Source organism: Peribacillus sp. R9-11 (assembly GCF_031345095.1).
Lineage (GTDB): Bacteria > Bacillota > Bacilli > Bacillales > DSM-1321 > Peribacillus > Peribacillus butanolivorans.
Genome location: NZ_CP133763.1, coordinates 5625866 through 5683536, shown reverse-complemented (window position 1 = coordinate 5683536; position 57671 = coordinate 5625866). Strand labels below are relative to the sequence as shown.

Here is a 57671-nt window from a genome sequence, read left to right as displayed (position 1 = left end):
ACCGCAGCTAATATTGAATATTATGCCCGCATCGTAGAAGAGAAGTCGTTACTACGTCGATTGATCAGGACAGCAACGAATATTGCTCAGGAAGGATACAGCCGCGAGGATGAGGTCGAGGAGCTGCTCGGGGAAGCAGAAAAAACGATCATGGAAGTAGCCCAGCGGAAAAATTCCGGGTCCTTTCAAAATATTAAGGATGTATTAGTACGGACTTACGATAATATCGAGGTATTGACCACCCGTAAAGGTGATGTCACAGGAATTCCGACCGGATTTGCTGAACTGGACCGAATGACAGCTGGTTTTCAACGTAATGACCTTATTATCGTGGGTGCTCGTCCCTCTGTTGGTAAGACCGCTTTTGCTTTGAACATCGCTCAAAATGTTGCAACGAAAACAGAAGAGAACGTTGCGATTTTTAGTCTTGAGATGGGTGCCGAGCAGCTTGTTATGCGTATGCTTTGCGCGGAAGGAAACATTAACGCTCAAAATTTGCGGACAGGATCCTTAACAGATGAGGACTGGCGCAAGCTAACAATGGCGATGGGAAGCTTGTCGAATGCCGGTATTTATATTGATGATACGCCAGGAGTCCGGATTGGTGAAATTCGTTCAAAATGCCGTCGTTTGAAGCAGGAACATGGACTTGGCATGATATTGATTGATTACCTTCAATTGATTCAAGGAGATGGCCGTTCAGGCGACAATCGTCAGCAAGAAGTATCGGAAATTTCTCGTTCACTCAAAGCGCTTGCTCGTGAACTAGAAGTACCTGTTATCGCCCTTTCCCAGCTCTCCCGTGGAGTGGAGCAGCGCCAAGACAAGCGCCCCATGATGTCAGATATCCGGGAATCAGGGAGTATTGAGCAAGATGCTGATATCGTGGCATTCTTATATCGTGATGATTATTATGATAAAGAATCTGAGAATAAAAATATTATCGAAATCATTATTGCTAAACAGCGTAATGGCCCTGTTGGGACGGTTTCGCTTGCATTCGTTAAAGAATACAATAAATTCGTTAACCTGGAACGGCGCTTCGATGATGACTCGATGTCTCCCGGGGCTTAAATAGATTTAATGTTATTCACAGAAAACGGCCCGCCACTTTTGAAGTGGCGGGCTGTTTTTATGGAGAAAATGATAAAAAAGAAAAGCCACCGTAAATAATAAAGGATTTCCATGGGTAAAATAAATGATATTGAAATATTGAAGAGAATAATCTAAATCGAAATGAGAAAAAGAAAGCCGCTATAAATACCTTTAAAACGCTATTTTCATCTTAGTTGCTTCATTCCCTATCAGCAAAAAGGTGAGAATATAATCCAATTATTACCAAGTGATAATCTTTTTATTTTTCAGAATTATCAGTATGAAAAACGCTACAGAAGGTTAATACCTTATATTTACACAGTAGGAAAGTAGGTAAAATGCATATTTACGAACGAATTATTTATTAATTTATATAATGTTCGGATTTTGTATTGACTTCCTCTTTGAATTATTGATAAAATAGGTTTGTTTGATAAGAACCGGTTAATAACCGGTATTACGTGATCCTTTGGAGGTGCTTTATTCAGATGTCATCAGTTGTAGTAGTCGGTACACAATGGGGAGACGAAGGTAAAGGTAAAATAACAGATTTTCTATCCCAGAATGCGGAAGCCATTGCTCGTTATCAAGGTGGGAATAATGCAGGGCATACGATTAAATTTAACGGTGTTACTTATAAACTGCATTTAATTCCGTCAGGGATTTTTTATAGTGATAAAATTTGTGTTATTGGAAATGGAATGGTAGTTGATCCAAAAGCGCTTGTAGAAGAGCTTGCATATTTACATAGTCACGGAGTGAGCACGGATAATCTTCGTATCTCTAACCGTGCACATGTCATTCTTCCTTACCATATTAAATTGGATGAAGTTGAAGAAGATCGTAAAGGTGCTAATAAAATTGGTACGACGAAAAAAGGAATCGGCCCTGCTTATATGGACAAAGCTGCTCGTAACGGCATCCGTATGGCAGATCTTTTGGACCGTGAAATTTTTGAAGAAAAATTGTCCCAAAATCTTGTCGAAAAAAACCGCATGTTTGAACGTTTTTATGAAACAGAAGGTTTTAAAATCGAAGATATCTTAGAAGAATACTATGAGTACGGACAACAAGTGCAGAAATATGTTTGCGATACATCCGTTGTATTGAATGACGCACTTGATGAAGGAAAACGCGTATTATTTGAAGGGGCTCAAGGGGTTATGCTTGATATCGATCAAGGAACATACCCATTTGTTACTTCATCTAACCCAGTTGCAGGCGGCGTAACGATTGGTTCAGGTGTTGGACCTACGAAAATTAACCATGTGGTTGGAGTATGTAAAGCATATACAAGCCGTGTGGGTGATGGTCCTTTCCCTACAGAATTACATGATGAAATCGGTCATCAAATCCGTGAAGTAGGCCGTGAATATGGTACTACTACAGGCAGACCGCGCCGTGTCGGCTGGTTTGACGCTGTTGTTGTTCGCCATGCACGCCGTGTTAGCGGGATTACCGATTTATCTTTAAACTCAATTGACGTGTTATCAGGTCTTGATACGGTCAAAATTTGTGTGGCTTATGAATACAAAGGCGAAATCATTCATGAGGTTCCAGCGACTTTGAAAGCGATTGGCGAATGTACACCAGTCTATGAAGAGCTGCCAGGCTGGCCAGAAGACATCACGGGATGCAAATCATTGGATGAACTACCAGAGAACGCTCGTCACTATGTAGAGCGCGTATCTCAATTAGTAGGCATTCCTTTGACTACTTTCTCTGTCGGTCCTGACCGTAACCAAACAAACATCGTAAGAAGCCCTTGGCGTCTAGCGTAATTCATGAAAAAAGGAGCTGGCTTTTTTGCCAGCTCCTTTTTTATTTAAAACTACTCCTTGGTGGTGTAAGGTTTACAAGTGGCTAGTATGTCAGTTTGTACAATTATGATTAAACAATATGTACTGAGATACTAACAAGGAAATGATGTTTTTAAAGGGTAAATTTTAATTAAAACAGTAGTGAAAAGGAAAAAATATAAAATAAAATAAATTTTATTTTAAAAAACTATTGCATAAACAATAAAAACTATGATATTATCAAAAGCGTCGTCACAATAGAACAAGCCAATAACACGGTAGAGCAACAAGCAAAGCTTCCACGAGTAGCGCGAGTAGCGGAGTTTACATCTTGCAGAAGGTAAACGGAAAATCCGGAAATTATGTGGCGAAAATTTATTAGAACGAGCCATTAGCTCAGTTGGTAGAGCATCTGACTTTTAATCAGAGGGTCGAAGGTTCGAATCCTTCATGGCTCACCATTTTTCCGGCCCATTGGTCAAGCGGTTAAGACACCGCCCTTTCACGGCGGTAACACGGGTTCGAATCCCGTATGGGTCATTTCTTTATATAATTTATATGCTGGTCCCGTGGTGTAGCGGTTAACATGCCTGCCTGTCACGCAGGAGATCGCGGGTTCGATTCCCGTCGGGACCGCCATTTTATTTTTTACATGATTTTTTCATTTGAAATAGAATATTTGGCTCAGTAGCTCAGTCGGTAGAGCAAAGGACTGAAAATCCTTGTGTCGGCGGTTCGATTCCGTCCTGAGCCATCCTTTTGAAAAGCGCCTTTCGGGCGCTTTTTTTGTTATATATTAATTTACAAACGGGTTAAATCCTGTTAATAGATTGTTATTGATTTGTAACAATCCAATTTTAACCATTTATATAAATGGTTCGCTATTCCTTATCAGGCTTACGTCTACCTCCTTTTTTATTTCGAAAGATACCTTTTCTAAAAACATATTTATTGGTACTTGTTGTCACCATTTATACAGTTCTATTACATTATGAAGTCTATTTCTTGATTTTTTTATTATTATGATAGAGTTATGAGTGGAAAAATGGTTATAGAAATTAGTCATGTACGCGTAAATATTGAAATATTGAAATTGAACTAATATATCTCATATAAATTTGATTAGTTTCTTAATTGGTGACTGGGCCGTTTAAGGAGGACAATATATGTTTATCTCAAAAAATAAAGGAATCTTTCTGTTCGTGATATCCGTAATGCTATTGCTTGCAGGAAATCGAGCAACAGCAGCAGGTGTATCGGAAATTAAAACCATTCAGCATGTTTATCTCAACAATGAATTCGTGGGAAGTGTAACGGATGAAGCGGAAATAGAAAAGATTGTAGCGGATAAAATTGCAGAAGCAGAGGCGGATTATCCTGACTATACATTTGATAGTGAGACGCAGTTAGCATTTGTGGGCGAGGAAGTATTTAGTGAAGAAGTAAAAGAGGACCAAGTCTTAAAGGAGATTGACGATCAGTTGGATGTAAAGGCAGACGCGTATGAGATTAACATTGATAATCAGGTGGTCGCTTATGTTCCTTCTAAGGAAGATGCTGAGGAAGTTGTGAGAAACATCACCTTATTATATGTAGATGAGGAAGAATACGCTGAATATGAATCCAGCAAGAGAGAAAGTGAATCGGATACGGTTGAAACGTTAAAAAAACCAGGAAGCAGAATTCTAAATATCGAATTTTCGCATCCAATTACGTTTAATGAAACCGCGGTTGATCCTGAAAAGATTATGACGGTTAACAAGACCCTTTCCATGATAGAAGAAGGAAAAGAAGAAAAGGCTATCTATGAGGTAAAGGAAGATGAGGAACTTGAAGAGGTTGCTAATAAGCATGATATGGACCTAATTCAGCTGTTGGAGCTAAACCCGGACCTTAATAAGGGTAATGGGCTTAAAGCAGGTGAGAGCGTCTATGTATCCCAAGCTACACCCTATGTGAACGTAATGGTAGAAAGAGAAGTTTTGAAAGAAGAGGGGATTCCTTTTGAAAAGAAAGTAAAAAAGGATGATGATCTTCTGAAGGACGAGCTCGTTATTGAACAAGAGGGTAACGATGGCGTTCAGGCATTCACCTATACAGTTGAAGAAACAAATGGTAAAAAAATCAGTGAAACTATCGTAAAAAAAGAAGTTACGGAAAAAGCGATCACAGAGATCACTAGAAAAGGAACAAAGGTCATTCCTTCAAACGGAAGCGGCACCTATTCGTGGCCTGCAGACGGGGGCTATATTTCCAGTAAGCAGGGCCAGCGCTGGGGGAAACTACATAAAGGAATAGATATTGCCCGACCAACAACAAGGACCATCACGGCAGCCGATCATGGAATAGTCGAATTCGCAGGAGATTCCGGAGGTTATGGTAATAAAATAATAATCAATCATAATAATGGATTTAAAACGTTGTATGCCCATTTAGATTCAATAGATGTAAAAGCAGGACAAAAGGTTGGAAAAGGAATGAAAATTGGGATGATGGGCTCAACAGGCCATTCCACCGGTGTCCACCTTCATTTTGAAGTATATAAAAACGGGTCTCTTGCAAATCCGCTAAATTATATAAGTCAGTAATTGAGAGAAGTCTTCGAAAAATATTCGAAGACTTCTTCTTCTGCTACATACATAGATGAGAATAATAGGAAAAAGGTGATTTAATGCCTGTAAAATGATAAAGTATAATAGATACAATTTGCTTACATTTAGGTGTTTAGACCTTTTAATAGGGTATATATAGTGAACTTTGTTGGACTAAGATGATAGGTCGGTGTAATCAGTAGGAAAATATGAAAAAAGGTCCCGGATAAGGACAAGGTTTTTAATAGATTTAGTTTAGTTATTAAAAAGGAGATAAGTACATGGATAAGAAAATTTTGGTAGTCGATGATGAAAAGCCAATCGCGGATATTTTACAATTCAATTTGAAAAAAGAGGGTTATGAGGTTTTTTGTGCTTATGATGGCAACGAAGCTCTTAAAATGGTAGAAGAACGGCAGCCTGATTTGATTTTGCTTGATATCATGCTACCACAGCGTGATGGGATGGAAGTTTGTAGAGAAGTAAGAAAGAAATATGAAACGCCAATCATCATGTTAACGGCTAAGGATTCTGAGATAGATAAAGTATTAGGGTTAGAGCTTGGTGCAGATGACTATGTGACAAAGCCATTTAGTACCCGGGAAATAATCGCCCGTGTTAAGGCGAACTTAAGACGCCAGCAAGCTGTCCCGGTTCCGGATCAAGAAAATGAACCGAAGGAAATTACAATAGGCACTCTTACTATCCATCCTGATGCCTATGTCGTTTCTAAGCGTGGCGATACGATTGAATTAACTCATCGCGAATTCGAATTGCTCCATTATTTAGCAAAGCATATCGGCCAGGTTATGACAAGGGAGCACTTATTACAAACCGTTTGGGGATATGATTACTTTGGAGATGTACGGACAGTCGATGTAACGGTAAGACGTCTTCGTGAGAAGATTGAAGATAATCCAAGCCATCCTGGTTGGATTGTAACTAGAAGAGGGGTCGGTTATTACCTGCGTAACCCTGAACAGGAGTAGTTCTTATGAAAAAGGTTGGTTTTTTTCGCTCAATTCATTTTAAATTTGTTCTGATTTATGTGTTGCTTATCTTCGTAGCGATGCAAATAATCGGGGTATATTTTGTTGGGGAATTGGAAGAAAATCTTGTCGGGAACTTCACGAAATCGATAAAAGGCCACGTTAACCTGCTTACCTACAGTATTGGCGAAGAAATGGAAAAAGAGAGGGGAGAGGAAGACCCAACCCTCGAAGAAGCGATTAATACGATACTGAAGGATCGCGATAATTCATCGAACGATATTTCGGAAGTACGTGTTATCGACACACGCAGCAGACGGGTAATTGGAACCTCCGCCCCGGGTAACCAGGAAATCGTAGGGAAGAAAACGACACAGGTCCTTATAAAGAATACGTTGATTTATGGGAAAGAAGATAGTGAAGTGTACCGGGATCCGAAAACAGGCAGACGGGTCTGGGTTCTTTCGACACCCATTGAAGCAAAAGGTGAGGTCATTGGAGCTGTCTATGTCATAGCTGAGATGGAGAACGTCTTTGAACAGATGGATGAAATCAATAGTATCTTTATGACGGGTACGGCTATTGCCCTGGTCATTACGGCTATCTTAGGAATTCTGCTGGCACGGACTATCACTCGGCCCATGTCGGATATGAGAAAACAGGCATTGGTGATGGCGAAAGGGAATTTCTCTAGAAAAGTTAGAGTATATGGCGATGACGAAATAGGTCAGCTTGCTGTCACTTTCAATAATTTGACTAAAAAGCTTCAAGAGTCGCAATCTAGCACAGAGGGAGAACGACGTAAACTTTCATCTGTCCTCACCAATATGACAGACGGTGTTATTTCAACTGATAGACGCGGTAGAGTGAACTTGATTAATGAACCGGCTGCACGATTACTGAATGTCTCACATGAAACCGTCATGAACCAACCTATCATTGAGGTTTTGGGCCTTGAAGAAGAATATAAATTTGAGGATTTACTGGAAGAACGAGAGTCCGTAATCCTTGATTACAGCAAAAAGGATCGGCCGTTCATTTTGAGGGGTAACTTTTCAGTTATTCAAAAGGAAACGGGATTCGTTAATGGATTGATCACTGTTTTGCATGATATCACAGAGCAAGAGAAAATTGAGGGTGAGCGTAGGGAATTTGTTGCCAACGTGTCGCATGAGCTAAGAACACCGCTTACAACGATGAGGAGCTACCTGGAGGCATTGGCGGATGGGGCTTGGAAGGAAGAGGAGATCGCTCCTGCCTTTTTAAGTGTCACGCAAAATGAAACAGAGCGAATGATCAGGCTTGTAAATGACCTGTTACAGCTTTCAAAAATGGACAGTAAAGACTATCGGCTTAAAACGGGCTGGGTGAATTTCAATAAATTCTATGACCATATTATCGATCGATTTGAAATGACGAAAAATGATGATATCACATTTAAGCGTGATCTGCCTAAGGATGCTTATTTTGTGGATATTGATGAAGATAAAATCACCCAGGTTCTCTATAATGTAATATCCAACTCATTAAAGTACTCTCCTGAAGGTGGTCAAGTGACCTTCCGTGTCAGGGCAGCTGAAAGCTTTATCGTTGTCAGTATTACTGATCAAGGAGTGGGAATTCCGAAAAATGTCATTGATAAAATATTTGACCGATTTTACCGTGTGGATAAAGCAAGGTCACGAAACCTTGGTGGGACTGGACTTGGTTTAGCGATTGCGAAAGAAATGGTCGTGGCGCATGGCGGGAAAATTTGGGCGGAAAGTGTGGATGGAAAAGGAACTACGGTGTTCTTTACACTTCCTTACGAACAGGAAGAAGAGGATGATTGGTCATGAATTTTGAACGTGCGAAAAGTATAATACTGATTATTTTAGTTGGGACTAGTATTTTTTTGACTTGGAGTATTTGGACGTACGAGCCTGAATATGATCAGTTTGACCAATCAGATGATCTTATAAGGATTAAAAGTGATGTGCAGATTGTCAGTGATGTCATTAAACCGGTTAGTATCCTTTTTCACAGCAATGGTCAACATTTTCAAACCTCCGATCCTGTAGAAATAGATAAAATGGAGAAAGAATTTTCTCAATGGAGTTTTACCGGCGTAAAAGAGTTATCCATGAAAAGGCTTCAAAGGAAATTTGATGATTTTGTTCATGAAGAGGGATCGATGGAAATCGAATTTTCCGATGATGTTCCAATCTCTCTCTATAAAACGGTATTGGATATTTCGGATAAGGAATTGCCTAGTTTTTCTTTTGATCGCATCATCATTAAACAAAAAGATATCAGTGGTAATGAATCTGCGGTTTATTTTGTCTCTTATGAACAAGAGAAAATCTATCAAAGCATGGTCAGCTCTAAAAGACTTAAAGATTTCATGGATGATTTTTATAATGATTCACACAAAAAATATCCTGAATACACAGCCCAAACCATAAACAGTAAAAGGACACTGTTTGTTCCGGAAAATTCTATAAAGATTAACAGATTTCAATATTATATTGACTACTTTGATATTGGAAATCTGAAAGATGCGTTATTTAATTATCCCAAGTATGTACGACAGGAATCAGTTTCAGTCGGTGAGGAATACACGGATGGTACAAGACTGATGACGATCAATAAAGAGAATTATATAATTTCCTATATTAATCCGGCACAAAAGGACAAGTTATTTGGCAGTTCCAGTGACCTTTTGGGAAAAAGCATTGATTTTATTAATGATCATGCCGGCTGGGAAGATAGCAATTACCGCTTTGCTTATATGTCGGAGAAGGAGCAACGTGTGGTATTCCGCCTATTCGTAAATGGATATCCGGCCTTCAATGAATATGGAATGACCGAAATCGAACAAATTTGGGGGAAAGAAGAAATTTATAGCTATGAGCGTCCCTACTTTTCACTTGCTTCTGTACTTCCTTCAGAAGGATCGGTAGCCACTTTACAAAGTGGCAGGGAAGTACTGAATCAGTTGAAATCTAAGGAAAGTATTGATTTCAAGAGTGTGGAGGACATCTCGGTTGGTTATAAGCTGCATAAGTCGTTAGATTCCAAGCTTGTCACTCTTGTTACACTTGAACCCACTTGGTATTATCGTATCGGCGATAAATGGTTTATTGTGCCTTTTGATGAAGACTCGGGAGGCGATCAAAGTGGATTGGAATAATACAAAGTCAATTTTCATTATGGTTTTCTTCATTTTGAACATTTTTTTGCTTTATCAATTTTTGGAGAAAATAAATGACTACACATACGAAAATATCACAGAGTCCACAACGGAAGAACTTTTAAAAGAAGATGAGATTACAATAGCCGTTCCACTTCCAAAACAAAAGGTGAAGGATCAATTCTTGATTGCTAATAGTAAAAATTTCGAGAAGAAAGATTTACAGTACCTGAAAAATCAAAAAGCGAAAATTATAGACGATAAGAACCTTGTCGGTACATTTAAAACGCCGGTAAGTATGAATGATAAAATTCAGGCTGCCGATGTTGAGATATTCTTGAAGGAGTATATCTTGAATGGTAATGATTATCGTTTTTGGAGCTATGACGAGATCAACCAGACCATTATCTGCTATCAAGTAGCAGACAAAAAGATGTTTTATAATAATAGTAAGGGAAAGGTCACTTTATATCTGAACAAGAAGGGGGAAGTTGTCTCCTATGAACAGATGTATTTAGAGGGAATAGAGAAGTTCAACAAACCAAAAGAGTTGGAATCTGCCCTAAATGCTATTGGAGCTTTATATAATCATGGTGATATTGATCCTAAAAGCAAAGTGACTAATGTACAACTAGGTTTTTATAATTCCCTGCAGACGACATCTGTGTCACATTTACTTGTGCCAACATGGTGGGTGGTCTTGGATGACGAAACGGATCTATTTGTGAATGCTTTTGATGGAGAGGTCATTGAATTAAATACAGAAGAAAAAATACTGGAGTGAGTATAGATGACTATGCATTTTAGTGTTCTCGCAAGCGGGAGTACAGGAAATGCCTTTTTCGTGGAAACGGAGGATCAATCTTTTCTTGTCGATGCCGGTTTAAGCGGTAAAGCCTTAGAAGCGTTGTTTCAGGATATAGGCCGTGATATGTCGAAGCTATCCGGAATCCTTGTTACCCATGAACACAGTGACCATATTAAAGGTCTTGGCGTGGTTGCTAGAAAACATAAACTCCCGATATATGCGAATGCAAAGACATGGAGTGCCATGGAGCGTTCAATCGGTGAAATTTCTGTCGAACAAAAATTCACATTTGAAATGGAACAAGTCAAAACGTTCGGCAGTCTTAATATAGAATCCTTTGGTGTATCGCATGATGCTGCAGAACCAATGTTTTACGTGTTTCATCATGAAGATAAGAAGCTTGTGGTTATTACTGATACAGGATACGTAAGTGATCGGATGAAAGGTATTATCTCGAATGCTGATGCTTATGTATTTGAAAGTAATCATGATGTATCTATGTTGAGGATGGGAAAATATCCGTGGAGCATTAAGCGCAGAATTTTAAGTGATGTTGGACATGTTTGTAATGAAGACGCTGCTCTTGCCATGAGTGAAGTGGCCGGAGATAAGACAAAGCGGATTTACCTGGCCCACTTGAGCCTTGATAACAATATGAAGGACCTAGCAAGAATGTCGGTAGAACAAACTTTAAAGACAAAAGGAATCATCGTCGGTGAACAATTTTCTCTGTATGATACGGATCCGAAAAAACCGACAGAGCTTGTAACGTTATAAATAAAGGGAATGGATGAGGGAAACCTTGTTCATTCCTTTTTATTTATAAAATATATAAGTTACTAACCGGATTAAAAGGGGTATCGTTTGGTTAGAACTGTATAGGAAAATAGAAAAGTTGCTACATATTATTCAATTTTAAGTTTACCCTTAAATAAGGGCGTACATTTTTTTAGAAAAATTCGGTTAAATGAGTATAATTAAGGGAGGATACCAAACAATAGTAGTTGCTATAATTCATTCCTAAAATGAGAGGATGGAGCTGTCTTGGGTTATTATGATCAGAATGATGAGAACCAAAACAAAAAGAGAAAGGGGAGCCATACGAGCTATTTTCTTTCAGGCTTGGGAGGCGCCATCATTGGGGCATTACTTATTTTATTAGCTTTTCCGGGAAGTGGACTGTTGGTTAACGAAAGCAGCGAAAATACAACAGAGAAATCAACTGATAGTGAATCGATGAAGCAGACACAGCAAAGCCTGTCTGTAGATGTGACAAGTGCCGTCACTGATGCTGTTGATAAGGCCAGCGACGCGGTAGTCGGCATCACAAATATTCAGGAAACAACCTTCTGGGGCCAGCAGGGAAGAAACGAGAGCAGTTCTGCTGAAGCGGGTACTGGTTCTGGTGTCGTTTATAAGAAAGATGGCGGTAAAGCCTATATTGTTACAAACAATCACGTCATTGAAGGCGCAAATGAATTGGAAGTCACGTTAAGTGATGGAACTAAATTACCAGCTGAACTACAAGGTAGCGACCCATGGACAGACCTTGCCGTCATTGTAGTAGATGGAGATAAAATTAAGACCATTGCCGAGTTCGGGAAATCTGGAAAATTGAAACCTGGAGAGCCTGTCATTGCCATTGGTAATCCGCTAGGTCTTCAATTCTCTGGATCCATTACACAAGGGATCATTTCCGGTTTGGAACGTACAATTGAAGTGGATATCAATGAAGACGGACAGGTGGATTGGAATGCAGAGGTTATTCAAACAGATGCGGCGATTAACCCAGGAAACAGTGGAGGGGCACTTGTTAATATGTCCGGGCAGGTCATCGGAATCAATTCGATGAAGATAGCAGAAAATGCAGTGGAAGGAATCGGACTTTCCATTCCGATTGATTCGGTTATTCCAATTATTAATGATATCGAGGAATTTGGTGAAGTTAAACGTGCTTTCTTAGGTGTGAATTTAGCATCTGTAGAAGAAATTTCGCAATATCATCAACAAAATACATTGAAATTGCCTAAGAAGGTTACTGCAGGTGTGGCAATAACAGGTGTTCAAAGTAACTCTCCAGCAGATAAAGCAGGTCTAGCAGAATTTGACGTCATCGTTGGAATGGATAATGAAGAAATCCATGACGTAGTAGAATTAAGAAAGTATCTTTACAATGATAAGAAAATCGGTGATAAGGTTAAAATTATCTATTACCGTGATGGAAAGAAAGAAACCACGGAAGTCACGCTTTCAAACAGCGAAATCTAAAGAAAAAAAGGACAGGGAGCGACTACTTCCTGTCTTTTATTTTGCTTGCGATTTTCTTGTTTTTTGATACGATTACTTGTGGACATTTGCTAAAAGATAAAGATACCAATCAAAGTGTGGATAAATAGGTACATCATTATTAGTAAAACTGAATAAAGAAGAGGAGGATGTATGATGGAATTATATTGCTGTCAGGAACACGTAGATATGGCGTTGGATGAAGTGGTATATGAGTGTGAAACCTACCCTGTTTTAACATTCATTTCTGAAGAAAAACAGTTATCAACAACCTGTGAATATTGTCGAAACGTGGCAATATATCTAGTAGGGAACTAATATTCTCATACAAGATGTGGATAGAAAATGTGGATATGTGGATAACTTTTGTGGATAACATGTTTGTAACCTGTTCTTAACATTTTATAAAGTAGAAACTAGAGCATGGAATTGCCGTATATTTAAGCCGTTGGTGCTTTATATGAGATAAAGGTCATTAGAACAAAAAAAAGAGTATTAAGGCTGCAAAATAAAGTTAGGGTAGCGAATTCTTATTAAAGTAATCAGCTCTGCCTATCTAGGCAACCTTAGTTTTATACAAAATTTGTCGATAAAATTCATATCAAGATTTAATGGGATTATATTATGAAGGAATTTCATAGTTTATCAGGGACAAAATTATATAAAGCATCAATAATAGTCATTATTGGAATAATGATGACTGGATTACTGTTATATTAAGGCATTCTAGTTCAATAGGTTTGGTTTTTTATTTTCATTTTTTGTTGGTTCTACTTTTGGTTACATTACTCTTGAGTTATTCTAGAAAAGAAACAAATGTACATTATTCACTTATGAATGAAGGAAGCCGTTGCCACTTTTTTAAGGAGGAAGCGGCTTTTTAATATAAAGATGATAGTTGAATCATTATTTATAGTGGTTATAAATGTAATGGACTTATCCAAAACTGGAAAGGATATGCTTGTTTTGCTTATAGGTCCCTCTAAGGTATGATAATAGGTAGGCAAATCCAACAAATGATACTAAAACATAATGAAAGTTAGAGGATATATATGAAAATAACGATTATTACTGTTGGCAAGCTAAAAGAAAAATACTTAAAGCAAGGAATTGCTGAATATACAAAACGTTTAAGTGCCTATGCTAATATAGAACTTATTGAAGTACCAGATGAAAAAGCCCCGGAGAACCTTAGTGCAGCGGATATGGACATTGTAAAACAAAAGGAAGGTGAGCGAATCTTAGCTAAAATCAGCCAAGACACCTACGTTATTACACTTGAAATCAATGGAAAACAGCTCACCTCTGAGCAGCTAGCATCTCATATTGACCAGCTAGCTACTTATGGAAAAAGCAAAATTGCTTTTATTATTGGTGGTTCTCTGGGGCTTAGCTCAGAGGTGATTTCAAGAAGTGATTATGCACTTTCCTTTTCTAAAATGACCTTTCCGCATCAGCTAATGAAGTTGGTTCTGTTGGAGCAAATATATCGAGCGTTTAGAATAAATAGAAATGAACCGTATCATAAATAAATTTGCCAATTCAGAGGAATTGCTTATAAGGTTTTTGGAGTTGTAGAATTAAATTTTAATGTTATGAAAAGAGGGTAACGTATGAATAAAGAGTCCATTTATGGTTTAACATTCGATCAATTGACAGCGTGGCTTTTGGAACATGGTCATAAAAAGTTTAGAGCTTCACAAGTCTGGGAGTGGCTTTATAGGAAGCGCGTAACAGATTTCTCTGAAATGACAGATGTAAATAAAGAGTGCATTCAATTACTGAAAGATAACTTTTTCATCCAAACTTTAACTGAGCATGTTAAGCAAGAGTCAGCGGATGGAACGATTAAGTTCTTGTTTAAATTACAGGATGGGAACCTCATCGAAACGGTTATGATGAGGCATAAATACGGGATTTCGGTTTGTGTCACCACACAGGTAGGATGTAATATTGGTTGCAGTTTCTGTGCAAGTGGTCTATTAGCCAAAAGTCGTGATTTATCTAGTGGGGAAATTGTAGAACAGATTATGAACGTTCAACTGCATCTAGATAAATTGGAACAAGAAGACATTGTTAGTCATGTAGTTGTAATGGGAATTGGCGAGCCGTTTGACAACTTTGAAAATATGATAGACTTTTTAAAGGTAATTATGGACCATAAAGGGCTTGCTATCGCTGCAAGGCGTATCACTGTATCGACTAGTGGACTTGCCAACAAGATTTATGAATTCACAGATACTCAATTACAGGTAAACCTGGCAATATCATTGCATGCACCGAATAATGAACTTAGAACCCGGATAATGAAAATAAACCGAGGTATTCCAATAGAAAAATTAATGAAATCGCTTGATTATTATTTAGAAAAAACAAACAGAAGAATTACTATTGAGTATATCCTATTGAAAGATGTAAATGATCATCAAGAAGAAGCCGAGCAACTTGCCAATCTTCTTGATGACAAAAAACATCGGCTTTATGTTAACTTAATTCCATATAATCCTGTAGATGAACATAGTCAATATCAAAGAAGTGAGAAAGAGTCAGTTCTCTCGTTTTATGATACGTTGAAAAAGAGAGGCGTAAATTGTAAAATCCGCCAAGAACATGGAACGGATATTGATGCGGCCTGCGGACAGTTAAGAAGTAAACAAATTAAAAAGGCTGAAGTTCAATAAGAATTTGATGAATAAAAGCCAAAATCCAACAGAAAAAACAGTATGTTATTGAACACATACTGTTTTTTCTGATTTATTAAATGATGGAAGGTCGATTTAATTGTGTCGACGGACGAATAATCTCTTTGAAGGTCGAATTATTCCTGGCCACGGTCGAAATAATACCTCCAACGGACGAATTTCGTATAAAACTCTTTTTGAAGTTTCCTATTTAGCTATTTCTTTTACTGAGGCAACTTCATAAGTAGTAAGTTCACTGCCTAGAATAGGTGATTCTTTTTTTGCTTCATCGGAACTAGGTTCAGGTCGTTTATGTGTAGCTTTAAACGCATCACTATTTCTCCAAGCAGTAAAGTTATCAAGGTTTTCCCAGTACATATTTACGTTTAGTTCATCATGATCTGTTAAGTTTTGTGTTAATAATACTTCTACTTTTACGAAGCCTTCTGTTGTATCAAGTGGGCCTGGTGCAGTAAATCCTGGGGCCATAACTGCACCCATCCCTTTTTTAACTCTAATTCTATTCGTTACGATTATCATAAATCAACGCTCCTTTTAGATAGAATTTAATGGTTTTTACCTTTTTTTAACTCTCTTGTATCATACATATTTTAGCATATAAGCAGGATATTTTGATTAATCAAAGCAAGGTTAAAGAAGTTTGAAAGAAATAAATTTTTCGGAAGGCAACCTTTCACTAAAAAATAGGTAAAGGAGCTTCATTTTATTATTTTTTAAAAGACATGTCTTTTAAAAATAGAAGAATAGATCACATGAAAAAAGCATCTAGTAGTTTGGTTATTACGAGGTTTATCACTTCATATCGCGTATAATAGAAATCAGTATAAGGAAATAACGATTGTGGAAACAATAAAGTAAGATAATAAACAACAAAAGAGGCTATTATATGACTGAATTAAGTTTTACTGATTATACATTAAGTGATGAAATTGTAAGGGCATTGGAGAGTCTGGGTTATCAGCAACCAACGGAAGTTCAACGTGAAGTGATTCCTGTTGCATTGAAAAGAAAGGATCTTGTCGTGAAGTCGCAAACAGGGAGTGGTAAGACAGCAGCATTTGGCATTCCGATCTGCGATATGGTTGATTGGCAGGAGAATAAGCCGCAGGCACTTATTTTAACACCTACGCGAGAGCTTGCTGTACAGGTGAAAGAGGATATTACGAATATAGGTAGATTTAAACGAATTAAAGCAACAGCGGTTTATGGAAAATCTCCATTTGCTCTACAAAAAGCAGAACTTAAACAAAAAAGTCATGTAGTTGTAGGAACGCCAGGACGAGTACTCGATCATATTGAAAAAGGTACGTTTGTTTTGGAGCGCTTAACACATTTGGTTATTGATGAGGCGGATGAAATGTTAAATATGGGGTTCATCGAACAAGTGGAAGCCATTATTAAAGAGCTTCCAAAAAACCGAGTTACCATGTTGTTTTCTGCTACTTTACCAGAGAGTATAAAGAAACTTTGTCAAAAATATATGAACGATCCTTTAGATATTGAGATTAAGGCAACGGGCATAACGACTGAAAAGATTGAACATGCCCTAATCGAAGTGAAGGAAGATGATAAGTTTTCCTTGCTTAAAGACGTTACAATCACTGAGAATCCTGATAGCTGCATCATTTTTTGTCGGACGAAAGATCGGGTGGACGAAGTCTGTGAAAAGTTAATGGATTTAGATTATCCTTGCGATATGATTCATGGAGGTATGCTTCAAGAAGATCGTCTTGCTGTGATGAACGAGTACAGAAGAGGTGAATTCCGCTATTTAGTTGCTACAGATGTAGCTGCAAGGGGAATTGACATTGATAATATTACTCATGTTATTAATTATGATCTTCCACTAGAAAAAGAAAGCTATGTACATCGAACTGGAAGAACAGGTCGAGCTGGTAAAAAAGGGAAAGCTATTACTTTCGTGACACCGTACGAAGATAAGTTCCTTAAAGAGATTCAAAGCTATATCGGATTTGACATCCCTAAAATCTCTCCTCCATCAGAAGAAGATGTCTCGAATAAGATGAATGATTTTGAAGCGGAACTAGAGGCTCGTCCCAAAATAAAAAAAGATAAAAGTGAACAATTGAATAAACAAATCATGAAGCTATATTTTAATGGCGGTAAGAAAAAGAAAATCAGAGCCGTTGATTTCGTGGGTACAATTGCGAAAATTGATGGTGTTAAAGCCGAAGATATTGGAATTATCACCATTCAGGACAATGTTTCCTATGTGGAAATATTGAATGAAAAGGGACCTCTTGTTTTGAAAGTGATGAAAAATACGAAAGTCAAAGGCAAGCTTTTAAAGGTTTCAGAGGCCTTTAAGAACTAAAAGGGAATGATAAATAAAGAAGCGGTAAAGATGAATGATTGGTCTTTGCCGCTTCTTTATTTTTGTTATTGATTATTTATGAGAAATTTTTACTCCGTTATATAGCGGTAGATAGGGCAATCACATGCTAGAAAAGTAACTTCATTTAAGGGATGTCTAACATCTTTCATTATACAAAGGCTCATAGCGACAGGAGTGTAAAGGAAGCTACATAGAAATATTCCTTTAAGTTGAATTTTAAGGAACAGCATATGAAAGAGAAAGTATAGATGCATTTTTGACATGGACAGGATGAGCATGTCCTGATAGTATATAAATGATAATGATTATCATTTTCACAAAAGGACGGTCTTGAGGGGGAAAACACACATGAATACACTGGAGAAAATGGAGACGTTTATCGTACTTGCCGAGTGTCGCTCTTTCACAGAGGCTGCCCGCCGACTTTATTGCTCACAACCTACTATTAGTCATCATATCAATCACTTAGAACAAGACTTTGATTCAAGACTTTTTCATCGTACTGGTAGGAAAGTAGAGTTAACGAAGCAAGGGGAAGTTCTCTTGACTTATGCAAAACAGATTCTGAGTCTTGTGGATGAGGCTTCAGTAACGATGAAAAAAGTAGACTACTTTGAACAGACACTCTCGGTGTTCGTCAGCAATTATATTGCGGATTACTTCTTTGCGGATCTTCTCCATCAATACAAGGAGATTTCACGAAAGAAGTGCATTGAAATCAATAGTTTTTGTTACGATGATTTAAAGAAAAGCCTTCAAGATAACTTGACCAATTTTGCAATCATGCCAATCTATCCTGAAGACTACTATTTAATGGACCACTATGACACGTCAGTTTTATTCGAGGATGAACTATCCCTGATTTTCCCAAACGATTATTTATGGGATACAAGAAAAACACTTTACTGCCGTGATTTACATAACCAAACCGTCCTCTTGCCAAAGAGTCATTACTTACAGCAATATATCAAGAGTCATTTACGTAGTCGACAAGTTAAGGTGAGGTATTTACAAATGAGCAACTTTGAATTAATCAAAAAGGCTGTAAAAGCTGGACATGGGATTGCCTTTCTACCTAGCTTTGCTGTTGCGGAGGAATTAAGTAAAGGAGAGTTAGTTTCAAGGCCGGTATCAGGGCTATCAATTAAGCGGAAAAACGGATTAGTAATCCGTAAGAATACTCAGCTTACAGATTATGAACAGGATTTTTGTAATAAGTTAAAGCAACATTTCCTTCAATTCGTTTAAGATCCTCATCGAGAGGATTTTTTTTATTTGTATAACTAACCTTTGTATTAAGAAAATGAATAGTGCCATTCATAAATATCACAAAAGGAATATGGCGGCAATGAAACTAAGGATTATCATTAAAAAAGCAGAATAATCGATATTGATAATCATTATCAATTTTGGTAGTTTGAGATTACACAAAGGTGATTCTGATAATTAAGGATGTAGAAGGAAGCTATGAAGATATCGCCAACATCTGTTTTATGCAAAGTTTGATAGATGCATTGTTGAGGAGGAAAAAAATGAATGAGAAAAAAAACGACTTTCTGATGCTTGATACAGGAAGCTATTTTGGAAAAGCAAGGGTGAACGACCCTAAGTATCAGGAGGATTTTACATTTATTGATACTTACGAACTACCAGATATTGATTTAAAACCTTTTAAATGCCTGGTCATCCAGGGTTTAATAGATCAGAAATTTTTATATAAACATAAAGAGTTAATTCATGAATTTTTAAATGATAAAAAAGTCATCGTTTTTTGTGGCAACATATTTATGGATTGGCTACCAGGGGGATCGAACTTTATCCCTAAAACGATACACAGTTTTCAAGACTATGTTGTATCAGTCCACCAACCCCACCCGATTTTTGAAGGGGTGGAAGAGGATGATATGACCTATAATAAAGGGGTTTCAGGCTTTTTTGCAAGAGGTCATCATCCAATTCCTGATAAAGCTGAGGTTTTGTTGACGTTGCCTGGTGGAGAACCAATCACATATATTGATAGGCACAGCACAAAAGGAACAATTCTTGTTCATTCAGGAAACGATTTATTTGGTTCGATGAATGTGAAAAAAACAACAGTCCGTATTAGCTTCCAACTCATGCAGTGGGTACGGAATGAATACCAAATACTTCAAGAGAAGAGTGAAGTGAAATGAGGAAAATTGCAGTAATTGACGGTGGTAGTTCACAACACCATCGGACATATACCGAGCCGAAATATCGTAAATATATTGATACACTAATTTATCTTCCTGATCTAGTTGAAACGTCAATTGATGAATTTGATGTCCTGCTCCTTCCTTCCCAACTACATATGGGCCTTCTCATGAAGTCCATGGATAAAATATATGAATTCGCTAATAGGGGTGGGATCATTGTGTCCTTTGGTCCACAGCTGAATGAATGGATTCCAGGCCATAATTGGGAGTTCAGGGAAACGAATTTTTGGTGGTGGCTTGAAAAGGATCCTAAAAGTGGTTTAGTCCTCCAAAAGCCTGACCATGATTTATTCAGCCGCTATCTAACACTTGCTGATTCGACTTGGCATCAGCATGGCGTATATTGGCCGCCTAAAGGTTCAGATACCCTTGTTTCTACTGAGGATGGTGGAGCTGTTCTTTATATTGATAAAGTCAGTACAAAAGGTACTTGGGTAGTTATGACTCTTGACCCTGATTACCATTATGGCTCTTATTTTATGCCAGCAACGGAAAGGTTTCTGAATGGATTCTTCCCTTGGCTTGCTGAAGGCGATGTATAATGATGTAATTTGAAAATCTTCCAAAAGGTAACGGAGATCAACATGTCCTCCCTTACCTTTTCTTATTTAGGATAGTTCGATGGCTTCCTGTTCAGGAAAGAGCATGTTGCTATAGTTTTATGGATTTACAAGAATGATTAAATGGACTCTACTCCGATTGTATAGCAAGTACTGCGTTTGCTACAGTAAAGTTCCCCCACACCATTTTGTTCCAATAATTTATAGTAATCATCCAGTGAATCTACTTGGGTATTTTTTGTTATTAAAGAAGGAAGAAATCCATTTTTGTCTGGCTAGTTGAAAAATAAAACCAAATATTCTTTTTCGGGATCTGTTTAATTGTCAAAATCGGGTGGTATATGAGGAAAGATAGTAACTTATTTGAAATATAAAAGAAGTGAAAAGCTTGATAAAGAAAATACATACACCATGAATTTGCCTGAAATTTAAAGACATGGAGGGGAATGACAAGGATGACGAATGAAAACGAACACGGAAAAGTAAATGAACAAAGCAAAAATCAACAGTTGGATCAATATCGAGTGGACGATAACGGGAAAAAGATGACTACTAACCAAGGTTTGCGTGTTTCGGAGGATGAGCATTCCTTGAAGGCGGGTGACCGGGGTCCAACATTGATGGAGGACTTTCATTTTCGTGAAAAAATGACCCATTTTGACCATGAGCGTATTCCCGAGCGGATTGTACATGCGCGCGGGTTCGGGGCACATGGATATTTTCAGGTACATGAGCCGATGGCTGAATATACAAAGGCAAAGTTTCTTCAAAACCCATCAGTTAAGACACCGGTATTTGTTCGATACTCAACCGTAGCAGGTTCCCGAGGATCAGCAGATTCGGTCCGTGATGTTAGGGGATTTTCTACTAAGTTCTATACTGAGGAAGGGAACTATGACTTGGTCGGAAATAATATCCCAGTATTTTTTATCCAAGATGCCATTAAATTTCCTGATTTAATTCATGCGGTTAAGCCGGAACCTCATAATGAAATACCTCAAGCGGCGTCTGCACATGATACATTTTGGGATTTTGTTGCCAATAATGAAGAAACTGCCCATATGATTATGTGGCATCTGTCGGACAGAGCCATACCAAGAAGTTTCAGGATGATGGAAGGGTTTGGTGTCCACACATTCCGTTTTGTTAATGATGAAGGTGTTGCCCATTTCGTTAAATTCCATTGGAAGCCGGTACTTGGTGTTAAATCCCTTGTCTGGGATGAAGCACAGAAAATTGCTGGGAAAAACCCCGATTTTCACCGTCAAGATCTATGGGAAGCCATTGAAACAGGGAATTATCCGGAATTTGAATTTGGCGTGCAATTGATTAAGGAGGAAGACGAATTCAAATTTGACTTTGATATCCTCGATCCTACTAAACTATGGCCAGAGGAACAGATCCCAGTGAAAATTATCGGGAAAATGGTTTTGAATCAAAATACGGATAACTTTTTTGCAGAGACGGAACAGATAGCTTTCCATCCGGGGCATGTCGTACCGGGTATTGATTTTTCCAATGATCCGTTGCTACAGGGACGATTATTCTCATACACAGATACCCAGCTATCCAGATTAGGTGGTCCTAACTTCCATGAGCTTCCGATTAACCGAACGGTTGCACCCGTGAACAATAATCAACGGGATGGCATGCACCGTATGGCAATAAACCCTGGTCCTGTAAGCTACTATAAGAATTCACTAGCCGATAACTCTCCAGAACCTGCCTCAAATGCAGAAGGCGGCTATGCTCATTATCAGGAAAAAGTGGATGGCAGGAAGGTGCGTCAACGCAGTGAAAGCTTCAATGATCATTACAGTCAGGCAAAATTATTCTGGAATAGTATGACAGATGTGGAGAAAGAGCATATTATTCAGGCTTTCCACTTTGAAGTGGGAAAAGTGAAAAGTAAGGACGTTCAGCAGCAGATCGTAGAGATGTTCAGCAATGTAGATGTGGAGCTGGCTAAAATAATTGCAATTGGAGTCGGAGTGGATCCTCCTACAAATACGCGTGAGGTCAAAATGGATCTGTCTTCTTCAGCATTAAGCCAAGAGAAAATGAAAGCCAACACTGCGGCGACAAGAAAAGTGGCTGTGTTGGCTGCAGATGGATTTAACGGATCTGAAGTTTATCAAGTCCTGGAATCTCTTAAATCGGCTAGTATTATCGCAGAAATCATCAGTAATAATCGTGGTTGGATTACAAGTGCTGAAGGCCAGCAACTCGAGGTCGATCAAACATTCCTGACAGCTGACTCGGTTTTATTCGATGCTGTGTATGTGGCAGGAGGACAGCAGAGTGTCGATTCATTAAAGACTTTGAAGGATCCGATTTACTTTGTCGAAGAAGCTTACAACCATTTCAAAGCGATTGGAACAGGAAAAGAAGGAGCCGAAATTCTAACGAAGGTAGGCATAACTTCACTTGATCCAAACGGAGGCATTATAGCCGTTTCGGATACAAATAGTGAATCTACTGCTGCCTTTATCGATGCGATTGCTCAGCACCGTCATTGGGCACGTTCTTAATTCTTGAATGTAAAAACCCAGACTTTAAGGAGTCTGGGTTTTTAGTGTGATTTAGAAATTATTATTGTAATAACTCTCCACATCTTTAATATGCTTTTTCCTCAAAGAGAGAGACAATTCCAACAATCACGTTGGTGGCCTTCATCATATTATCGACGGAAATGAATTCGTATTTGCCATGAAAGTTCTCGCCGCCTGTAAAAATATTTGGTGTTGGTAGGCCCATATACGATAGTTGAGAACCGTCCGTACCACCGCGGATTGGTGAGATTTTTGGTTTGATTCCGAGTTTCTCCATCGCTTCATAGGCAATGTCGACGATTTCTTTGACCGGCTTGATTTTTTCCTTCATGTTGTAGTATTGATCATTCAATTCAAGAAGGATTTGATTTTGACCATATTTTTCTCTTAATTCTTCGGTGACTTTCGCTATATAGTTCTTACGGTTGTTAAATTGTTGGCGGTCAAAATCTCGAATAATGTAGGAAAGCTTGGTTTCCTCAACATCTCCGTGAAATGAAAGGAGATGATAAAATCCTTCGTAACCTTCTGTATATTCCGGTGCTTCTTCTCGAGGGAGTTTGCTGTGGAGCTCCATGGCAATCTTAGCTGAGTTGATCATCTTCCCTTTGGCAGTACCAGGGTGTATATTCGTCCCTTTGATAGTGATCTTGGCTGATGCCGCATTAAAGCTTTCATATTCAAGTTCACCAAGTGGACCGCCATCTACTGTATAGGCAAATTGAGCATCGAAAGCAGCTACATCAAACTTATGTGGTCCTCTGCCGATTTCTTCATCTGGAGTAAAGGCCACGCGGACTTTTCCATGTTTGATTTCTGGATGATGAATTAAATAATCCATAGCTGTCATAATTTCGGCAATGCCAGCCTTATTATCTGCGCCGAGTAGGGTTGTTCCATCCGTTGTGATTAAGGTATGCCCTTTATAGTCGTTAAGCGAAGGAAAATCATTAGGTGATAGGATGACATTCAATTCTTCATGTAAAGTAAGATCACTACCATCATAACTTTCAACAATTTGCGGTTTTACATCTTTCCCAGTAAAATCCGTCGCCGTATCAATATGAGCCAAAAATCCGATAGTCGGTACTTTCTTTTCTGAATTGGCAGGCAAAGTCGCCATAACATAGCCATTTTTATCAATTGTCACTTCTGTCATCCCGATTGCTTGTAATTCCTCTACTAATGTATTTGCCAAAGTTAACTGTCCGGTTGTAGAAGGACATGTGGGATTTTCCTCATTGGATTGCGTATCCACCTTTACATAGGAAGTAAATCTTTTAATAATTTCATTTTTCATTTTTCCCTCAGCTCCTTTTTCCCTTATCTTACCATGTTTGATTAGGATGAAAAAATCAACTTTGTTCTAGTGGATGAATGATTCGTCCTTCTATCGTTTTTAGGGTGTGAACTTTAAAATATGATTTTGTATAAAACAGCAAAGAAGAGCATGTTATTACCCCACATGCTCTTCTTTGCTGTTGTTTTTTGAAGGTATGGTCTAAGGGCATGTACTTTTACATATTCAACGCCCAAACAGATACACTTTTACCATGAACAGGAAAGGTTGCGAAACCATCTTCTTCAATGGTGATATGATCATCTCTATGAAAGGTCAGGTCAATCCAGATTTCACCAGCACGATGTTCACCGACGAACATCCTTTTTTCACTGTTGTGGTCTCCATTGGAAACAATGACAGCACATCCAGACCCTTCTAGTTCTTCGACTCCAAGTCGGACCCAGCCTATCGTGTTTGGATCATCGAAATAGTCTTCTTGTTTTCCATAGGCTTTTTCATATCGAGCAAATAAGAGGCGGTCTAAAATATCTTTTTTTCCAGGAACTGGAGAAGGTCCGCCGATTCCGTAATAGTCTCCGTAAAAGACACAGGGGTAACCGCAAAGTCTCAGCAAGATAAGGGCATATGCTGATGGTTTAAACCAGTCCTTTACCCAAGATTCTAGTGATTCATGTGGCTGGGAGTCATGGTTGTCGACAAAAGTAACGGCCTGTGCCGGATTGGTTTTAACGAGGGTATGATCAAAGATGGTTGAGAGGTCGAACTTAGAGCCTGCTTTTGAGGCTTCATGAAATTTATAATGCAGAGAAACATCGAACAAGCTGAGGTCATGATTTGTTTGTTCTAAGTAAGTTTGGCAAGCCTTCACATCGGCCTTCCAAAATTCTCCGACCATGAAGAAATGTTCCTTTGTATAAGGGAGGAGTTCCTTTAAAAAATCATTAATAAAATCATAATCAATATGTTTTACAGCGTCCAATCGAAAACCATCGCATTTTAACGTGTCGACCATCCATTTTCCCCAGCTAATCATCTCCTGGCGAACTTTTGGCTGACTGTAATCGATGTTCGCAAACATTAAGTAATCGTAATTACCAAATTCATCAATAACATGCTTATTCCAATGTTTATTTTCCCCTGTTATCCGGTACACACCCATTTTGTCGTTTCCGGCATCATAGTCCGTTCCATTAAAATGAGTATGATTCCATTTAAAATCAGAGTATTGATTATTACGGCCTGGAAAATCGAATGTTGTCCAACCTTCAATTTCAAACGGTTCTGAAATGTCTTCCATCCGGTTGTCCGGGTTGACTTCAATGACTTCAAATTTTTCAGTTCCATCAGCTCCAGCCTTATGGTTCATAACTAGATCGATATACACGCAAAGCCCGTAGTTATGACATGTAGCTATTGCTTGAAGCAATTCCTCTTTTGTTCCGTATTTGGTTCGAACGGATCCTTTTTGGTCGAATTCACCCAAATCGTATCCGTCATAAATTCCATAGCCGTTATCCCCTACGGATTGCCCTTTTGTAACTGGCGGAAGCCAAACACAGTCAATTCCTATATCTTTCAACTTGGAAGCCTCATACTTTAATCTGTCCCAATGAGAGCCATCTGCTTCAAGATGCCACTCGAAAAATTGCATCATTGTATGATTTCTTTTCATTCGTTCCCCCCCTGACACCGACACGTTTTGACAAGATTGATAATGGACAATCGGAAAATTAATGATGGAAATCTTTACCCCGTATATAAAAATAATAAACAAGTAACCAGTCTCTCTGAATAGAGGTTCAGTCCTCTCCTTATTTTACTATTTTATACCAAATAAGGGTAATTATAAGTTTGAAAATAATCGATGAGAGCAGTTTGTTAAGTCAGGAAGAGGGAGGAATAAGCTCAAGAAAGTGTTATGAAAAGGCGCTTGGAGCGTGGTTAATCATATTAGTAGGAAATCAAGGTATTTATTTTTTTTAGATTTTTTTTTGGCGTCTGTCCAAGTTGATTTTTGGTTTTTTTCGTGAACTTTTATAGAAATAAAGAATAATAGGGAAAGAAATTATTTTTGTACGTAGAGTCATTTGGTTGGGAAATAGATAGAGGGTATTAAGCTAATGAAATAAAAAAAGGTATCCCAAAATTTAGTTTGGGATACCTTGATTGTAACGAAATTAATAGGCAGTTAGCCTCTTTTTCCTCTTCGTTTAAAGAAGTGAGCGAATGCCATTGCGCCAAATAGTAATAAAAGGAGAACAGAAGATAGAATTATCGTTTCTTTGGAGTAACCGCTGTTAGCCACTCCTTGCGAACCTATATTCTCGTTCATACCAGGGGGCTTTATAGCTGCACCATTTTCACCATCACCCATGTTAGGGGGCTGCATGGCTGCACCGTTCTCACCGCCGCCCATGTTAGGAGGCTGAGCTGCACCATTCTCACCGTCACCCATATTAGGAGGCTGAGGTGTGCCATCTTCTCCATCGTCTATATTAGGAGCTGCACCGCCCATACTGCTTTCTGTTTCAGCTTCAACAACTAGATCTCCAGAAAGTTGTGCCAAGATAGAATCAGCACGTTTGGTAGCGAAATCAACCAGGGTTTCTTTGCCTGACGTTGCTTCTGTATACTCGTCCAATGTATAGAATTTTGTCGGATCTTTTTCCACATATGGTGAGATTAATGTGGAAATCTCAGTTGTCATTGCTGTCATATTTTCTTCAGAGAAAAAATCTGTGGCAATGTCGTCTAGATAATCATAATATTTTTCGCGGTACTCTTCGTTGGAAAGCAGGGCATTTAATAAAGGCCGATTCTCAAGTGTCGTACCTGACACAGGCTCTGTAATGCTGAAGTTAATAATGCTTTCATTCATGAAATTGGAGCTCATGTCCATCATGGCACCACCGTTCATATTCGGTGAACCACCAGGGAATTCTGCATTGTCATCATCATTAGCATTAGCAGCAGTTGTATCACCATTAACCGTTGCAGCATCTTTTTGATCAGCTGCCTTTTCATCCTCTGCGGCTTGTCCCTTTCTGCCCCCGCCCCCTGAATAACCACCAAATGACATATTATAGTCCCATGGCAGGATGGAAAAGACGCCGTTCTCTTCATATAAATAGTAATTATGCTTTTTATCGCCTTGATAGTGATCGAGGTTGACAAGAGCTGTATTAGCTGCAAAGTAGCGCAGCATTTCGTCAACATTTAATACTTCTTCTAAATTCCCGCCATTATTGATAACATCAAGCATTTTGATCATAGCAGATTGATCGGAATTATCGTTTGTTTTTAAGTTTATTCCTGTGTAGTCATCAATATCATCGCTAATCCATTTTAAATCACTTCCGGTGCCATCAGGATAATAAAGGTCCCCGGTGCCATCAGCAAAGTTAGTATCTAAAAATGTTTCTTCAATAGCTTCTACACCTAAATACAAACCCCATTCTTTGCCGTTAATGGTCACGTACATATAGGAATGACCGGGAGTTGCTATGCCCATTTTTTCCATTAGCTCATATGAAAGATACTCTCTCATATAGGTTGGGTCACTGTAATTGTTATTTAAAGCCAATTTTTTCAAGCCGTGTAAATCTTGATCTTCCTGATAATAATCAAAGTCTATCTTCCAGCTGTAACGATCAGAATCTTCCATTTGGACAACAGAATTTAAGGAAAGGTTTCCCTTGGTTCGAAAGCCTACATTTTTAACCGTTTCTCCATCAATCGTTACATCGGCATTAACAATTTCCTTTTCAGTGGGATTCTCCAAGATGGAGACTAAATCATCATCATCCATTTTTATATCAACGTTTGTCACCTTACTTTGGTCAAATACAGATTCTGTATAAGTTTTCCCTTTCGAAGCTTTTCCAACTTGAAGATTGGGAAGGAGAAACATCACTGCTATAAAAATTACTATCAGTAAACCAATCGACGCTAAAACATATCTTGTTTTTAACATGCCAAGGCTCCTTCCTCCTGTATTCTTAAATAGAGGAGCGGACATAGATTTTTATGTCCGCCTTCTATCTTAGGCAGTGAAGTTGCCGTCATAACTTAACATGATTGCAGAATGAACGCTGTCCATGTCCTTGACTTGATTAATGAATTCAGTATTATTATCCTTTAATCGAATTTCATATGTCACTTCGAGGTTATTGCCAGGCATTACGGATTTCGATTTGATAGAGTGTTTTTTCACTTTACTAGAAATCCTTTCTTCTAACGTTTTTTCTATTGAAGCATCTGTGTATTTCACGATAAATAAATAAGGATTTTCTACAGTCAAACGGTTTGCAAATACAAGCATGACAATACCGATTAAAATAGCACCGATGATGACGAGTGGAATTAGACCAGCCCCGCACAAAATTCCAGAAGCAGCTGCCCAGAATAGGAAAACCAAATCCATAGGGTCTTTAATAGGCGTTCTGAACCGTACAATAGAGAGAGCACCAACCATACCAAGAGAGATAACGATATTAGTTGAAATACCCATGATAATTAGGGCAGTAGCCATTGTCATAATGATGAGAGAGATGTTGAAATTGTGTGAGTACATCACACCGGAAAAGGTCTTCTTATAAATAACGTAAATGAACAAACCAATGGCAAATGCTAACAGTAACCCTATTAAAGAGTCAATAATTGAAAAGCTTTCGGTCTTGTCCAAAAAGCTAGATTTGAAAATATCATTAAAAGTACTTGTGGTTGTTGAAGTTGCGGTCGTATCCATGTTTTATTCCTCCAAAAATATTGGTAGCTGAAAATCAGCCGTATCTTCTGCTTAGTTGATATTTTGAAAAAGATGATTTTCTAGTATCGATGATGGAAAGCAATTGTTTGATGATACCTGGAAGAAATTCATCAAATTTGACCTCCAGAATGACCCAATCGGGATCTAATGCATCGACTACGATTAATTCAGGATTCAGGAAATCTGTGTCCCGATAACTGGTTTTCACGTTACTATCAAACGTCACCCGAACATTTCCATATTCATAGATAAAGACTTCTCTTTCATAGTCCACGACGGTTGTCGGTTTGATCTGAAAAAGGGTCATTTGAATATATAAATCTCGAAGTAAATCCCTTGAATCCCCAGACATCCATTCTATATCCCCTAAACGAATTCGTTCATATTCCTCAGCAGAGAGCCTACATTTCTGTTTATAGGTTAAATTATCCCGCTTACTCTTTTTTTCTAGGTTAATAAAGTCGGAATCATAATCATAAAGTCTAGCTCTAAATTTATCTCTATGATAGAAGCCCTCTGTTTTTTGCCTTAGTATTTTATTGTCAAAGTTATCGAAATAGACACTGCGAATTAAATACTTTCCATCATGCCCATGGGGATCAAGCTTCATAAAGTTCTGTAGGTTATTTCTTAATAGATAACAATCTGCTTTGGTAATTGCATGTTTGAGTTCACGCCTGCCTTTCAAACCATTCATTTTTGTTCCACCTTTTCTGTGTTTTTATCTAGGTCAAGCTTATTAATATAATCTTAATTAAACCTTAAGGAAAATTTCCAGGTCATAAAATGAACAGAATATCCTAGTTACAACCATTTAAATACCATTTTTAACCTTTGTTTAATTTTATTGGAATTTATTAGAAGAAAAATGAGCGTATTTACTCATTGAGAATAATTATCATTATCATTAGAATGAATTGTGTGATAATGATAATTATTCTCAATTAATTAATATACAGGGAGGCTCATTATGGGAACAACCACACTTACCAAAAATGATCAATTACTGGAACAACAAAACACAAGGGAATCAAATGCTCGATCTTATCCTAGAAGATTACCTATGGCCATCGATCAAGCGGAGGGAATATACCTAACAGACATGGATGGAAAAAAATATATTGATTTTCTTGCCGGTGCTGGAACATTAGCGCTCGGACACAATCACCCGGCTGTGCTAGAAGAAATGGAAAATGTTCTAAAAGCTAAACGACCTTTACATACATTGGACTTTACTACGCCAATCAAAGAGCAGTTCGTTGATGAAATTTTTGAATGTCTGCCTGAAGAATTCAGAAAAAATGCAAAGATTCAATTCTGTGGTCCTACAGGCGGAGATGCTATTGAGGCGGCACTTAAATTAGTTAAAACAGCTACAGGCAACCGAAGCATTTTATCTTTCCAAGGTGCTTATCACGGAGCAACACATGCGACAATGTCAATTAGCGGTAATACAAAACCAAAGGAAAAAGTTCAAGGGTTAATGCCAGACGTGCATTTCCTACCATATCCATACCAGTATCGCTGCCCATTTGGAATTGGCGGAGAGGAAAGTCACAAAATTAGTAGCCAGTATATCGAAAACCTGTTGAACGATCCTGAGTCTGGATTATTAGCACCTGCAGGAATGATTTTAGAGGCAGTACAGGGTGAGGGAGGTTCCATTCCAGCACCAATTCCGTGGCTTAAGGAGATCAGGAGAATTACAAAAGAGAGAGGCATTCCATTAATTATCGACGAAGTTCAATCGGGTATCGGCCGAACAGGTAAAATGTTTGCCTTCGAACATGCAGGAATCATTCCAGATGTTCTTGTACTATCAAAAGCAATAGGTGGCAGCCTTCCATTATCCGTCGTGATTTATAACAAAGATCTGGATCTATGGTCTCCGGGTGCTCATATTGGTACGTTCCGCGGAAATCAATTGGCAATGGCAGCAGGAACAGCAACTTTAAAGTTCATGAAAGAAACAAATCTTGTGGAGCATGCAGCTAAAATGGGAGAAATCTTAAAGAATATTCTTAAAGATTTGCAAAAAGATATCCAACAAATTGGGGATGTTAGAGGCCGGGGATTGATGGTCGGTGTTGAACTGGTTAACCATTTAGAACCGCAAAACTCGAATGGAAGCTATCCGGCTAATTCTGAACTTGCCAGCACCATTCAACAGGAATGTTTCCAAAGAGGATTAATCTTAGAAGTCGGTGGCAGACATGGTAGCGTCGTGAGGTTTTTGCCTCCATTAATCGTAACGGAATCCCAGCTTCGAGAAGCTACTGCAATTTTTGAAGAAGCTGTTCGTGCAGCTGTTGCAAGAGGGTGAATAATAAATGATTGAAATGATTAATAAAACTAATTTTGCTTATTCTCCATTTTTCTTGAATAACGAGGCCGGTTTCAATAATTACACCGATTCTTTAACAATCATCGAAAAAAGACTTACCGACTTTTTAAAAGAGAATAATCAGCCGTATTCTGGGAAAAAACCACATGAAATAGAAGCGAGATTAAATGAGCTATCCCTTGGTTCTATAAAAGGGGAGACATTGGAAGGTGTCGCAGCTGAACTAGCTGAGTTTGTTATTAATGACAGCATCAATGTACACAGTCCTACTTGTATCGGACATTTGCATTGCCCGACACTCGTACCTGCAGTGGCTGCCGAAATGATTATCAGTACTCTAAATCAATCAATGGATTCCTGGGATCAAAGCTCGACCGCAACCTTTATTGAAGAGCGTTTAATAGATTGGTTGTGCACTCAGGTAGGGTTTTCTGATAAAGCGGACGGGATTTTCACAAGCGGTGGAACCCAATCTAATTATATGGGACTGTTATTGGCGAGAGACGCCTATTGTAAGCGTGTCTGGGATATAGATGTACAGCAACATGGTCTGCCAACCGAAGCAAAAAAACTGCGGATTTTATGCTCGGAGGCTGCCCACTTTACGGTTCGTAAATCCGCGGCGCAGCTAGGGCTTGGTGAACAGGCGGTAATAACGGTTAAAACGGATTCTAATCACCGTCTTTCTATAGATGAACTGAATCGTCAGCTTATGATTTTAGAGGAGCAGGATTTACTTCCATTTGCGATTGTTGCCACATGTGGAACAACGGATTTTGGTTCTATAGATCCATTACATGAATTGTCTGCAGCTGCAATGGAAAAAGGGTTATGGCTGCATGTGGATGCCGCTTATGGCGGAGCGATGATTTTAAGTCGGGATTTCAAAGAATTAATCAATGGAATTGAACTGGCTGACTCGATTACGGTTGATTTTCACAAATTATTCTATCAACCAATCAGTTGCGGTGCCTTTCTTGTCTCCGACCGCAATTCGTTTCAATATATCCAGCATCACGCCGATTACTTGAATCCACAGGAAGATGAAGAGGAGGGTATGGTCCACTTAGTCAATAAATCGATTCAAACGACGAGAAGATTCGACGCGCTGAAACTTTGGATGTCATTAAAGGTTGTTGGACTCGATACATTTGCTGAAATGATTGACTATACTTGTCATCTTGCACGCGAAGTGGCTGCGAAGATCAATAAAGCAGAAGGGTTCAGCGTATTAAATAAAAATCCCGAATTGAATGCAGTTGTATTTCGTTATAATCCCGAAGGAAAAAGTGATCAATTAGTAAATCTTCTAAATAAACAGATTCAGCAAGAATTACTAAAGAGCGGACGTGCATTTTTGGCAAAAACTCGTTTTGATGGACAGGTTTATTTAAAGATGACTCTATTGAATCCAATGACAAAGCTTGAACACATAGAGGAAATCATTGATGAGATTCGGGTATTAGGTGAAATGTTCAAGATGATGGAGGAATGATGATGAATAGTAAGCAAATAGCTGAACGGGCGACGATGCAAAGCTTTCTGAATTGTTATTTCCGAGAAACTGGGAATTGCAGTCTAGAAGAAACAAAGAACTGGCCTGAGCTGGAGGGTACTGTACCGACTTCTTTATTAGTCAGTAATCTTGCATCCCAAGATATTGCATTGCTTGTTCCACTAAAGTATTGGTCGGAAACGGGGCGTCATATTATATCCTTCCCGGTTTACTACCAAACGGCGTCCAAACAAGTGCGTGAATTAGACTACGTGACAATGGTTTCAGCCGTGTCTAAAGAATTATTAAATGAACAGGGCCGAACAGATAGTGAAGATGAATTGATGTTGCGTGTCATCCTAAGTAGCCAAAATATTCAACGCTATGTGGAAGCACGGAGAGTAGACTTTGATACACTTCAAAGTCCTGACTTTACATACATCGAAGCAGAACAGTCCCTTCTATTTGGTCACTTGTTCCATCCAACACCGAAAAGTAAGCAGGGAATATCAGATAGGGATGAATGGAACTATTCACCAGAATTAAAAGGGGAGTTCCAGCTTCATTACTTCCTAGCAGATTCATCGATTGTCATCCAAGACTCTAGTGAAGTCATATCTGCAAGTGAGATCATTAAACAGGAATTAGCCGGCGATTTGGAGATTTCCAGTGGATTCCGTGAATCGTATTGCAAAAAAGAAAGCCCATATATCATTATTCCAGGGCACCCGCTTCAGGCAAAAGAACTAGTCGAAAAAGAAGAAGTCAAGAAGTTAATTGAGCTAGGACTACTAATCTATGCAGGCCCGCTTGGGAAAAAATTCACGGCCACTTCTTCATTCAGAACAGTCTATAGTGCTACATCGAAATATATGTATAAGTTTTCCGTTCCGGTTAAAATCACAAACTCGTTACGTGCAAATCTGCAAAAAGAACTCGATCGTGGTGTTGAAATCGCGAAATTAATAGATTCCAAAGTGGGCGATGATTTAAGAAAGCAGCACCCGTCCTTCCGCGTCATAAAGGACCCTGCTTATCTAACAATCAAAACAACTGAACAAGATTCAGGTTTTGATGTTGATATTCGGGAAAATCCTTTCTATGAAAACAATAAACAAGCAAGCCTGATTGCAGGTCTATGTCAGGACAATGCCTATGGTGCACCATCAAGGCTTGGAGCGATCATCCGAAAATTAGCAGAAGAAGAAAACCGTAGTACTGAAGAAGTAAGTAAGGATTGGTTTAATACGTATCTTTCAATGACACTAAAACCGATGCTTTGGCTGTTTGAAGAGTATGGAATTGTTCTAGAAGCCCATCAACAAAATTCAATTATCCAGCTTCAAAATGGGTACCCATCCACTTTTTATTATCGAGATAATCAAGGGTATTACTATTGTGAATCAAAAGTAGACCGGCTGATGAGCATCCTGCCTGAACTAAGTGAAAAAAGCTTCACAATTTGTTCTGATGAAGTTGCTGAAGAAAGACTTCAATACTATTTCTTCTTTAATCACTTATTAGGCATAATCAACAATTTTGGTACGGAAGGATTAGCATCAGAGCAGACACTATTACAGCTCGTTCAGGAACAATTAGAATCTAGTGGTAAGGAAAGCAAAGATGAAGGATTGAACCGGGTTGTCTCGAGGTTGCTTTATGAACAAGAACTACCTTGTAAAGCCAATTTACTGACGCGTTTTCATGATATGGACGAGCTTGTTGGCTCACTTGAGACACAGTCTGTTTATACGACCATTGAAAATCCGTTCGCGCAGGGGGTTTTGGCCACCCATGAAAAATAGTTATGAAGAAAAGCTGAAAGACCGTAATCAGCAGCTTTCTTTTGTCAAAGTGGAATTTGAGCGGGATATTGATACTCTGCATAGTTGGATGCACGAAGATCATGTGATACCCTACTGGAACTTGAATTTTACAAAAGAAAAATTTGCTGTTCATTTGCAGAAAGCGTTGGCTGATACACACCAAACACTATACTTGGGTTGCCTGGACGAGATCCCAATGAGCTATTGGGAGTCGTATTGGGTAAAAGGCGATATCATTGAAAAATATTATGAGGCTGAGGAGGGTGACCAGGGTATTCATTTACTCATTGGTGATCCCGAGTATCTTGGAAAAGGACTAGCTTTGCCATTTTTGCGTGCAATGGTGAAATTCCAACTACTGACTTCTACCACAAACAAAGTGATGGCAGAACCGGATATCCGGAATGCAAAGATGATTCATTTATTTGAAAAATGCGGCTTTACCCCAATTAAAGAGATTGAACTCCCTGACAAAACAGGATTACTTATGTCATGTACGCGGGAGAATTTCGAGAGGAAGTGGAAGTATGGAGAAGCAACAATCTATCTATGATGTGGTTGGAATCGGGATAGGTCCCTTTAACCTTGGACTTGCGGCCCTTTTAGAGAAAACCCCGGAGCTAAATGCCGTCTTTTTTGAGAAAAAGCAGGAATTTAATTGGCATGAAGGGATGCTGCTTGAAGGGACGACACTGCAGGTACCATTCTTTGCTGATCTAGTTAGCATGGCAGATGTGACAAGCCCATATAGTTACTTGAATTATTTACAGCAACATGACCGGCTTTATCATTTCTACTTCCTTGAAAAATTCTTGATTCCGCGAAAAGAATATAACGAATATTGCCGCTGGACTGCGAATCAACTTGATAGCTGCTGTTTTGGAAAAGCGGTGGAGGCGCTGGAGTATATTAAGGATCAAGAGGAACCTTTCTATCAGATCAGTGTGAGAGATGAAAAAACTCAACAGATTGAAGTCTATTATAGCCGTCATATAGTCATGGGAATTGGCAGTGCTCCAGCTGTACCGTCTGCATTTAGTCCATATATGGGAGAGAGCATCCTGCATTCGGCCGATTATTTACGGAATAAAGGAAATGTCTTAAAGAAAAAATCCATAACAGTTGTCGGATCCGGACAGAGTGCGGCCGAAGTATTTGAAGACCTACTTAATGAGCAGGAGAAGCATGGTTACCAGCTAAACTGGTATACAAGATCCAAAGGTTTTTTTCCTATGGAATATTCAAAACTTGGGTTGGAATACTTCACTCCAGATTACCTAGATTTCTTTTACCGGCTGCCTCAGGAAAAGAAAGATGAAATTCTGCCAAAACAGGATCTGTTGTATAAAGGAATCAGCGCGAAGACAATTGCTGCGATCTTCGACAAAATGTATGAAAAGTCTATTGGAAATGCAGAACTTGCCATTGAACTTAGGGCAATGACAGAAGTTGCAGCCGTAAAGCCAACTGAAAGTGGCTGGACATTGAAATGTCGACAGTGGGTGGAAGAAAGCGAATTTGATGTGAACACAGAGGCGGTCGTTTTTGGTACTGGCTACAAATCAACCGTGCCGGCATTCCTTGACAGTATGGAAGACCTTATAGTCCGCGATGAGTTTGGCAGACTTGAAATTACGAAAGACTATCGAGTTGGTACGACCGTATCTACACCAAATCATCTTTTTATTCAGAATGGCGAGATACATACGCACGGCGTGGGCGCACCTGATTTAGGATTAGGGGCATTCCGGAACTCCATTATTATTAATCAATTAGCGGGAAAAGAGATTTATCCATCTGAACCAAAAGGAGCTTTTCAATCATTCCGTGTAAAAGCACCAGTCATGGCCTATTAATAGAAAGAAAGGGAGTCAATGTATGCAGTTCATAAATGAAGTGGAAAAGGCGGTTACAGAAAAAAATTGGTCGATAGTAAACCAAAACCTACTCGCTAAAATGATTTCCGAGTATATGTATGAAGATATAATCCATCCAGCTGTCTTGAACGAAAATGCAGCAGGAAACTTATATGAGTTAAAGATAAATGAGGAAAAATCTTATCAATTTTTAGCCTTGCCTCGTCTTTTTGACAGTTATGATGTACAGGCTGAATCGATTAAAGTATTTGAAGCAGAACAAACCAGACAAGCAAATGATGCCATTCAATTCATTTTGGACCTTCAGCCGTTAATCGGGATGACTGCAGAAACAACGGGCCATTTAATCAAAGAGTTCCATCATACGTTGCTTGCAGATCTGCAATTACTATCTAAACCGGAACAAAACGCGGATGATTTAGTCGAACTGGACTATGCGCTACTTGAAGGAGAGATGAGCGGTCACCCTTGGATTGCCTATAACAAGGGAAGAATTGGATTCGGTTATGATGATTACCTGAAATTCGCTCCAGAAAATCAGGAGAAAATTCAGCTATCATGGATTGCCGTTCATAAAACAAGGGGTGCGTTCAATTCCATCCAAACGTTATCCTATAAACAATTGATGGAAAATGAACTAGATGATGAAACCCGAAAAGTATTTGGAAACAGATTGGCAGAGAAAGGGTTAAAGGAAGAAGACTATTTTTACCTGCCAATCCATGAATGGCAATGGAAGAATGTAATCATTCAGAATTTTACCGATGATTTAGCTAAAGGTCTGATTGTAGCTTTAGGAAACGGCCCTGATGAGTATCTTCCACAGCAATCGATTCGGACGTTTGTTAATGTTTCGAATAAGAACAAACATCACGTCAAGCTACCAATGAGCATTTTAAATACGTTGGTCTACCGTGGATTACCAGCAGAGCGTACTGTCATTGCACCAAAAATCACAGAGTATATTAAGAACATTTACAATAATGATTCGTTCTTAAAGGAAGAATGTAAAGTAGTACTTCCTGGTGAGGTGGCCAGTTTAAATGTGGATCACCCATATTTTTCTAAGCTAAAGAATGTACCATATCAATATTTAGAGATGCTAGGCGGTATTTGGAGAGAAAGCATATACAGTTATATGGAAGAAGGCGAGAAGCCTATTACACTTGCATCCCTTTTGCATGTGGACCACGAAGGAAAGCCGTATGTGGAAAGCCTGATTGAAAAATCTGGATTAACTACGGAGGCCTGGACAGCCCAATTATTCGACGTCATTCTTTCACCATTGTTACATTTTATCTATCAGTATGGGGTTGTCTTCTCACCGCATGGCCAAAATACAATTTTAGTATTGAAGGATTATAAACCGCACCGGTTGGCAATCAAGGATTTTGTAGATGATGTAAATATCAGTGATCAACCGCTTCCTGAATTAAGTATGCTTCCTGATAATCTAAAAAAGGTACTAAGAAGCGAAGCTCCGGAGGGCCTGGTTCAATTCATTTTCACGGGACTATTTATCTGTCATTTCCGTTACTTGTCCACACTTCTTATGAGAAGGAACCTATTGGATGAGAATGTCTTTTGGGAAGGTGTTGCTCGGGCAATCCTTACACATCAGCAAAAATTCCCACAATTGCAGGATCGTTTCGAGACATTCAATTTCTTTGCACCTAAATTAACCAAACTCTGTCTGAACAGAAACCGTATGCTTCAATACGGATATAGTGATGGCGAAGATCGTCCGCATGCATCTGAGTTTGGGTATATAAATAATGCTCTTTACGAAAAGTTACCTGCAAACACACTTTAAATGTAAAGTTGGCTCAGATATTTGAGCCAGCTTTTTCAAATTTTTTGTTTTCATAACTAGAGATGTAAAAGGAACCTTTGTGTTCATTATTCATCAAATGTATATCTAAGAAAGGATTGTGTTATGCTTTTTGGTTCAAATTACCTAATAAATATCTGTGGAATAGGACTTGCCGTCCATATGAATTGGTGATAAGCTAAATATGTAAACGGTTACACATAATATATTGAGGTGGATATATTGGCAACTATTCGGGATGTTGCAAAGGAAGCGGGAGTTTCCGTAGCAACGGTTTCAAGAGTGATGAATGGCAGCGGATATGCACATGAAGACACAAAGAAAGTGGTCATGGCAGCTGTTGAAAAGTTAAATTATAAACCGAATGAAGTGGCAAGATCCCTCTATAAACGTAAATCTAAATTGATTGGCTTGATTTTACCTGACATTACTAATCCCTTCTTTCCAGAAATGGCAAGGGGCGTTGAGGACTATCTGCAGAAATTTGGATATCGATTAATATTTGGGAATAGCGATGAAAAGCGAGATAAGGAAATAGAATATATTGACACCTTTCTACAGAATAATGTAGTGGGCATGATTGCATCAACAAGTGAAGAGACAAATGAGAATTTTGATAATCTAGAAATTCCTGTTGTTCTTCTTGATCGTACAGCAGAGGAGTTACCAGCCGTCTATTCGGATCAAAAAACAGGCGGTAAATTGGCAGCTCGTGTATTGCTCGATCGAGGTAGCACAAACATCGTCCTTATCAGGGGACCAGTCGAAATAAAACCTGTATATGAACGGTACATTGCAGCATTGGAAGAATTGGAGCAAGCGGAAGTGAATGTTCATGTCATGGATTCATCTCTTACCCTTCAAGGTGGACAAATTTGTGCGAGACAGTTGTTTGAACAGTATCCGGAGACAGATGGAATCATTGCCTGTAATGATATTGTTGCAGCAGCCGCCCTACAAGAAATCTTGAAAAGGGGAATAAGAATCCCTGAAGATATTCAATTGATTGGTTATGATGATATCGCATTCACAGCGTTATTACATCCTCCGCTATCGACAATTCGCCAGCCCGCCTATGAGATGGGGGCACAAGCAGCAAAACTGTTAATTAAAAAAATCAATCAGGAAAAGATAGAAGAAACGCACAAAAAGCTTCCAGTTTCTTTTGTGGAAAGACAAACAACGAGAAGGAAGGCGGAGAAGCCATGATAAAAATTGCAGTAGTAGGAAGTTCTTCAATGGACTTAGTGGTAACATCAGCTAAGCGTCCTATAGCAGGGGAAACAGTTCTAGGAGATTCGTTTATAACAGTTCCAGGAGGAAAAGGGGCCAATCAGGCCGTGGCCGCAGCTCGTCTTGGTGCGGAAGTAACAATGATTGGATGTGTAGGAGATGATTTTTATGGAGAGGTCATCTTAGAAAACCTGAAAAAAAATCATGTAAACACGAAGTATGTGGAACCGGTTACAGGTGCTATGTCAGGTACAGCCCACATTACCCTTTCAGAAGGTGATAACAGTATTATTGTCGTTAAAGGAGCAAATGATTCCATCACTCCTGAATATGTACAAAAAGCGAAAAAAATCATCGAGGAATCAGATATCGTCATGGTTCAGCAGGAGATACCAGAGGAAACTGTTTTATACCTTGCTGAATTATGTGAAAAACTCCAAAAGAGATTACTTTTAAACCCAGCACCTGCACGTAAGATAAGCGAGGCTGTTATTCAACAGTCATCATTCATTACACCGAATGAACATGAATTCGAAATACTATTCGATGGAAGAGACCGGACGGAAGTTTTAACAGAGTATCCAAATAAATTATTTATTACAGAAGGTAAAAATGGCGTCCGTTATTTTGACGGGCATGAAGAGAAGGTGGTCCCAAGCTTTGTGGTTGAAGCAGTCGATACAACAGGTGCAGGAGATACATTTAATGCTGCACTCGCGGTTGCTGTTGCAGAAGGAAAAAGTTTTGACGACTGTCTGTTATTCGCAAACCGGGCTGCCTCTATTTCTGTTACGAAGTTAGGAGCTCAAGGAGGTATGCCGACAAGGGAAGAAGTCGAAAGGAGCTTTGAAGAATGAAGCGTCATGGAATCATCAATAGTTCAATAGCCAAAGTTCTTGTTGACCTTGGGCATACGGATTATATTGTCATAGGTGATTGCGGCCTCCCGGTACCTTCAGGAGTACTTAAAATAGATTTAGCCTTAATACCTGGAACGCCTTCATTTCAAGATGTTGTTCGTGCCGTTCATGAAGATATGGTAGTCGAGAAAGTGATCGCCGCCACTGAGGTGAAGGAGAAGAATTCAAAGCAGCATCAATATATGGAACAGCAATTCGGAAATGCGATTGAATATGTTTCCCATGAGGATTTTAAAAGGCTGACAAGTAAAGCAAAGGCAGTAATCCGTACAGGAGAAACGACGCCGTATTCAAACTGCATTTTGCAGTCTGGAGTATTTTTTTAAATAAAAGAGGTGAAGAGCATGCAAATTGAAATGAAAAATATTTATAAAGCATTTGGTCAAAACAAGGTATTGGAAGGCGTTCAGTTTTCTTTAGAGGCTGGAGAAGTCCACGCGCTTATGGGAGAAAATGGAGCCGGAAAATCGACCTTGATGAACATTTTGACCGGGCTGCATAAGCATGATCAAGGGACTATTGAAATTAATGGTAAAGAAACCTCATTTAAGGATTCAAAGGAAGCAGAAGAAGCGGGAATGGCCTTTATCCGTCAGGAATTGAATATTTGGCCAGAAATGACGGTGTTAGAGAATTTATTTATCGGCAAGGAAATGGTAAATGCCTTCGGTGTCCTAAGAAATAAACAAATGAAAGCGCGTGCAAAAGAGATCTTTAAAACGCTTAATATTTCCCTTCCTTTTGATAAGGAAGCAGGGCTTTGTTCCGTTGGGGAACAGCAGATGATTGAAATTGCTAAAGCGCTTATGACGGATGCCGAAGTCATCATCATGGACGAACCAACCGCGGCCTTAACTGATAGAGAAATCGAGAAGCTCTTTGAAGTGATGAAGGGCCTTACCGAAAAAGGCGTGTCTCTTGTTTATATCTCTCACCGAATGGAAGAAATCTTTGCCATTTGCGACAGAATCACCGTGATGCGTGATGGAAAAACTGTCGATACGAAAAGAATTAAAGATACAAATTTCGATGAAGTTGTTCAAAAGATGGTTGGCCGGGAGCTAGAGGATCGTTTTCCTCATCGTGAAGCCCATCTAGGTGAAGTAGTCCTTGATGTAAAAGGACTAACTAAAAAGGGGCTTTTTGAAGATATCCATTTCGCTGTCCGAAAAGGTGAGATTGTGGGCGTGGCCGGATTAATGGGAGCGGGTAGAACAGAAATAATGCGTGCCCTTTTCGGGGTTGATCAAATAGACAGCGGTGAGATTACTGTTGAAGGTAAGAAAGTTTCCATACGAAAACCAACGGATGCAGTTCGCTACGGTTTAGCTTTCATCACGGAAAACCGTAAAGAAGAGGGCTTGATCCTGGACTTTTCAGTACGGGAAAATATCGGCCTGCCGAATTTAAAAAGCTTCGCTCCTAGTGGACTCGTAAAAACGGAAGATGAGAAAAAATTTGCAGAGATGATGATCAAGCGACTTCACGTGAAAACATCCTCTACAGAAACGATCATCGGTAATTTATCCGGTGGGAATCAACAAAAGGTGGTTATTGCCAAATGGATTGGCACTTCGCCTAAAGTATTGATTATGGATGAGCCAACCAGGGGAATTGATGTTGGAGCTAAACGTGAAATTTATGAATTGATGAATGAATTAACAGAGCGCGGTATCGCCATTATTATGGTTTCCTCAGAGCTCCCTGAAATCGTTGGGATGAGTGATCGAATCCTTGTTGTTCATGAAGGTAAAATTGCCGGGGAACTGAAAAAGCAGGAAGTAACACAAGAAAAAATTATGGCATTGGCGACAGGAGGGAACTAGGATGAAACTTGAGGCTACAGGGAAAAGCGGGATTTGGCAGAAATTTGGTCCGTTACTCGCCTTGATTTTATTATTTATCGTAATAACTGTTTTAAATCCATCATTCATGGAACCAAATAATATTTTGAATTTATTGCGTCAAACCTCTATTAATGCGCTTATAGCATTTGGGATGACCTTTATCATTTTAACAGGTGGAATAGATTTGTCCGTTGGTTCCATACTGGCTCTATCCAGCGCACTTATGGCTGGAATGATGGTCTCAGGATTAGATCCAATTTTAGCAATATTAGTAGGAGTTCTACTGGGTACACTAATGGGTGTAATTAATGGAATTCTTGTTTCAAAAGGGAAAATGGCACCTTTCATTGTGACGCTGGCTACGATGACAATTTTCCGGGGATTAACGCTCGTCTATACAGATGGAAAGCCAATTACAGGAATTGGTGATTCAGAACTGTTCCAAATGCTTGGGAGAGGATACTTCCTTGGGCTGCCGGTTCCAGCGGTTGTGATGATTATTGCTTTCTTTATTTTATGGTTCCTACTTCATAAAACATCATTTGGCCGTAAAACGTATGCAATTGGTGGAAATGAAAAGGCTTCCCGAATATCTGGGATTAAAGTAGATCGAGTAAAAGTAGCCATTTACGGGCTGGCAGGTACTATGGCAGCGATTGCTGGTGCCATTTTAACATCCCGTTTGAATTCGGCACAACCAACAGCTGGTCAATCCTATGAGATGGATGCCATTGCTGCGGTAGTGCTTGGCGGAACAAGCCTTTCAGGCGGTAAAGGCAGGTTGTTCGGTACACTAGTCGGTGTTCTGATTATCGGTACTTTGAATAATGGTATGAATTTACTAGGTGTATCTTCTTTTTACCAACAAGTGGTAAAAGGTGCAGTTATATTAGTTGCGGTTTTACTTGACCGTAAAAAATCATAAGTTGAGGTGTAATCAATGAAAAAAATAGTATCGTTGTTCATGATTCTTTCTTTAATGGTGTTAGCTGCCTGTTCAATGGATTCGGGTCAAAAAGATGATAAAAAAGAAACCAAAGACTCTATGGAAGACGTGAAAGTCGGAGTCAGTATTTCAACGTTAAACAATCCATTCTTCGTTTCTTTAAAAGATGGTATTGAAAAAGAAGCAAAAGAAAAGGGCATGAAAGTTACAGTTGTTGATGCACAGGACGATACAGCTAAACAAATTAGTGGGATTGAAGATTTAATTCTTCAAAAAGTAGATATCCTTCTTGTTAATCCAACAGACTCAAGCGCAATTTCTTCAGCTGTTCAATCAGCAAACGAAGCGGGTATTCCTGTTATTACAATTGATCGTTCTTCTGAAGAAGGGGATATCGAAACATTCATCGCTTCCGATAACGTGGCTGGTGGAGAATTAGCTGCAGAATACCTAGTTAAAGAGCTTGGCGAAAACGCAAAAGTAGTGGAGCTAGAAGGGGTTTCAGGTGCATCTGCAACTCGGGAACGTGGGAAAGGGTTCCACAATATTGCTGACAAGCAATTAGAAGTGCTAACAAGTCAAACGGCAGAATTTGACCGCACAAAAGGTCTTAACGTTATGGAAAATATCCTACAAGGTAAAAAGGACATTCAAGGGGTATTCGCTCATAATGACGAAATGGCTCTAGGAGCTATTGAAGCAATCAAAGCAGCTGGTAAAGACATCATTGTTGTTGGTTTTGATGGGAACGATGATGCTTTAAAGGCTGTTGAAAACGGTGAGCTAAAAGCAACGATCGCTCAGCAACCGGCTCTTATCGGTAAAGAAGCGGTTAATGCCTCAGAAAAAGTCTTAAAAGGTGAAAAGGTAGACGAAACAATCTCTGTACCATTGAAATTGGTTACTAAAGAATAATAGTTTTAGTGAGAGTGTCGGAATTTTTCCGACACTCTTTTTGTAGATCAATGATTCAATCTTTTACAATCAAGTTAGTTTGATGCAAATGTGGCGGCTAACTATACAAAGATCATATTAATCAGTTGAATAGCAGAATACAATCTAACCTCTTAAATCATGCTACAGGTGAATATATTGAACGGTTATAATTTAGCGTTCACTACTATTAGGATGTGAACTTTTTACGTTTAGGGACTTAAGTAGTGGTAAAGAGGATTTTAAGGTTATTCAGCACGGATTGAAATGAACGATTACCTGCAAGAAGATGTAATTACTCTTGTACAAAAAATAAGGCGGCCCATGTTGGGACCGCCTCCTGAAATTTAACTTATTATTAGAGTATGCCTTGAGTCAGCATAGCATCGGCTACTTTTAGGAATCCAGCAATGTTGGCTCCGACAACTAAGTTGCCAGGTTCACCGTATGCTTCGGCTGCTTCTACACTGTTTTTATAAATGTTTTTCATGATACCGTGTAGTTTTGTATCGACTTCTTCAAATGTCCAAGGCATTCTAGCACTGTTTTGGGCCATTTCAAGTGCAGAAACGGCAACACCACCTGCGTTAGCGGCTTTGGCTGGTCCGAAAAGGACGCCATTATTAAGGAATACGTCAATAGCCTCAAGAGTTGATGGCATGTTAGCACCTTCGCCGATTGCTTTCACGTTGTTTTTAACAAGCAATTTTGCTGCTTCTTCATCAATTTCATTTTGTGTTGCACAAGGAAGGGCGATATCGCATGGTACAGACCAAATTCCGTAGCTTCCTTCATTGTATTCAGCTTCGGGATGAGCATCGACATACTCACTCAAACGTTTTCTTTCTACTTCTTTTAAACGTTTAACTGTATCTAGGTTCAGACCATTTTTGTCATATATATACCCATTAGAGTCGCTGCATGCTACAACTTTAGCGCCCAGCTGTGTAGCTTTTTCAATGGCATAAATGGATACATTACCTGATCCTGAAATAACAACTGTGCTACCATGGAACTGTAATCCTTTGTCTTTTAGCATTTCTTCGACAAAGTAAACCGTCCCGTATCCAGTCGCTTCTGTACGGGCTAAGCTTCCGCCGTAACTTATGCCTTTACCAGTTAAAACACCCGCATGGTAGCTTCCTTGGATCTTTTTATACTGACCGAATAGATAACCGATTTCTCTAGCCCCTACTCCGATATCCCCAGCCGGTACGTCTGTATCCGGACCGATATAGCGAGCCAGTTCTGACATGAAGCTTTGGCAAAAACGCATGATTTCAGCGTCTGATTTTCCTTTTGGATCGAAGTCAGATCCGCCTTTTCCTCCGCCAATTGGCTGTCCTGTAAGAGAATTTTTAAAGATTTGCTCGAAACCAAGGAACTTGATAATACTTGAGTTTACTGTCGGGTGAAAGCGTAGACCGCCTTTAAATGGCCCAATAGCACTGTTGAATTGCACGCGGAAACCACGGTTGACTTGTACATTTCCTAGGTCATCAACCCAAGAGACACGGAAGGTAATCATTCTTTCTGGCTCAACGAGTCTTTCTAAAATCCCACTATTCATATAAATAGGGTGTTTTGAAAATACTGGTACTAATGAAAGAAATATTTCTTTTACGGCTTGATGGAATTCACTTTCGTGAGGATTACGCTCCTTTACCTGTGCGTATACTTGACTTACAAACTCTTTGGCAACTTGTAATTCCTCTTGCTCAACTTCATGTGTCGTTGTCATTAATATTTCTCCCCTTTTTTGGTAATAAAGTCATGAAAATATATTTGAATATATATATAGGTTTTTATGTGATACTTTCATGATATAATTTAAATTTGAAAGAAACAATCTGAATATTAGATAAATAACATGCTGTTTTGATATGAAAGAAGGAGCTTACATTGGAATTAAGACAAATCGAATATTTCATTGAAGTGGCAAAGCGTGAACATATGACGGAAGCAGCAGTGGCTTTGCATGTTGCCCAGTCTGCAGTCAGTCGTCAAATTTATAATTTAGAAGAAGAATTAGGTGTGCCTTTATTTATCCGCGAAGGCCGGAAGATTAAGCTGACGCCTATAGGACATACATTTCTAGCGAATATGGAACAAGCTATGGATATCATTGATCGTTCAAAGCGTGAGCTGGCTGAGAGCTTAAATCCGGAAAAAGGGACAATTCGTATTGGCTTTCCAAGTAGTTTAGCTTCCTATATATTGCCAAAGGTTATTTCTGATTTCAGAGAGATTTACCCGGAAGCGAAGTTCACCTTGAAACAAGGTTCATATCGCTACCTGATCGATTCTGTTATAAAAGGAAATATTAATATGGCCTTAATTGGACCTCTACCGATGAACGAAAAGAAAATTCACGGAGAAACTCTATTTATTGAGAACTTAGTTGCTCTTTTGTCAGAAAGCCATCCTTTGGCCTTGAAGAAGTCATTAAACTTAAATGAACTTCAAGGAAATCCGTTCATCGTATATCCTAAGGGGTATGTTTTACGTGATATTGTCATGAAGGCATGTAAACTGCACGGTTTCGAGCCAGAAGTTGCATTTGAAGGAAAAGATACTGATGCTATAAAAGGTCTAGTGGCAGCAGGGCTTGGCGTAACCTTAATACCAGAAATCTCTCTGATTGACAGCTTGCCTCGTTTTACAGTTAGACTGCCGTTGGATGAACCATCCGTAACTAGGGCTGTAGGTGTTATTATTCCAACTGAAAGGGAGTTAATGCCCACGGAGAAACTATTTTATCAATTCCTGAGAGACACCTTTGCAACTTTGGAAGGTTTTCAATAGAAGAAAAGTTAAAAGCTAGGCGTAAGGGAATTTTAAATAGCTTTATGAAAGATCCACATTTAAACCATAGTCTGGAAGAGAATCCAATTTAATTGGGTTCTCTTTCTTTATTAAAAGAGATGTAAATACTGGAAACCTATATCGAAATAATGTACTGACTATTCAGGTTGAAAAGCAGATACTTTAGAGTTTTTAATAATAAAAAGATTAATTTATTTTAAAATAATACATTATTAGATTTAATTGTACATAAAAGTAATATATACTCCATTTTTGTAAGCGTTTTTATTTTACTAGAATAAAAATACTGCTTACATTATCAGAAAATTCATGTTATTATACGAACAGACATTATCGGAGGCGGGGAATTAGATGAGTAGTAATTCAAATGAATTACTTCATATTATTATTCTCTTATTATGTTAGTGGGATTGATTATGTGGAATTGTTTGAGCCTTGCTTGTGAACTTTATAACAAGACGCTCAAGTAAAAACAAGTGGTGTACCCTCCAAATAACAGGGGTTTTTTTTTTTTTTATTTATCAAATTGAATATTCTGATAATTGATAAGGAGTGGAAATTAAGTGAGCAGGAAAGAATACATCAACGATCGAATGTACAAGGCATCAACAGGGATAGCTAATGCAGTTTTGGTTACGCTAGGGATCGGGTTATTGTTTGAATCCATAGGGGGATATTTAGATTGGGAGGTCCTCCTGGCAATAGGTGGGGCCGCAAAGGTCTTACTAGCCCCAGCTTTAGGAGCAGGTATCGCCTATCAGCTAGGAGGAAATTCATTAATTATTTTTAGTGCCATGGCTTCAAGTGCAGTAGGTGGCGCTGCCATTAACAGAACTGCTGAGGGAGTCTTTACGATTGTTACGGGTCAGCCACTAAGTGCAGTTTTGGCAGCATTAATCGCAACATATGTAGGTAAGCGTCTAATTGGTAAAACGAAATTGGATATTATGGCCATTCCATTGGCTGCAGTACTTGTCGGTGGGGTTTCTGGATATGGTCTAGCGCTTGTTACGACACCGTTCCTGACATGGTTAAGCAGTCAAATTACAGCTCAGGTCGAAGGTTCTCCATTAATTGGTTCCATGGTCATTGCATTAGTATGGAGCATATTATTGATGACACCAGCTTCTTCCGCTGCTCTAGCGATAGCCCTACAGTTAGATCCTGTTTCTAGTGCGGCAGCTTTAATCGGATGTACCGTTCAATTTGTTGGGTTCACTGTCATGTCTTATAAAGATAATGATATGGGTGGGTTCCTTGCTCAGATGGTTGTTACGCCGAAAGTTCAATTTCCTAACTTAATCAAAAAACCATTATATGTCGTCCCGCCTTTTGTAGCGGCAATCATTTGTGCTCCAATCGCTACGTTGGCATTCGATTTCCAAGTACCGTATGAGCTTGGAGGAATGGGCTTAAGTTCATTGATTGCCCCGATTGCTATCATTACAGGGCAAGGGTTGTACACGTTCCTGGTTTATGTGGCGGTGGGTATGGTCTTGCCAGCTGTAATCACCCTCGCCTTACATCGAGTATTGAAGATGATGGGTAAAGTAAAACCAGGAGATCTTCATTTAGAAGTATCATAATCAAAGATTTTTAGGAAACCAGCCTGGTGAAGGAACCAGGCTGGTTTTTATTTATAAAGGGATTAGGGTAAAATGGGGAGGAAAGCAATTGCATAGATAGGATGATATATATGGGAAAAGAAATAGATATAAAAGTGAAAGCTAAGTTTGTAAATAAAATCGCCAAAGGCTTTCCTTTGATTGCGAAAGAGTCGATTGGCAATCTCAATGACCTTCAAGATGAGGGATCTTTAGTGCGTTTGGTTGACGAGAACAATCGGTTTTTAGCAAAGGGGTATTATGGGAAACAGAATAAAGGCTATGGCTGGGTATTGACTCAAAAGGAGAATGATAAAATTGATCAATCATTTTTCAATGAAAAAATCAGAACAGCGTATGATTACCGAAAGCCATTTTTTGAAGATACAGAAACTACTGCTTTCCGTTTGTTCAATGGAGAAGGAGATGGGATTGGCGGGTTAATTATTGATCATTACGATGGTCACTACGTCATTAGTTGGTACAGCAAAGGGATATATTCGTTTAAAGACTATATCATTAAGGCCCTGCAGAATACGGTCGAGGTCAAGTCCATTTATCAGAAGAAACGCTTTGATACAAAGGGTCAATATGTAGATGAAGACGATTTTGTTATGGGGGAGCAGCCGGAATTTCCGCTTCTTGTCAAGGAGAATGGGGTCCGTTTCGCTGTATATTTGAATGATGGGGCCATGGTCGGTGTCTTCCTTGATCAGCGTGAGGTTAGAAGGACGATTCGAGATAAATATGCAAAAGGAAAGACCGTGCTGAATATGTTCTCTTACACAGGAGCATTTTCTGTATTTGCTGCTTTAGGCGGTTCCGTTAAAACGACTAGTGTGGACCTGGCGAATCGCAGTTTACCGAAAACGATTGAACAGTTCAGTGTGAATGAGATAGATCCTGAAACGCAGAATATCGTCGTGATGGACGTATTTAAATATTTTAAATATGCAGTTAAGAAGGCTCTGAAATTTGATATGGTCATTCTTGATCCACCCAGCTTTGCCAAGTCAAAGAAATTCACCTTCAGTGCCGGAAAAGACTATACGAATCTATTGAAGGATGCTATTTCCATAACAGAAGACAATGGGGTCATTATAGCGTCAACCAACTGCAGTACGTTTGACATGAAGAAATTTAAAAGCTTTATTGAGGCAGCCTTTAGAGAAATGAATGGTAAATATGAACTCATGGAAGAGTTTTCATTGCCGGCAGATTTTAAAACAAGTTCGGATTATAAGGAAGGTAACTATTTAAAAGTAGTTTTCATTAAGAAAATTAATGGATGAAAAAAGGCATTCACAGTTTAATTAGAACTGTGAATGCCTTTTATTCGTGGGGAATTGTTTCATGTGGAACGGCTTAGCTCAGAATTTGCTGGCGATAGCTCGCCCATTTTTCCGGTTGCTCGATGAAAGGAAAGCAGGTTTCGAGCTGATGCTGTTAGCGATGAAAAACTGAGCTGTATAGTAGGTTAACATAATCAGTGGGCCAGAAAAGGTAATATCATCAACAAATTTGTTCCAGGATAAAATGGAGTCAGAAATCACGAACAGCAACCCCCCCATAATGGCGGCTACATTTCCGGTCATAAATGCCGCCCATCCCATGAGAGATATTACCGTAACATAGCAAATGACAGGAATGATTAGGCTGTTTTCACCTTTTTCAATCAAAGAAAGTACAATTTCACAGCCTATCCAAGTGGAATAGCCAGCAATGGGAAGAATGGTTGCAAATCGGATCCATGAAAAGCTCCATGTGTTGAGGAATGCGGCAATATAGAAAAGATGACCGATTAAGAAGGCGGAAAGACCAATGACAAACCAGATCAACAAGCCATCTCCAAGCATGCAAAAGAGTAAACCGAGAAGAATTAAGAATTGATATCGAGTCCGTTTTCCCTCATTTTTCGTGTAGGCATAAAGCAAAATCAATAACATAGGAATAATCTTGAAAAGAATTTTTATTACTAAAGGCTCTTCAGGTATAAAGAAAATATATAGCAGTCCCATGAAAAGGATTACAGCAGGCAACCATTTTAACATTAAATCCCTCCTCATTCTTTAATTCTATGTAAGGATACAGAACTCCTTGCCGATAAAAAAACTACTAGAAAGACAATTGTTAAAAATAGTAAAAAAACTGACTCCAGATTGTCTTGGAGTCAGTTCGATATCAGATAATCACACCACAGAATCTTCCTTAACAAACGCCTGTTTTAACCAGTTTTTCCCCTCGACTAGTCGTGTGACAAGCATGGTGCAAACGGTGTTTCCTGTTGAGTTAAGTAGTGTAGCAGGTGCATCGATAATCGTGGAGATAACAGCAATAATCGGCAGAACTTCAACAGGAAAGCCGAATACACTTAGAATCAACATTTCTCCTATCATACCACCTCCAGGAATGGCCCCCATAACAGCGCCGACCAAAAAGGCAACAGCCAGTATACTTAAAATGCTGGAGATGCTTGTCATATCTTTGCCAAATAAGCTGAATAGGAAAACAATTTTCAACACCCCGCCAAATACAGAACCATCTTTGTGAGTGTTGGCTCCAAGCGGGATGACCGTCTCTGCGATGTCCTTTGGCACACCCATTTTTCTGACGGCTTCCAAATTGACCGGAATGCACGCGGCACTTGAACAGGTAGCAATGGCTGTAATAGATGGTGTGAAGGCATTTTTCCAAAATAGTTTAACTCCCTCTTTCCCACCGGCGATAAAGGCATATAGGGTGAAAAAGCCGAAGTAATAAATTAAAGCTAAAACTAGATAAAGAATGAAGGCACGTGCATAGCCTTCTAAAATCTGCGGTCCTAGCTGGCCGATAATAGCCGCAAAATAAGCGCCAAGTCCTATTGGTGCATAGTACATAACAATTTTTACGATTTTCATCATAACAGCTGTACCCGCTGTTAAAAACTCAGTAATCGGTTTCGCTTTCTCGCCGACCAGTGCGGTGGATAATCCAATTAATACAGAGAAAACGATAAGTTGAAGCATATTGCTTCTAGAAAACAGTTCTGGAAAATCGGACACGGTTACAGTATTAACCAGTTGACTAAGGAAAGAAACTTCTTCAATGGTTTCTTCAGAGGAACTGCTTTCCATCAGTTCTTTAATAGCTGTCGTATCAGTGCCTTCCAAAGGATTAATAATAGTTGTCCCAATAAAACCAATTACGGCAGCTAAAGCGGCTGTAGTCAGGAAAACGACAACAATACTGCCCATGATTTTCCCGAGACGCTTCATCCCGCTCATATTAGCAATAGCAGAAGAAATGCTGAAAAATACCAATGGAACGATGATTGTGAACATTAGATTTAGAAATAAGTCCCCTAGAGGCTGTATGACTGAGGTTTTCTCACCGAAAACGACGCCCGCTATCCCACCAATAATAATTGCAGAGAGTAATACTAAAGAGGATCGATAGTTTTTAAAAAAGCTCTTCATGAAAAATTCCGTCCTTTCAGGATGAAGGTGTCAATAAATATTAAACTTCATTATCAGCTCTAGAATGAAGTTTGACAATATTTTTTTATAGGAAGGAATGTTAAAAGATGAAACGCAATAAATAATAAGAAGGAATTATTTGTAAAAATGTTGTGGAGGAGGGTTACGATGGCATTTATTGAGGTTGAAAAGGACGTCCAGTTATATTATGAAGAAAAGGGTCAAGGGAGGCCGATTATTTTTATCCACGGAGTGTGGATGAGTAGTCGGTTCTTTACAAGACAGCTTCCGTACTTTTCAGAGAAGTACAGAACTATCTTACTTGATTTAAGAAGCCATGGTCAGTCAACCCACGTTCATAACGGAAATACGGTCTCTGTTTATGCAAAAGATCTTCATGCGTTCATTGATAAACAAGGATTAAAGGATGTCATACTAGTAGGCTGGTCTATGGGGGCTTTCGTCGTATGGGATTATCTCAAGCAATTCGGCGAGGATAATGTCCATTCAACTGTAATTGTGGATGAATTGGCATCAGATTTTAAATGGCCCGATTTTGATATTGGGGCTTTTGATATCGACACATTGATTGCCTTCATGACTGAGATTCAAACGAATCGTTCCCACTTTTTACAAGGCTTTCTTACATCTATGTTTAAAGATGAATTATCCGCAGGGGATGCAAACTGGATGCTTGAGGAAGTAACGAAAATGCCGGCATCCATTGCCAGTGCCATCCTATTTGATCAATCAATTGTTGACTATCGTGATTTCTTGCCTGAAATTACCGTTCCTACACTTCTCTGCTTTGGAAGGCATGAAAAGGTCATTCCTGTTGCGGCAGGAGTACATTTGGAGAAGAACATTCCGAATTCTGAACTTGTTATTTTTGAAGATAGTTGTCATTGCCCTTTTATAGAAGAAAGTGGTTTGTTTAATAAAACAGTAGATGCGTTTATTCAAAAAGTAATATAGAGGTAGATGCTGGGGTCTTAAATTTCAGTGCAACGCACCAATTTTGTAGTGCAGGGCACTGGTACATTCAAACTCGGTGAAATTAACAATATAAAAGAGTCAGCAATAACTAACAATAAAGAGGGATGCAGGTTTTGTGCCGCATTCCTTTTTTATTGTAGAAAAAAGTGTTGCCGAACTATTCCTCTCCTATTGGACAATAGAGAACTACCGAATCATTCAATTATCTAAGCGGTTTTAGCATTGAATAAAGGGAATACTGGAACTAAGACAGTCAGAACGACATTGGTGGAAATAATTAATTAAATGAGGAAATATTTTTATATCCTTTTCATGAAAATTGGGCTATTATGAGATGGATTTAAACTGGTAAGTTTGTTACCCGATATAAGCTCGTACGTTAAAAGTGATGGAGAGGATATAATGAATGATCAGTTACATTACAATGAAATTATAGATGTATGTTTGCTTGCGGGGAAAATAATGCTTCAAAACGGAGGAGAAACCTCTCGGGTAGAAGATACGATGGTCAGAATTGCGGCTGCATTTGGATGCGAGGATTCACACAGCTTTTCAACGCCGACAGGGATTATTTTTTCTCTGGATGGTATGCACCCAGCCTCAAAATTAATTCGAGTTTCCCAACGGTCCACGGATTTACACAAGGTAACGCTTGTTAACAGTATATCTCGAAGCATTTCTAGTAAGGAAATGACGCCACAGGAAGCTTTTTCCCGATTAAAACAAATTGAAAAGGCAGGTATGGGATATCCCTTGTGGGTTCAGGTTTTCGCTGCCTTTATTGCGAGCGGTTGTTTTTTAATCATGTTTCAAGGGCAATGGAGTGATTTTATCTGGTCTTGTATAGCCGGAGGACTTGGATTTTCTTGTCTGCTTTACTTGCATTGGTTATTGGAGGTTCGCTTTTTTGCTGAATTTATAGCCTCACTAGTAGTGGGATTAGTAGCAATGTTGTTTGTCCAAATCGGTGTGGGTAGTAACTTGGATACTATAATTATTGGAGCGGTGATGCCGCTGGTGCCAGGACTGTTAATTACGAATGCGGTCAGGGATTTAATTGCAGGGCATTTAGTTTCCAGTCTGTCCAAGGGGGCAGATGCAGGTTTAACTGCTTTAGCCATTGGAACAGGAATATCGGTTGCATTTGTTCTTTTATGATTTTAGGGGAGGAAAAAGGATGTTTGCACAGCTTATTACAAGTTTCATTGCCTCAGCCGCCTTTGGAGTCATTTTTAATGTACCGAAAAATTCATTGATTCAATGCGGTTGTGTAGGGATGCTAGGGTGGGCTTTATACTTTTTTTTGGTCGAAAATGAGATAAATAGCATAATTGCAACGCTTGCTGCTGCATTTATGGTAGCAGTAATCAGTCAGTATTTTGCTAAAAGGTATAAAACACCAATCACGGTTTTTAATGTCTCAGGAATCATCCCGCTCGTACCAGGGGGTTTGTCTTATGACGCAATGAAGCATTTTGTAGAAAATGATTTTAATATAGCTGTTCAGTTGGCTACCAAGGCATTCATGCTGGCAGGGGCGATTGCGTTGGGACTGATCTTTGCAGAAGTTATAAATCAGTTGATAACTAAATATAATAGAAGGAAATTGAGAATGAGAAACTAGAGGGAATGAAGAGATATATCTTTATCCCTCTTTTTTATTGCTTTAAGAATTAATCCTGAGGGTTTTCAATCTTCGAGAAACAGGTAGAGAACAAAATTATAATTGAGATGCAGAAAAAGGAGAGGCAGTTAGGAATAGCTGCCTCTCCTTTTATATTGGTTGGGAAGATAAAAGGATTATACTTCTCATAATTACACTATAAAATTTTAATAGGTCAAAAAACTTTAAATAGAATCTTTTATTCCCGTGTTAGCTGTTACGACGATTTCGTCATATTTTTTGGCATCAGCTTTTTTGCTGGATAACAGTGTTCCGGCGATTGCAGCGATAAAACCAATTGGGATGGAGACGATGCCAGGGTTAGCTAGTGGGAATAGTGGTTCCCCAACAAATATAGCCTCGTTCTCTACTGGAGACCAGACATTAGGGCTTAGAAACACAAGTAATAAAGAACTAATCAGACCTACGAGCATACCTGTGACAGCTCCAGTTGTGTTAAAACGTTTCCAGAATACCGTGAAGATAATAATTGGTAGATTGGCGCTGGCAGCGACGGCAAAGGCAAGTGACACAAGGAAGGCTACATTCATGTTTTGAGCAAATAAAGCAAGGATGATGGAGAGAATGGATACTCCGATCGATGCCCAACGAGCAGCAACCACTTGTTCTTTATCAGTGGCTTGACCTTTACGAATAATATGGCCATAAAAGTCATGGGCAAATGCAGAGGCTGCGGATAGAACGAGACCTGCGACAACCGCTAAAATGGTAGCGAAAGCAACAGCTGACACAAATGCGAATAAGAAGTCACCGCCAATAGCTTCGGCAAGCAAAGGAGCGGCCATATTTCCAGCCGCATTCGAGGCAATGATTTTGTCATATCCAACGAAAGCTGCTGCTCCAAAGCCAAGGAAAATGGTCATGATATAAAATATTCCAATGATCCAAGTTGCATATACAACGGACTTTCTAGCGGTGATAGCGTCTTTTACCGTAAAGAAACGAATCAGGATATGAGGTAATCCAGCTGTACCGAGTACAAGTGCTAAATTGAGTGATAAGGTATCCAATGGATCCTTAAATTTGTTACCTGGATTGAGGAAATCCCCGGCTAGAGGGGTTGCTGTTTTCATCTGCCTGAACATTTCCATAACGCTAAAGTCGAATTTCGCCAGTACAATAACCGAGATAATGAATGTTCCAGCCATCAATAAAACAGCTTTTACGATTTGTACCCAACTGGTAGCAGTCATACCTCCAAAGACGACGTAGACGGTCATTAAAATACCTACAATGATAACGGAGTATAGATAATCGATTCCAAGCAATAGCTTTATAAGGGCACCTGCACCGACAAGCTGTGCAATCATATAAAAGGTTGAAATGGAAATGGTATTCAGGGCAGCGACACCGCGCACCTTCTTTTCATTAAAACGTGCAGCAATCATGTCTGCAAGTGTGTACTTACCAAGGTTACGAAGAGGCTCGGCCACGATATAAAGAACGACCAGGTAAGCGACTAGGAAACCGATGCTGTAGAAAAAACCATCAAATCCAGCGAGCGCGACCATTCCAGCGATTCCTAAAAATGAAGCGGCGGACATATAATCACCGGCAATAGCCCAGCCATTTTGCCATCCAGTAAGGCTGCTGTCTGCCGTATAAAAGTCAGCCGTTGTTTTAGTGCGACGTGAAGCAAAGTAGGTAATGACTAATGTTAAACCAACAATGATTAAAAATAAAATAAAAGCAAGTGTATTCATTGTATATTCACCTTTACCCTTTCGCTTCTTTCACGATTTTTTCAACTAATTGGTCAAAAGTCGCAGCCTTCTTGGAGTAGAGAATGCATAGGGTCCATGTCATGATAAATTGCGCGAAGGCAAAAATCCAAGCCCAGCTGATTGCTCCAAAGGCATAAGAGTTAAGAACTTTAGAATAGGAAGTTAAGATAGGTAAGGTGAAATAAAAGACCATAAAAAAAATGGAAAGTGGGACGATGAAATTGCGTTTTTTTCTTAGGAGTTCTTGAAATGATGGTGATTGGACAATCTGGGTGTAATCCGTGGAGGCGCTTACTTGAGATTCTTTTGCTCCTGAATCGTTCAATGCCAATGTGGTTCCCCCTTTGAATATGAATTTGGTTTTCATCACTCAATGTATCTGATAACAGTTATAGTATATATTTATTAGAATATATTGTAAATTTAAAATTTTGAAATAAATGTTTTTTCGTCCGACGTAGTGTTAATTATTAAAAAGGTAATGAAAAGGGAAGCGTTTGCTTAACACAGTCTTCCATGAAAATTAAAAACAATCCTTAAGGAAAAATTAAGCTTCTTTCACGATACTGATTTCAATCAAGGAAATCTGAAAGGAGCAAAATGATGAAAAAGTGGATAACGATAGGGGCAGTTTTAGTGGTAGCTATAGGGGGATGCATTTGGTTCTTTATGAAGGACAATGGTCAGCCCGTTATTGCTAAGGCGATGACAACTACAGTTGAAAAGGGAGACCTTGAAGTTCAAATCAGTGGTTCCGGTTCGGTTGCTGCGATAAATAGCGAGGACATCACATCTTCCGTAACGGATGAAGTCGATGAAGTCCTTGTAGAGAAAAATGAAATAGTTGAAAAAGGTGATGAACTTATTACCTTCACGGATGGAAGCGACCCAATAACTGCCCCATTTGAT

General features: G+C 39.0%; 47 protein-coding genes and 4 tRNA genes (2 of these 51 running past the window's edge). 40 read left to right on the top strand and 11 right to left on the bottom strand.

The window, feature by feature from the left end; all coding sequences use genetic code 11:
* The 16 genes from dnaB to rlmN form a co-directional block, all read left to right on the top strand.
* Positions 1-1074: the 3' portion of a replicative DNA helicase gene (gene dnaB, locus RE409_RS27600; protein ID WP_098177049.1), read on the top strand. It extends 291 nt beyond the left edge of the window; only the last 1074 of its 1365 coding nucleotides appear in the window; its start codon lies beyond the left edge, outside the window; its stop codon occupies positions 1072-1074.
* A gap of 509 nt (positions 1075-1583) precedes the next feature.
* Positions 1584-2876, top strand: a complete 1293-nt coding sequence (locus RE409_RS27595; protein WP_053348328.1) for an adenylosuccinate synthase — start codon at positions 1584-1586, stop codon at positions 2874-2876.
* 403 nt (positions 2877-3279) lie between these two features.
* Positions 3280-3355 (top strand) — tRNA-Lys (locus tag RE409_RS27590).
* A gap of 7 nt (positions 3356-3362) precedes the next feature.
* Positions 3363-3434: transfer RNA gene (locus tag RE409_RS27585), tRNA-Glu, on the top strand.
* Between the two features lie 23 nt (positions 3435-3457).
* A tRNA-Asp gene (locus RE409_RS27580) sits at positions 3458-3533 on the top strand.
* A 42-nt stretch (positions 3534-3575) separates the two neighbouring features.
* Positions 3576-3648 (top strand) — tRNA-Phe (locus RE409_RS27575).
* Between the two features lie 412 nt (positions 3649-4060).
* Entirely contained in the window at positions 4061-5482 is a 1422-nt protein-coding gene (locus RE409_RS27570; RefSeq protein ID WP_309558354.1) for a M23 family metallopeptidase, read from the top strand.
* Between the two features lie 284 nt (positions 5483-5766).
* Complete coding sequence (gene yycF, locus RE409_RS27565) at positions 5767-6474, top strand: response regulator YycF (RefSeq protein ID WP_034316131.1); 708 nt, start codon at positions 5767-5769, stop codon at positions 6472-6474.
* A gap of 5 nt (positions 6475-6479) precedes the next feature.
* Entirely contained in the window at positions 6480-8312 is a 1833-nt protein-coding gene (walK, locus tag RE409_RS27560) for a cell wall metabolism sensor histidine kinase WalK (protein ID WP_309558353.1), read from the top strand.
* Entirely contained in the window at positions 8309-9646 is a 1338-nt protein-coding gene (locus tag RE409_RS27555; protein ID WP_309558352.1) for a YycH family regulatory protein, read from the top strand. Before walK ends, RE409_RS27555 begins: the two co-directional genes overlap by 4 nt.
* On the top strand, positions 9633-10430 hold the full coding sequence (locus RE409_RS27550) for a two-component system regulatory protein YycI (protein ID WP_201187733.1): 798 nt from the start codon (positions 9633-9635) through the stop codon (positions 10428-10430). The genes RE409_RS27555 and RE409_RS27550 overlap by 14 nt, the downstream gene beginning before the upstream one ends.
* Before the next feature lie 6 nt (positions 10431-10436).
* Entirely contained in the window at positions 10437-11231 is a 795-nt protein-coding gene (locus tag RE409_RS27545) for an MBL fold metallo-hydrolase (RefSeq protein ID WP_056522003.1), read from the top strand.
* 267 nt (positions 11232-11498) lie between these two features.
* Positions 11499-12722: a S1C family serine protease gene (locus RE409_RS27540; protein ID WP_201187731.1), complete on the top strand. Its 1224-nt coding sequence runs from the start codon at positions 11499-11501 to the stop codon at positions 12720-12722.
* 174 nt (positions 12723-12896) lie between these two features.
* Positions 12897-13058, top strand: coding sequence for a CxxH/CxxC protein (locus tag RE409_RS27535; RefSeq protein ID WP_082527454.1), 162 nt, complete (start codon positions 12897-12899; stop codon positions 13056-13058).
* Positions 13059-13792: 734 nt separating this feature from the next.
* Positions 13793-14272, top strand: coding sequence for a 23S rRNA (pseudouridine(1915)-N(3))-methyltransferase RlmH (gene rlmH / locus RE409_RS27530; RefSeq protein ID WP_056522008.1), 480 nt, complete (start codon positions 13793-13795; stop codon positions 14270-14272).
* An 81-nt stretch (positions 14273-14353) separates the two neighbouring features.
* The gene (rlmN, locus tag RE409_RS27525; protein WP_201187729.1) at positions 14354-15421 is read left to right on the top strand and encodes a dual-specificity RNA methyltransferase RlmN; all 1068 of its coding nucleotides are present in this window, start codon (positions 14354-14356) and stop codon (positions 15419-15421) included.
* A gap of 207 nt (positions 15422-15628) precedes the next feature.
* On the opposite strand, the gene RE409_RS27520 is transcribed toward rlmN, so the two are convergent.
* Positions 15629-15961, bottom strand: a complete 333-nt coding sequence (locus RE409_RS27520; protein WP_201250191.1) for a heme oxygenase — start codon at positions 15959-15961, stop codon at positions 15629-15631.
* Between the two features lie 367 nt (positions 15962-16328).
* Between RE409_RS27520 and RE409_RS27515 the strand changes: the two genes are divergently transcribed.
* From RE409_RS27515 to RE409_RS27495, 5 genes are all read left to right on the top strand, one after another.
* The gene (locus tag RE409_RS27515; protein ID WP_309558351.1) at positions 16329-17777 is read left to right on the top strand and encodes a DEAD/DEAH box helicase; all 1449 of its coding nucleotides are present in this window, start codon (positions 16329-16331) and stop codon (positions 17775-17777) included.
* Positions 17778-18146: 369 nt separating this feature from the next.
* Entirely contained in the window at positions 18147-19046 is a 900-nt protein-coding gene (locus tag RE409_RS27510; RefSeq protein WP_201250192.1) for a LysR family transcriptional regulator, read from the top strand.
* A 284-nt stretch (positions 19047-19330) separates the two neighbouring features.
* A complete protein-coding gene (locus tag RE409_RS27505) occupies positions 19331-19972 on the top strand; it encodes a phosphate starvation-inducible protein PhoH (protein ID WP_201187724.1) in 642 nt (213 codons plus the stop codon).
* Entirely contained in the window at positions 19969-20577 is a 609-nt protein-coding gene (locus tag RE409_RS27500) for a hypothetical protein (RefSeq protein WP_309558350.1), read from the top strand. The genes RE409_RS27505 and RE409_RS27500 overlap by 4 nt, the downstream gene beginning before the upstream one ends.
* Positions 20578-21050: 473 nt before the next feature.
* Positions 21051-23126, top strand: coding sequence for a catalase (locus RE409_RS27495; RefSeq protein ID WP_309558349.1), 2076 nt, complete (start codon positions 21051-21053; stop codon positions 23124-23126).
* A gap of 85 nt (positions 23127-23211) precedes the next feature.
* On the opposite strand, the gene pepT is transcribed toward RE409_RS27495, so the two are convergent.
* From pepT to RE409_RS27470, 5 genes are all read right to left on the bottom strand, one after another.
* Positions 23212-24447, bottom strand: coding sequence for a peptidase T (gene pepT, locus RE409_RS27490; RefSeq protein WP_201222498.1), 1236 nt, complete (start codon positions 24445-24447; stop codon positions 23212-23214).
* Between the two features lie 217 nt (positions 24448-24664).
* Positions 24665-26122, bottom strand: a complete 1458-nt coding sequence (locus RE409_RS27485) for an alpha-amylase (protein WP_309558348.1) — start codon at positions 26120-26122, stop codon at positions 24665-24667.
* A 516-nt stretch (positions 26123-26638) separates the two neighbouring features.
* Positions 26639-28423, bottom strand: coding sequence for a CotH kinase family protein (locus RE409_RS27480; RefSeq protein ID WP_309558347.1), 1785 nt, complete (start codon positions 28421-28423; stop codon positions 26639-26641).
* 69 nt (positions 28424-28492) lie between these two features.
* Entirely contained in the window at positions 28493-29197 is a 705-nt protein-coding gene (locus tag RE409_RS27475) for a DUF4956 domain-containing protein (protein ID WP_201250197.1), read from the bottom strand.
* A gap of 34 nt (positions 29198-29231) precedes the next feature.
* Complete coding sequence (locus RE409_RS27470; RefSeq protein WP_056522033.1) at positions 29232-29915, bottom strand: polyphosphate polymerase domain-containing protein; 684 nt, start codon at positions 29913-29915, stop codon at positions 29232-29234.
* A 273-nt stretch (positions 29916-30188) separates the two neighbouring features.
* Between RE409_RS27470 and RE409_RS27465 the strand changes: the two genes are divergently transcribed.
* From RE409_RS27465 to rbsB, 12 genes are all read left to right on the top strand, one after another.
* Positions 30189-31541, top strand: a complete 1353-nt coding sequence (locus tag RE409_RS27465) for an aspartate aminotransferase family protein (RefSeq protein ID WP_053348344.1) — start codon at positions 30189-30191, stop codon at positions 31539-31541.
* A gap of 7 nt (positions 31542-31548) precedes the next feature.
* Positions 31549-33057, top strand: a complete 1509-nt coding sequence (locus RE409_RS27460; RefSeq protein ID WP_201187708.1) for a pyridoxal phosphate-dependent decarboxylase family protein — start codon at positions 31549-31551, stop codon at positions 33055-33057.
* Positions 33057-34862 carry an IucA/IucC family protein gene (locus tag RE409_RS27455; protein WP_201222507.1) on the top strand — a complete coding sequence of 602 codons (1806 nt, stop codon included), beginning with the start codon at positions 33057-33059 and terminating at the stop codon, positions 34860-34862. The genes RE409_RS27460 and RE409_RS27455 overlap by 1 nt, the downstream gene beginning before the upstream one ends.
* Entirely contained in the window at positions 34852-35436 is a 585-nt protein-coding gene (locus RE409_RS27450) for a GNAT family N-acetyltransferase (RefSeq protein WP_201187704.1), read from the top strand. Before RE409_RS27455 ends, RE409_RS27450 begins: the two co-directional genes overlap by 11 nt.
* Positions 35411-36739, top strand: a complete 1329-nt coding sequence (locus RE409_RS27445) for a lysine N(6)-hydroxylase/L-ornithine N(5)-oxygenase family protein (RefSeq protein ID WP_309558346.1) — start codon at positions 35411-35413, stop codon at positions 36737-36739. The genes RE409_RS27450 and RE409_RS27445 overlap by 26 nt, the downstream gene beginning before the upstream one ends.
* Positions 36740-36761: 22 nt before the next feature.
* Positions 36762-38573 carry an IucA/IucC family protein gene (locus RE409_RS27440; protein WP_309558345.1) on the top strand — a complete coding sequence of 604 codons (1812 nt, stop codon included), beginning with the start codon at positions 36762-36764 and terminating at the stop codon, positions 38571-38573.
* 240 nt (positions 38574-38813) lie between these two features.
* Positions 38814-39800 (top strand): LacI family DNA-binding transcriptional regulator, encoded by a 987-nt coding sequence (locus tag RE409_RS27435; RefSeq protein ID WP_201187698.1) that lies wholly within the window; start codon positions 38814-38816, stop codon positions 39798-39800.
* On the top strand, positions 39797-40681 hold the full coding sequence (gene rbsK / locus RE409_RS27430; protein ID WP_201187696.1) for a ribokinase: 885 nt from the start codon (positions 39797-39799) through the stop codon (positions 40679-40681). The genes RE409_RS27435 and rbsK overlap by 4 nt, the downstream gene beginning before the upstream one ends.
* Positions 40678-41070, top strand: coding sequence for a D-ribose pyranase (gene rbsD / locus RE409_RS27425; RefSeq protein ID WP_053348352.1), 393 nt, complete (start codon positions 40678-40680; stop codon positions 41068-41070). Before rbsK ends, rbsD begins: the two co-directional genes overlap by 4 nt.
* Before the next feature lie 18 nt (positions 41071-41088).
* The gene (locus RE409_RS27420; RefSeq protein WP_309558344.1) at positions 41089-42570 is read left to right on the top strand and encodes a sugar ABC transporter ATP-binding protein; all 1482 of its coding nucleotides are present in this window, start codon (positions 41089-41091) and stop codon (positions 42568-42570) included.
* A gap of 1 nt (position 42571) precedes the next feature.
* Complete coding sequence (locus RE409_RS27415) at positions 42572-43516, top strand: ABC transporter permease (RefSeq protein WP_053348354.1); 945 nt, start codon at positions 42572-42574, stop codon at positions 43514-43516.
* Between the two features lie 15 nt (positions 43517-43531).
* The gene (rbsB, locus tag RE409_RS27410; RefSeq protein ID WP_053348355.1) at positions 43532-44452 is read left to right on the top strand and encodes a ribose ABC transporter substrate-binding protein RbsB; all 921 of its coding nucleotides are present in this window, start codon (positions 43532-43534) and stop codon (positions 44450-44452) included.
* Positions 44453-44828: 376 nt separating this feature from the next.
* Here the strand turns inward: rbsB and gdhA are convergent, their stop codons facing one another.
* Positions 44829-46211 (bottom strand): NADP-specific glutamate dehydrogenase, encoded by a 1383-nt coding sequence (gene gdhA, locus RE409_RS27405; protein ID WP_201187692.1) that lies wholly within the window; start codon positions 46209-46211, stop codon positions 44829-44831.
* 161 nt (positions 46212-46372) lie between these two features.
* On the opposite strand from gdhA, the gene RE409_RS27400 reads away from it, so the two are divergent.
* The 3 genes from RE409_RS27400 to RE409_RS27390 all read left to right on the top strand — a co-directional run bounded on the left by RE409_RS27400 (position 46373) and on the right by RE409_RS27390 (position 50192).
* Positions 46373-47275, top strand: a complete 903-nt coding sequence (locus RE409_RS27400; RefSeq protein ID WP_056522058.1) for a glutamate biosynthesis transcriptional regulator GltC — start codon at positions 46373-46375, stop codon at positions 47273-47275.
* A 614-nt stretch (positions 47276-47889) separates the two neighbouring features.
* The gene (locus RE409_RS27395) at positions 47890-48882 is read left to right on the top strand and encodes a PTS sugar transporter subunit IIC (RefSeq protein ID WP_053348846.1); all 993 of its coding nucleotides are present in this window, start codon (positions 47890-47892) and stop codon (positions 48880-48882) included.
* A 110-nt stretch (positions 48883-48992) separates the two neighbouring features.
* Entirely contained in the window at positions 48993-50192 is a 1200-nt protein-coding gene (locus tag RE409_RS27390) for a class I SAM-dependent rRNA methyltransferase (RefSeq protein ID WP_201187690.1), read from the top strand.
* Between the two features lie 78 nt (positions 50193-50270).
* Here RE409_RS27390 and RE409_RS27385 read toward each other — a convergent pair whose 3' ends face one another.
* Together RE409_RS27385 and RE409_RS27380 are read right to left on the bottom strand one after the other, a co-directional pair.
* Entirely contained in the window at positions 50271-50951 is a 681-nt protein-coding gene (locus RE409_RS27385) for a lysoplasmalogenase (RefSeq protein ID WP_309558343.1), read from the bottom strand.
* A 138-nt stretch (positions 50952-51089) separates the two neighbouring features.
* Complete coding sequence (locus RE409_RS27380) at positions 51090-52358, bottom strand: dicarboxylate/amino acid:cation symporter (RefSeq protein WP_053348360.1); 1269 nt, start codon at positions 52356-52358, stop codon at positions 51090-51092.
* A gap of 168 nt (positions 52359-52526) precedes the next feature.
* Here RE409_RS27380 and RE409_RS27375 point away from each other — a divergent pair, with 168 nt between their 5' ends.
* From RE409_RS27375 to RE409_RS27365, 3 genes are all read left to right on the top strand, one after another.
* Positions 52527-53333, top strand: a complete 807-nt coding sequence (locus RE409_RS27375) for an alpha/beta fold hydrolase (protein WP_201250200.1) — start codon at positions 52527-52529, stop codon at positions 53331-53333.
* A gap of 423 nt (positions 53334-53756) precedes the next feature.
* Positions 53757-54512 carry a threonine/serine exporter family protein gene (locus RE409_RS27370; RefSeq protein WP_053348362.1) on the top strand — a complete coding sequence of 252 codons (756 nt, stop codon included), beginning with the start codon at positions 53757-53759 and terminating at the stop codon, positions 54510-54512.
* A 19-nt stretch (positions 54513-54531) separates the two neighbouring features.
* Positions 54532-54978: a threonine/serine exporter family protein gene (locus tag RE409_RS27365; RefSeq protein ID WP_201187683.1), complete on the top strand. Its 447-nt coding sequence runs from the start codon at positions 54532-54534 to the stop codon at positions 54976-54978.
* A gap of 224 nt (positions 54979-55202) precedes the next feature.
* Here the strand turns inward: RE409_RS27365 and RE409_RS27360 are convergent, their stop codons facing one another.
* Both RE409_RS27360 and RE409_RS27355 read right to left on the bottom strand, forming a co-directional pair.
* On the bottom strand, positions 55203-56741 hold the full coding sequence (locus RE409_RS27360; protein WP_201222516.1) for a solute symporter family protein: 1539 nt from the start codon (positions 56739-56741) through the stop codon (positions 55203-55205).
* A gap of 13 nt (positions 56742-56754) precedes the next feature.
* On the bottom strand, positions 56755-57030 hold the full coding sequence (locus tag RE409_RS27355; protein ID WP_377375636.1) for a DUF485 domain-containing protein: 276 nt from the start codon (positions 57028-57030) through the stop codon (positions 56755-56757).
* Positions 57031-57365: 335 nt separating this feature from the next.
* Between RE409_RS27355 and RE409_RS27350 the strand changes: the two genes are divergently transcribed.
* A protein-coding gene (locus tag RE409_RS27350; RefSeq protein WP_201187679.1) for an efflux RND transporter periplasmic adaptor subunit crosses the window boundary here: on the top strand, positions 57366-57671 show its 5' portion. Its footprint extends 675 nt past the window's final position; the window shows 306 of its 981 coding nt (coding positions 1-306); the start codon lies at positions 57366-57368; its stop codon lies beyond the right edge, outside the window.

Coding starts and splice junctions, on each gene's coding strand:
- RE409_RS27360 (WP_201222516.1), bottom strand. CDS start 56,741: ATGAATACACTTGCTTTTATTTTATTTTTAATCATTGTTGGTTTAACA.
- pepT (WP_201222498.1), bottom strand. CDS start 24,447: ATGAAAAATGAAATTATTAAAAGATTTACTTCCTATGTAAAGGTGGAT.
- rbsB (WP_053348355.1), top strand. CDS start 43,532: ATGAAAAAAATAGTATCGTTGTTCATGATTCTTTCTTTAATGGTGTTA.
- walK (WP_309558353.1), top strand. CDS start 6,480: ATGAAAAAGGTTGGTTTTTTTCGCTCAATTCATTTTAAATTTGTTCTG.
- RE409_RS27570 (WP_309558354.1), top strand. CDS start 4,061: ATGTTTATCTCAAAAAATAAAGGAATCTTTCTGTTCGTGATATCCGTA.
- rlmN (WP_201187729.1), top strand. CDS start 14,354: ATGAATAAAGAGTCCATTTATGGTTTAACATTCGATCAATTGACAGCG.
- RE409_RS27475 (WP_201250197.1), bottom strand. CDS start 29,197: ATGGATACGACCGCAACTTCAACAACCACAAGTACTTTTAATGATATT.
- gdhA (WP_201187692.1), bottom strand. CDS start 46,211: ATGACAACGACACATGAAGTTGAGCAAGAGGAATTACAAGTTGCCAAA.
- RE409_RS27415 (WP_053348354.1), top strand. CDS start 42,572: ATGAAACTTGAGGCTACAGGGAAAAGCGGGATTTGGCAGAAATTTGGT.
- RE409_RS27380 (WP_053348360.1), bottom strand. CDS start 52,358: ATGAAGAGCTTTTTTAAAAACTATCGATCCTCTTTAGTATTACTCTCT.
- yycF (WP_034316131.1), top strand. CDS start 5,767: ATGGATAAGAAAATTTTGGTAGTCGATGATGAAAAGCCAATCGCGGAT.
- RE409_RS27470 (WP_056522033.1), bottom strand. CDS start 29,915: ATGAATGGTTTGAAAGGCAGGCGTGAACTCAAACATGCAATTACCAAA.
- rbsK (WP_201187696.1), top strand. CDS start 39,797: ATGATAAAAATTGCAGTAGTAGGAAGTTCTTCAATGGACTTAGTGGTA.
- RE409_RS27510 (WP_201250192.1), top strand. CDS start 18,147: ATGAATACACTGGAGAAAATGGAGACGTTTATCGTACTTGCCGAGTGT.
- RE409_RS27445 (WP_309558346.1), top strand. CDS start 35,411: ATGGAGAAGCAACAATCTATCTATGATGTGGTTGGAATCGGGATAGGT.
- RE409_RS27390 (WP_201187690.1), top strand. CDS start 48,993: ATGGGAAAAGAAATAGATATAAAAGTGAAAGCTAAGTTTGTAAATAAA.
- rbsD (WP_053348352.1), top strand. CDS start 40,678: ATGAAGCGTCATGGAATCATCAATAGTTCAATAGCCAAAGTTCTTGTT.
- RE409_RS27520 (WP_201250191.1), bottom strand. CDS start 15,961: ATGATAATCGTAACGAATAGAATTAGAGTTAAAAAAGGGATGGGTGCA.
- RE409_RS27545 (WP_056522003.1), top strand. CDS start 10,437: ATGACTATGCATTTTAGTGTTCTCGCAAGCGGGAGTACAGGAAATGCC.
- RE409_RS27595 (WP_053348328.1), top strand. CDS start 1,584: ATGTCATCAGTTGTAGTAGTCGGTACACAATGGGGAGACGAAGGTAAA.
- RE409_RS27375 (WP_201250200.1), top strand. CDS start 52,527: ATGGCATTTATTGAGGTTGAAAAGGACGTCCAGTTATATTATGAAGAA.
- RE409_RS27395 (WP_053348846.1), top strand. CDS start 47,890: ATGTACAAGGCATCAACAGGGATAGCTAATGCAGTTTTGGTTACGCTA.
- RE409_RS27480 (WP_309558347.1), bottom strand. CDS start 28,423: ATGTTAAAAACAAGATATGTTTTAGCGTCGATTGGTTTACTGATAGTA.
- RE409_RS27370 (WP_053348362.1), top strand. CDS start 53,757: ATGAATGATCAGTTACATTACAATGAAATTATAGATGTATGTTTGCTT.
- RE409_RS27515 (WP_309558351.1), top strand. CDS start 16,329: ATGACTGAATTAAGTTTTACTGATTATACATTAAGTGATGAAATTGTA.
- RE409_RS27455 (WP_201222507.1), top strand. CDS start 33,057: ATGATGAATAGTAAGCAAATAGCTGAACGGGCGACGATGCAAAGCTTT.
- RE409_RS27485 (WP_309558348.1), bottom strand. CDS start 26,122: ATGAAAAGAAATCATACAATGATGCAATTTTTCGAGTGGCATCTTGAA.
- RE409_RS27465 (WP_053348344.1), top strand. CDS start 30,189: ATGGGAACAACCACACTTACCAAAAATGATCAATTACTGGAACAACAA.
- RE409_RS27495 (WP_309558349.1), top strand. CDS start 21,051: ATGACGAATGAAAACGAACACGGAAAAGTAAATGAACAAAGCAAAAAT.
- RE409_RS27460 (WP_201187708.1), top strand. CDS start 31,549: ATGATTGAAATGATTAATAAAACTAATTTTGCTTATTCTCCATTTTTC.
- RE409_RS27440 (WP_309558345.1), top strand. CDS start 36,762: ATGCAGTTCATAAATGAAGTGGAAAAGGCGGTTACAGAAAAAAATTGG.
- RE409_RS27365 (WP_201187683.1), top strand. CDS start 54,532: ATGTTTGCACAGCTTATTACAAGTTTCATTGCCTCAGCCGCCTTTGGA.
- RE409_RS27535 (WP_082527454.1), top strand. CDS start 12,897: ATGGAATTATATTGCTGTCAGGAACACGTAGATATGGCGTTGGATGAA.
- rlmH (WP_056522008.1), top strand. CDS start 13,793: ATGAAAATAACGATTATTACTGTTGGCAAGCTAAAAGAAAAATACTTA.
- RE409_RS27555 (WP_309558352.1), top strand. CDS start 8,309: ATGAATTTTGAACGTGCGAAAAGTATAATACTGATTATTTTAGTTGGG.
- RE409_RS27505 (WP_201187724.1), top strand. CDS start 19,331: ATGAATGAGAAAAAAAACGACTTTCTGATGCTTGATACAGGAAGCTAT.
- RE409_RS27385 (WP_309558343.1), bottom strand. CDS start 50,951: ATGTTAAAATGGTTGCCTGCTGTAATCCTTTTCATGGGACTGCTATAT.
- RE409_RS27450 (WP_201187704.1), top strand. CDS start 34,852: ATGAAAAATAGTTATGAAGAAAAGCTGAAAGACCGTAATCAGCAGCTT.
- RE409_RS27500 (WP_309558350.1), top strand. CDS start 19,969: ATGAGGAAAATTGCAGTAATTGACGGTGGTAGTTCACAACACCATCGG.
- RE409_RS27420 (WP_309558344.1), top strand. CDS start 41,089: ATGCAAATTGAAATGAAAAATATTTATAAAGCATTTGGTCAAAACAAG.